The organism is Sphingomonas turrisvirgatae (genome assembly GCF_001721295.1).
Classification (GTDB): Bacteria; Pseudomonadota; Alphaproteobacteria; order Sphingomonadales; family Sphingomonadaceae; genus Sphingomonas; species Sphingomonas turrisvirgatae.
Map to the genome: position 1 here is coordinate 1 of NZ_MDDS01000013.1, position 55,907 is coordinate 55,907.

At 64.1% G+C, this 55,907-nt stretch carries 55 protein-coding genes, 4 tRNA genes and 1 pseudogene (1 of these 60 running past the window's edge); 25 read left to right on the top strand and 35 right to left on the bottom strand.

Features of this window, described 5'->3' with window-relative positions; translation table 11 throughout:
• Together BFL28_RS05275 and BFL28_RS20690 are read right to left on the bottom strand one after the other, a co-directional pair.
• A pseudogene (locus tag BFL28_RS05275) lies at positions 1 to 312 on the bottom strand (transposase); the annotation flags it as partial.
• Positions 313 to 368: 56 nt separating this feature from the next.
• Positions 369 to 1,136, bottom strand: a complete 768-nt coding sequence (locus BFL28_RS20690) for a hypothetical protein (protein ID WP_131818607.1) — start codon at positions 1,134 to 1,136, stop codon at positions 369 to 371.
• A gap of 299 nt (positions 1,137 to 1,435) precedes the next feature.
• On the opposite strand from BFL28_RS20690, the gene acnA reads away from it, so the two are divergent.
• The 3 genes from acnA (at position 1,436) to BFL28_RS05290 (ending at position 4,908) form a co-directional block, all read left to right on the top strand.
• On the top strand, positions 1,436 to 4,108 hold the full coding sequence (acnA, locus tag BFL28_RS05280; protein ID WP_069319575.1) for an aconitate hydratase AcnA: 2,673 nt from the start codon (positions 1,436 to 1,438) through the stop codon (positions 4,106 to 4,108).
• A 66-nt stretch (positions 4,109 to 4,174) separates the two neighbouring features.
• Entirely contained in the window at positions 4,175 to 4,549 is a 375-nt protein-coding gene (locus tag BFL28_RS05285) for a putative quinol monooxygenase (RefSeq protein WP_338152239.1), read from the top strand.
• On the top strand, positions 4,546 to 4,908 hold the full coding sequence (locus BFL28_RS05290; protein WP_069319576.1) for a hypothetical protein: 363 nt from the start codon (positions 4,546 to 4,548) through the stop codon (positions 4,906 to 4,908). The genes BFL28_RS05285 and BFL28_RS05290 overlap by 4 nt, the downstream gene beginning before the upstream one ends.
• Here the strand turns inward: BFL28_RS05290 and BFL28_RS05295 are convergent, their stop codons facing one another.
• From BFL28_RS05295 to BFL28_RS05330, 8 genes are all read right to left on the bottom strand, one after another.
• The gene (locus BFL28_RS05295) at positions 4,909 to 5,520 is read right to left on the bottom strand and encodes a glutathione S-transferase family protein (RefSeq protein ID WP_277620990.1); all 612 of its coding nucleotides are present in this window, start codon (positions 5,518 to 5,520) and stop codon (positions 4,909 to 4,911) included.
• A 65-nt stretch (positions 5,521 to 5,585) separates the two neighbouring features.
• Positions 5,586 to 6,437, bottom strand: a complete 852-nt coding sequence (locus BFL28_RS05300; RefSeq protein WP_069319577.1) for a dienelactone hydrolase family protein — start codon at positions 6,435 to 6,437, stop codon at positions 5,586 to 5,588.
• A gap of 38 nt (positions 6,438 to 6,475) precedes the next feature.
• Positions 6,476 to 7,582 carry an MBL fold metallo-hydrolase gene (locus tag BFL28_RS05305; protein WP_069319578.1) on the bottom strand — a complete coding sequence of 369 codons (1,107 nt, stop codon included), beginning with the start codon at positions 7,580 to 7,582 and terminating at the stop codon, positions 6,476 to 6,478.
• Positions 7,583 to 7,672: 90 nt separating this feature from the next.
• Positions 7,673 to 8,332 (bottom strand): DUF1013 domain-containing protein, encoded by a 660-nt coding sequence (locus BFL28_RS05310; protein ID WP_069319579.1) that lies wholly within the window; start codon positions 8,330 to 8,332, stop codon positions 7,673 to 7,675.
• 114 nt (positions 8,333 to 8,446) lie between these two features.
• A tRNA-Met gene (locus BFL28_RS05315) sits at positions 8,447 to 8,523 on the bottom strand.
• A 51-nt stretch (positions 8,524 to 8,574) separates the two neighbouring features.
• Positions 8,575 to 9,048 (bottom strand): 2'-5' RNA ligase family protein, encoded by a 474-nt coding sequence (locus BFL28_RS05320; protein ID WP_069319808.1) that lies wholly within the window; start codon positions 9,046 to 9,048, stop codon positions 8,575 to 8,577.
• 38 nt (positions 9,049 to 9,086) lie between these two features.
• Positions 9,087 to 11,045, bottom strand: coding sequence for a potassium transporter Kup (locus tag BFL28_RS05325; RefSeq protein WP_069319580.1), 1,959 nt, complete (start codon positions 11,043 to 11,045; stop codon positions 9,087 to 9,089).
• Between the two features lie 121 nt (positions 11,046 to 11,166).
• Entirely contained in the window at positions 11,167 to 11,634 is a 468-nt protein-coding gene (locus BFL28_RS05330) for an Lrp/AsnC family transcriptional regulator (RefSeq protein WP_069319581.1), read from the bottom strand.
• Positions 11,635 to 11,771: 137 nt separating this feature from the next.
• On the opposite strand from BFL28_RS05330, the gene ald reads away from it, so the two are divergent.
• On the top strand, positions 11,772 to 12,878 hold the full coding sequence (gene ald, locus BFL28_RS05335; protein ID WP_069319582.1) for an alanine dehydrogenase: 1,107 nt from the start codon (positions 11,772 to 11,774) through the stop codon (positions 12,876 to 12,878).
• A gap of 62 nt (positions 12,879 to 12,940) precedes the next feature.
• Here the strand turns inward: ald and BFL28_RS05340 are convergent, their stop codons facing one another.
• Entirely contained in the window at positions 12,941 to 13,357 is a 417-nt protein-coding gene (locus BFL28_RS05340) for a hypothetical protein (RefSeq protein WP_069319583.1), read from the bottom strand.
• Positions 13,358 to 13,699: 342 nt separating this feature from the next.
• On the opposite strand from BFL28_RS05340, the gene rpsA reads away from it, so the two are divergent.
• The 3 genes from rpsA to BFL28_RS05355 all read left to right on the top strand — a co-directional run bounded on the left by rpsA (position 13,700) and on the right by BFL28_RS05355 (position 16,039).
• Positions 13,700 to 15,415 carry a 30S ribosomal protein S1 gene (gene rpsA / locus BFL28_RS05345; RefSeq protein WP_069319584.1) on the top strand — a complete coding sequence of 572 codons (1,716 nt, stop codon included), beginning with the start codon at positions 13,700 to 13,702 and terminating at the stop codon, positions 15,413 to 15,415.
• Between the two features lie 195 nt (positions 15,416 to 15,610).
• Positions 15,611 to 15,892, top strand: coding sequence for an integration host factor subunit beta (locus BFL28_RS05350; protein ID WP_069319585.1), 282 nt, complete (start codon positions 15,611 to 15,613; stop codon positions 15,890 to 15,892).
• A 70-nt stretch (positions 15,893 to 15,962) separates the two neighbouring features.
• A tRNA-Pro gene (locus tag BFL28_RS05355) sits at positions 15,963 to 16,039 on the top strand.
• Between the two features lie 34 nt (positions 16,040 to 16,073).
• On the opposite strand, the gene BFL28_RS05360 is transcribed toward BFL28_RS05355, so the two are convergent.
• The 5 genes from BFL28_RS05360 to BFL28_RS05380 form a co-directional block, all read right to left on the bottom strand.
• Positions 16,074 to 16,910 carry a uroporphyrinogen-III synthase gene (locus BFL28_RS05360; RefSeq protein ID WP_277620991.1) on the bottom strand — a complete coding sequence of 279 codons (837 nt, stop codon included), beginning with the start codon at positions 16,908 to 16,910 and terminating at the stop codon, positions 16,074 to 16,076.
• Between the two features lie 322 nt (positions 16,911 to 17,232).
• Positions 17,233 to 17,316, bottom strand: a tRNA-Leu gene (locus tag BFL28_RS05365).
• A 24-nt stretch (positions 17,317 to 17,340) separates the two neighbouring features.
• Positions 17,341 to 17,417: transfer RNA gene (locus BFL28_RS05370), tRNA-Ile, on the bottom strand.
• A gap of 51 nt (positions 17,418 to 17,468) precedes the next feature.
• The gene (locus BFL28_RS05375) at positions 17,469 to 18,500 is read right to left on the bottom strand and encodes a polysaccharide deacetylase family protein (RefSeq protein ID WP_241527225.1); all 1,032 of its coding nucleotides are present in this window, start codon (positions 18,498 to 18,500) and stop codon (positions 17,469 to 17,471) included.
• Between the two features lie 10 nt (positions 18,501 to 18,510).
• Positions 18,511 to 20,325, bottom strand: coding sequence for a sensor histidine kinase (locus BFL28_RS05380; RefSeq protein ID WP_241527226.1), 1,815 nt, complete (start codon positions 20,323 to 20,325; stop codon positions 18,511 to 18,513).
• Between the two features lie 271 nt (positions 20,326 to 20,596).
• Here BFL28_RS05380 and BFL28_RS05385 point away from each other — a divergent pair, with 271 nt between their 5' ends.
• Entirely contained in the window at positions 20,597 to 21,061 is a 465-nt protein-coding gene (locus BFL28_RS05385; RefSeq protein WP_069319587.1) for an Lrp/AsnC family transcriptional regulator, read from the top strand.
• A 66-nt stretch (positions 21,062 to 21,127) separates the two neighbouring features.
• Here the strand turns inward: BFL28_RS05385 and BFL28_RS05390 are convergent, their stop codons facing one another.
• Positions 21,128 to 22,387 (bottom strand): tetratricopeptide repeat protein, encoded by a 1,260-nt coding sequence (locus BFL28_RS05390; protein ID WP_069319588.1) that lies wholly within the window; start codon positions 22,385 to 22,387, stop codon positions 21,128 to 21,130.
• 249 nt (positions 22,388 to 22,636) lie between these two features.
• Here BFL28_RS05390 and gyrA point away from each other — a divergent pair, with 249 nt between their 5' ends.
• Together gyrA and BFL28_RS05400 are read left to right on the top strand one after the other, a co-directional pair.
• Positions 22,637 to 25,402, top strand: a complete 2,766-nt coding sequence (gene gyrA / locus BFL28_RS05395) for a DNA gyrase subunit A (RefSeq protein ID WP_069319589.1) — start codon at positions 22,637 to 22,639, stop codon at positions 25,400 to 25,402.
• A gap of 106 nt (positions 25,403 to 25,508) precedes the next feature.
• Complete coding sequence (locus BFL28_RS05400; protein WP_069319590.1) at positions 25,509 to 25,853, top strand: DUF952 domain-containing protein; 345 nt, start codon at positions 25,509 to 25,511, stop codon at positions 25,851 to 25,853.
• On the opposite strand, the gene BFL28_RS20695 is transcribed toward BFL28_RS05400, so the two are convergent.
• From BFL28_RS20695 to BFL28_RS05410, 3 genes are all read right to left on the bottom strand, one after another.
• Positions 25,796 to 26,158, bottom strand: coding sequence for a DUF6665 family protein (locus tag BFL28_RS20695; RefSeq protein ID WP_079246952.1), 363 nt, complete (start codon positions 26,156 to 26,158; stop codon positions 25,796 to 25,798). The genes BFL28_RS05400 and BFL28_RS20695 overlap by 58 nt on opposite strands.
• Positions 26,155 to 26,604: a DUF488 domain-containing protein gene (locus tag BFL28_RS05405; RefSeq protein WP_069319591.1), complete on the bottom strand. Its 450-nt coding sequence runs from the start codon at positions 26,602 to 26,604 to the stop codon at positions 26,155 to 26,157. The genes BFL28_RS20695 and BFL28_RS05405 overlap by 4 nt, the downstream gene beginning before the upstream one ends.
• A 158-nt stretch (positions 26,605 to 26,762) precedes the next feature.
• Entirely contained in the window at positions 26,763 to 27,401 is a 639-nt protein-coding gene (locus BFL28_RS05410) for a lysoplasmalogenase family protein (protein ID WP_069319811.1), read from the bottom strand.
• Positions 27,402 to 27,441: 40 nt separating this feature from the next.
• Between BFL28_RS05410 and trmFO the strand changes: the two genes are divergently transcribed.
• The gene (gene trmFO / locus BFL28_RS05415) at positions 27,442 to 28,809 is read left to right on the top strand and encodes a methylenetetrahydrofolate--tRNA-(uracil(54)-C(5))-methyltransferase (FADH(2)-oxidizing) TrmFO (RefSeq protein ID WP_069319592.1); all 1,368 of its coding nucleotides are present in this window, start codon (positions 27,442 to 27,444) and stop codon (positions 28,807 to 28,809) included.
• Here trmFO and BFL28_RS05420 read toward each other — a convergent pair whose 3' ends face one another.
• Together BFL28_RS05420 and BFL28_RS05425 are read right to left on the bottom strand one after the other, a co-directional pair.
• Positions 28,810 to 29,307, bottom strand: coding sequence for an EF-hand domain-containing protein (locus BFL28_RS05420; RefSeq protein ID WP_069319593.1), 498 nt, complete (start codon positions 29,305 to 29,307; stop codon positions 28,810 to 28,812). It lies immediately after the preceding gene.
• A 55-nt stretch (positions 29,308 to 29,362) separates the two neighbouring features.
• A complete protein-coding gene (locus tag BFL28_RS05425) occupies positions 29,363 to 30,016 on the bottom strand; it encodes a hypothetical protein (protein ID WP_069319594.1) in 654 nt (217 codons plus the stop codon).
• A 104-nt stretch (positions 30,017 to 30,120) separates the two neighbouring features.
• On the opposite strand from BFL28_RS05425, the gene BFL28_RS05430 reads away from it, so the two are divergent.
• The 3 genes from BFL28_RS05430 to BFL28_RS05440 are packed head-to-tail and all read left to right on the top strand — an operon-like array spanning position 30,121 to position 33,430.
• On the top strand, positions 30,121 to 32,133 hold the full coding sequence (locus BFL28_RS05430; protein WP_069319812.1) for a Tad domain-containing protein: 2,013 nt from the start codon (positions 30,121 to 30,123) through the stop codon (positions 32,131 to 32,133).
• Complete coding sequence (locus BFL28_RS05435; protein WP_069319595.1) at positions 32,133 to 32,759, top strand: TadE/TadG family type IV pilus assembly protein; 627 nt, start codon at positions 32,133 to 32,135, stop codon at positions 32,757 to 32,759. The genes BFL28_RS05430 and BFL28_RS05435 overlap by 1 nt, the downstream gene beginning before the upstream one ends.
• The gene (locus BFL28_RS05440; protein ID WP_079246954.1) at positions 32,756 to 33,430 is read left to right on the top strand and encodes a TadE/TadG family type IV pilus assembly protein; all 675 of its coding nucleotides are present in this window, start codon (positions 32,756 to 32,758) and stop codon (positions 33,428 to 33,430) included. The genes BFL28_RS05435 and BFL28_RS05440 overlap by 4 nt, the downstream gene beginning before the upstream one ends.
• A gap of 66 nt (positions 33,431 to 33,496) precedes the next feature.
• On the opposite strand, the gene BFL28_RS05445 is transcribed toward BFL28_RS05440, so the two are convergent.
• From BFL28_RS05445 to eno, 4 genes are all read right to left on the bottom strand, one after another.
• A complete protein-coding gene (locus BFL28_RS05445) occupies positions 33,497 to 34,909 on the bottom strand; it encodes a pyruvate dehydrogenase complex E1 component subunit beta (RefSeq protein WP_069319597.1) in 1,413 nt (470 codons plus the stop codon).
• Position 34,910: 1 nt separating this feature from the next.
• Positions 34,911 to 35,918 (bottom strand): pyruvate dehydrogenase (acetyl-transferring) E1 component subunit alpha, encoded by a 1,008-nt coding sequence (gene pdhA / locus BFL28_RS05450; protein ID WP_119184553.1) that lies wholly within the window; start codon positions 35,916 to 35,918, stop codon positions 34,911 to 34,913.
• A 144-nt stretch (positions 35,919 to 36,062) separates the two neighbouring features.
• Positions 36,063 to 36,374 carry an FtsB family cell division protein gene (locus BFL28_RS05455; protein ID WP_069319598.1) on the bottom strand — a complete coding sequence of 104 codons (312 nt, stop codon included), beginning with the start codon at positions 36,372 to 36,374 and terminating at the stop codon, positions 36,063 to 36,065.
• An 89-nt stretch (positions 36,375 to 36,463) separates the two neighbouring features.
• Complete coding sequence (gene eno, locus BFL28_RS05460; protein WP_069319599.1) at positions 36,464 to 37,738, bottom strand: phosphopyruvate hydratase; 1,275 nt, start codon at positions 37,736 to 37,738, stop codon at positions 36,464 to 36,466.
• A gap of 143 nt (positions 37,739 to 37,881) precedes the next feature.
• Here eno and BFL28_RS05465 point away from each other — a divergent pair, with 143 nt between their 5' ends.
• The 5 genes from BFL28_RS05465 (at position 37,882) to BFL28_RS05485 (ending at position 39,728) form a co-directional block, all read left to right on the top strand.
• Positions 37,882 to 38,397 (top strand): hypothetical protein, encoded by a 516-nt coding sequence (locus tag BFL28_RS05465; protein ID WP_069319600.1) that lies wholly within the window; start codon positions 37,882 to 37,884, stop codon positions 38,395 to 38,397.
• Between the two features lie 17 nt (positions 38,398 to 38,414).
• The gene (locus BFL28_RS05470; RefSeq protein WP_069319601.1) at positions 38,415 to 38,762 is read left to right on the top strand and encodes a phage holin family protein; all 348 of its coding nucleotides are present in this window, start codon (positions 38,415 to 38,417) and stop codon (positions 38,760 to 38,762) included.
• A complete protein-coding gene (locus BFL28_RS05475) occupies positions 38,759 to 39,082 on the top strand; it encodes a DUF3618 domain-containing protein (RefSeq protein ID WP_069319602.1) in 324 nt (107 codons plus the stop codon). The genes BFL28_RS05470 and BFL28_RS05475 overlap by 4 nt, the downstream gene beginning before the upstream one ends.
• Positions 39,079 to 39,429 carry a hypothetical protein gene (locus BFL28_RS05480; RefSeq protein ID WP_079246955.1) on the top strand — a complete coding sequence of 117 codons (351 nt, stop codon included), beginning with the start codon at positions 39,079 to 39,081 and terminating at the stop codon, positions 39,427 to 39,429. The genes BFL28_RS05475 and BFL28_RS05480 overlap by 4 nt, the downstream gene beginning before the upstream one ends.
• Positions 39,430 to 39,512: 83 nt before the next feature.
• Positions 39,513 to 39,728, top strand: a complete 216-nt coding sequence (locus BFL28_RS05485; protein ID WP_069319603.1) for a DUF4170 domain-containing protein — start codon at positions 39,513 to 39,515, stop codon at positions 39,726 to 39,728.
• 91 nt (positions 39,729 to 39,819) lie between these two features.
• On the opposite strand, the gene greA is transcribed toward BFL28_RS05485, so the two are convergent.
• From greA to carA, 4 genes are all read right to left on the bottom strand, one after another.
• Positions 39,820 to 40,296: a transcription elongation factor GreA gene (gene greA / locus BFL28_RS05490; RefSeq protein ID WP_069319604.1), complete on the bottom strand. Its 477-nt coding sequence runs from the start codon at positions 40,294 to 40,296 to the stop codon at positions 39,820 to 39,822.
• A gap of 79 nt (positions 40,297 to 40,375) precedes the next feature.
• Complete coding sequence (gene carB / locus BFL28_RS05495) at positions 40,376 to 43,708, bottom strand: carbamoyl-phosphate synthase large subunit (protein ID WP_069319605.1); 3,333 nt, start codon at positions 43,706 to 43,708, stop codon at positions 40,376 to 40,378.
• Positions 43,708 to 44,082: a hypothetical protein gene (locus BFL28_RS20700; protein ID WP_131818608.1), complete on the bottom strand. Its 375-nt coding sequence runs from the start codon at positions 44,080 to 44,082 to the stop codon at positions 43,708 to 43,710. Before BFL28_RS20700 ends, carB begins: the two co-directional genes overlap by 1 nt.
• A gap of 375 nt (positions 44,083 to 44,457) precedes the next feature.
• Entirely contained in the window at positions 44,458 to 45,621 is a 1,164-nt protein-coding gene (carA, locus tag BFL28_RS05500; protein WP_069319606.1) for a glutamine-hydrolyzing carbamoyl-phosphate synthase small subunit, read from the bottom strand.
• Positions 45,622 to 45,752: 131 nt separating this feature from the next.
• On the opposite strand from carA, the gene BFL28_RS05505 reads away from it, so the two are divergent.
• The 6 genes from BFL28_RS05505 (at position 45,753) to BFL28_RS05530 (ending at position 52,606) form a co-directional block, all read left to right on the top strand.
• On the top strand, positions 45,753 to 46,205 hold the full coding sequence (locus BFL28_RS05505; RefSeq protein ID WP_069319607.1) for a GatB/YqeY domain-containing protein: 453 nt from the start codon (positions 45,753 to 45,755) through the stop codon (positions 46,203 to 46,205).
• Between the two features lies 1 nt (position 46,206).
• Positions 46,207 to 48,066 (top strand): DNA primase, encoded by a 1,860-nt coding sequence (dnaG, locus tag BFL28_RS05510; protein ID WP_069319608.1) that lies wholly within the window; start codon positions 46,207 to 46,209, stop codon positions 48,064 to 48,066.
• Between the two features lie 52 nt (positions 48,067 to 48,118).
• Positions 48,119 to 50,143 (top strand): RNA polymerase sigma factor RpoD, encoded by a 2,025-nt coding sequence (rpoD, locus tag BFL28_RS05515; protein ID WP_069319609.1) that lies wholly within the window; start codon positions 48,119 to 48,121, stop codon positions 50,141 to 50,143.
• 164 nt (positions 50,144 to 50,307) lie between these two features.
• The gene (locus tag BFL28_RS05520; RefSeq protein ID WP_173655683.1) at positions 50,308 to 50,973 is read left to right on the top strand and encodes a DUF6975 family protein; all 666 of its coding nucleotides are present in this window, start codon (positions 50,308 to 50,310) and stop codon (positions 50,971 to 50,973) included.
• Positions 50,974 to 51,039: 66 nt separating this feature from the next.
• Positions 51,040 to 51,888 carry an AAA family ATPase gene (locus BFL28_RS05525; RefSeq protein WP_069319610.1) on the top strand — a complete coding sequence of 283 codons (849 nt, stop codon included), beginning with the start codon at positions 51,040 to 51,042 and terminating at the stop codon, positions 51,886 to 51,888.
• A gap of 181 nt (positions 51,889 to 52,069) precedes the next feature.
• The gene (locus BFL28_RS05530) at positions 52,070 to 52,606 is read left to right on the top strand and encodes a fasciclin domain-containing protein (protein ID WP_069319611.1); all 537 of its coding nucleotides are present in this window, start codon (positions 52,070 to 52,072) and stop codon (positions 52,604 to 52,606) included.
• 39 nt (positions 52,607 to 52,645) lie between these two features.
• On the opposite strand, the gene BFL28_RS05535 is transcribed toward BFL28_RS05530, so the two are convergent.
• From BFL28_RS05535 to leuC, 5 genes are all read right to left on the bottom strand, one after another.
• Positions 52,646 to 53,203: a PAS domain-containing protein gene (locus BFL28_RS05535; protein WP_241527227.1), complete on the bottom strand. Its 558-nt coding sequence runs from the start codon at positions 53,201 to 53,203 to the stop codon at positions 52,646 to 52,648.
• 82 nt (positions 53,204 to 53,285) lie between these two features.
• Entirely contained in the window at positions 53,286 to 54,287 is a 1,002-nt protein-coding gene (locus BFL28_RS05540; RefSeq protein WP_173655684.1) for an NADPH:quinone oxidoreductase family protein, read from the bottom strand.
• A complete protein-coding gene (gene leuD, locus BFL28_RS05545) occupies positions 54,265 to 54,879 on the bottom strand; it encodes a 3-isopropylmalate dehydratase small subunit (RefSeq protein WP_069319613.1) in 615 nt (204 codons plus the stop codon). The genes BFL28_RS05540 and leuD overlap by 23 nt, the downstream gene beginning before the upstream one ends.
• A gap of 22 nt (positions 54,880 to 54,901) precedes the next feature.
• On the bottom strand, positions 54,902 to 55,024 hold the full coding sequence (locus BFL28_RS21665; RefSeq protein ID WP_277620992.1) for a hypothetical protein: 123 nt from the start codon (positions 55,022 to 55,024) through the stop codon (positions 54,902 to 54,904).
• A 15-nt stretch (positions 55,025 to 55,039) separates the two neighbouring features.
• A protein-coding gene (gene leuC / locus BFL28_RS05550) for a 3-isopropylmalate dehydratase large subunit (protein ID WP_069319817.1) crosses the window boundary here: on the bottom strand, positions 55,040 to 55,907 show its 3' portion. 572 nt of this gene lie beyond the right edge of the window; 868 of the gene's 1,440 nt are visible here — the last part of the coding sequence; its start codon lies beyond the right edge, outside the window; it ends in the stop codon at positions 55,040 to 55,042.

Here is a 55,907-nt window from a genome sequence, read left to right on the forward strand (position 1 = left end):
ACGTCGCCTGGAGATGCGCGACTGCTTGCCGCTTCGCGGCGGGCGCTACCATTTTTTTGACAGCAGATCCTTCAGACCCGCATTGTCGAGCATCGTGTCCGCGAGCAGCCGCTTGAGCCGTGCGTTCTCCTCCTCTAGCGCTCGAAGCCGCTTCGCGTCGGATACCTCCAACCCGCCATACTTGGCCTTCCACGCGTAGTACGTCGCGCTCGCCATGCCGTGCTTGCGGCACAGCTCCGTCACCACCGCACCCGCCTCAGCCTCCTTCAGGATGCCAATAATCTGCTCTTCCGAAAACTGCTTCCGCTTCATCTGTCCGTCCCTTGTAGGGGCCGGTCTCTAGTTCCAACTGGATGAAGAAACGGGGGTCACGTCACCACCTCGCCGATCCGGCCTGATAGAAACTGCCGCGCGGCACGTATATCGTCAGCGGACAACAAAAGAGCGGCACGTGAAGCAGCGATAGCAGCGTTTACGTCAATTAGTTTGAGGTCCGCCTCCAACGCGGCCGCCTGTCTAGCGCGCATCTCTCGATTGTCTACCGTAAGATAACCAGTCAGCCAATCTCCCAGCCGATGGGGATATGAGGCCTTGGGATTGAGCCCTGATTGAGTCCAATTTGGACCGGTGAACGCGTAACCATGGTCAATAAGCCATGCCTCAGCACCCGATCCAAAAAGGAGATTTCCCGCGTGACGATCGACGTTCGCGATCCAAGCATCGAAACCATATAGTCGCCCCAGAGGCGGCCAAGCGGTCAAGGCGGCGAGTAGCCGAGCACGTCCGGGAATATCCCGCGTATATCTAAAGACAACACTAGGAACGCTTACATCAACGCTCGCCAAAACCAGCCGACTACCACTGGCTGTAAGAGGCCCATGGACCGCCGGCAGATCCGCAGGGTTTGCGCTTGCTAGAACGAGGTCAGGGATCGGGAGCGCAAGATACCGGGCAAGTACAAACGAGATCATCTCGTTAGCCATTTCCTTGGCTTCTACATCTTTGATGATCGCGTTCGCAGTGGATAAGTCACTACGCAGAACTTGTCCACGATAGGTTTCGCTTACGTTGCCTTCATTGAAGGCCAGTGCTCCCGGCAAGACCGTGGCAAGCTCGATCTCAGGTACAATTGCCACTCGCTGCCCCCGCCCACTACCGTTCGATGCTATCCAGTCCGCAACGAAGGAGCAAGCGGCTGCAAATGGAGGTTTATCTGAAGCGGTGGCTTTACTGGGGATCTCTGCGCTCGGCATAATCGACACCGCGTGTTCTGAGTGGCCTTAGCGTCTCCACACCCTTCCCCCCCCGCCCTCACCCTGCTATCGGCCCCCTCGAATCTTCGCATTCGCAGCACCGGCGCGTCCCGTGCGGCCTTCCGCCGCAATCCCCCACGCCGCTCCGGCGCGACAACAGACTGGGAAAGGGACCCGCGAACATGACAGCCATTGGCCAGGACAGCCTCGGAACGCGCGACACGCTCGACGTGGGCGGCAAGCAATACGCTTATTACAGCCTCTCCAAGGCCGCGGCCAAGCTTGGCGATGTTTCCCGCCTCCCCTTCTCGATGAAGGTCCTGCTCGAAAACATGCTGCGGTTCGAGGATGGCGTCACGGTCACCCCGGCCGACGCGCAGGCGATCGTCGACTGGCAGAACAACCCGCGCGCGCCTGAGCGTGAGATCCAGTATCGCCCCGCGCGCGTGCTGATGCAGGATTTCACCGGCGTCCCCTGCGTGGTCGATCTGGCCGCGATGCGCGACGCGATGAACGCGCTCGGCGCCGATGCGTCGAAGATCAACCCGCAGGTTCCCGTCCACCTCGTCATCGACCACTCGGTCATGGTCGACGAATTCGGCACGCCCCAGGCGTTCGAAGACAACGTCGAGCTGGAATATCAGCGCAACATGGAGCGCTACGACTTCCTGAAATGGGGCTCGAAGTCGCTCGACAACTTCAAGGTCGTGCCCCCGGGCACCGGCATCTGCCACCAGGTGAACCTTGAGAATATCGCGCAGGCGGTCTGGTCCTCGACCGGCCCGGACGGCGTCGCCGTCGCCTATCCCGACACCTGCGTCGGCACCGACAGCCACACGACGATGATCAACGGCCTGGGCGTGCTCGGCTGGGGCGTGGGCGGGATCGAGGCTGAGGCCGCGATGCTCGGCCAGCCCGTCTCGATGCTCATTCCCGAAGTCATCGGCTTCAAGTTCACCGGCGAGCTGGCCGAGGGCATCACCGCCACCGACCTCGTGCTCACCTGCACCCAGATGCTGCGCGCCAAGGGCGTGGTCGGCCGCTTCGTCGAATATTTCGGCCCGGGCCTCGCCTCATTGAGCCTCGCCGACCGCGCAACGCTCGCCAACATGGCGCCCGAATATGGCGCGACCTGCGGCTTCTTCGGCATCGACGACAAGACGCTCGATTACATGCGCCTCACCGGCCGCAGCGAAGAGAATGTCGCGCTGGTCGAAGCCTATGCCAAGGCGCAGGGCTTCTGGCTCGACCCGAATGCCGAACCGGTGTTCACCGACGTGCTCGAACTCGACCTCTCGACCGTTCAGCCGTCGCTCGCCGGCCCCAAGCGCCCGCAGGACAAGGTGCTGCTCGGCTCGGTCGACGACGTGTTCAACAACGACTTGAGCAAGGTCTATCACAAGGACGAGCCGGTCCGCGTCGCGGTCGAGAATCGCGACCACGACATCGGCGACGGCGACGTGGTCATCGCCGCGATCACCTCGTGCACCAACACCTCGAACCCCAGCGTGCTGGTCGCCGCCGGCCTCGTCGCCAAGAAGGCGGTCGAAAAGGGCCTGAAGCCAAAGCCCTGGGTCAAGACCTCGCTCGCGCCCGGGTCGCAGGTCGTGACCGATTATCTGGAGAAGGCCGGGCTTCAGGATTATCTGAACCAGGTCGGCTTCAACCTCGTCGGCTATGGCTGCACCACCTGCATCGGCAATTCGGGTCCGCTGGCCGAGCCGATTTCGGCCGCGATCAACAACAACGACATCGTTGCCGCGTCGGTCCTCTCGGGCAACCGCAACTTCGAAGGGCGCGTGTCGCCTGACGTGCGTGCCAATTTCCTCGCCTCGCCGCCGCTGGTCGTCGCCTATGCGCTCAAGGGCACGGTGGTTCAGGATTTCATCGCGACCCCGATCGGCACCGGCTCGGATGGTGAAGCGGTGTATCTGAAGGACATCTGGCCTTCGAACGACGAAGTCCGCTCGGTCATGGACGGCGCGGTCACGCGCGACATGTTCGTCACCCGCTACGCGACCGTGTTCACCGGCGACGAGCGCTGGCAGGCGATCGATGTCACGGGTTCGGACACTTATCAGTGGCGCGCCGGTTCGACCTATGTCGCCAACCCCCCGTATTTTGAGGGGCTGACGATGGAGCCGGCACCGATCGCCGACATCATCGAGGCAAAGCCGCTGGCGATCTTCGGCGATTCGATCACCACCGACCACATCTCGCCCGCCGGCTCGATCAAGGCGACCTCGCCCGCGGGCAAGTGGCTGCAGGAGCATCAGGTTTCGCAGGCCGACTTCAACAGCTACGGCGCGCGTCGCGGCCATCACGAAGTCATGATGCGCGGCACCTTCGCCAACATCCGCATCAAGAACCTGATGCTCGATGGCGTCGAGGGCGGCATGACGAAGTATGACGGCGAAGTCATGCCGATCTACGACGCGGCGATGCGGCACAAGGCGGACGGCACGCCGCTCGTCGTCATCGGCGGCAAGGAATACGGCACCGGCTCCTCGCGCGACTGGGCGGCCAAGGGCACGAACCTGCTGGGCGTTCGCGCCGTGATCGTCGAATCCTTCGAACGCATCCACCGCAGCAACTTGGTCGGCATGGGCGTATTGCCATTGCAGTTCGCTGAGGGCGTGAACCGCGAAACCCTAAACCTGAAGGGCGATGAAACCTTTACAATTCAAGGGGTTGCAGGTCTCCGCCCGCGTCAGGACGTCGAGGTAACGCTCGTCCGCGCCGACGGCACCACCGAAACCTTCCCAACCCGCTGCCGCATCGATACCGTCAACGAACTGGAATATTTCCTGAATGGCGGCATCCTTCAGTACGTGTTGCGCAACCTGGCGAAGTAGACGGCGCCACGACGCTGCCGACCCGATCGGCGGCGTCGTGCCCGACGGATGAATGGGAGAATTGCGGTGCCCGATCGTCGCGCGGTACTGGGCATGGCGGGCGCAGCAGCGGTGCTGCCGAGAGCGGCGCTCGCCGCAACGCCCCCGGCGATGTACGGTGTCATGGGCAAGATGAAGGCGCAGCCGGGCAAGCGCGCCGATCTCGTCGCGATCCTGCTCGACGCGACTGCCGACATGCCCGGATGCCGCAGCTACATCGTCGCGGAGGATCTGAACGATGCCGACGCGATCTGGATCACCGAAGTGTGGGATGACGAGGCAAGCCACAAGGCGTCGCTAACGCTGCCCGACGTGAAGGCCGCAATTACAAAAGCAAGGCCGCTGATCGCCGGGTTCGAAAGCCAGACGATTACGCGTGTGCTCGGCGGGACCGGGCTATGAGCCGCACCGCCCATCTGCTTCTCGCCGCAGCGTTCGTCGCCACGCCCGCAGCCGCCGAGCGCTGGCGTGAGATGCCCGGTGCGCCCAATGCACGGCTCGCCATCGATCTCGACAGCATCAGACGCGAAGGGCCGTGGCGCGTGTTCCGCACCCGCACCACGGTGCCCGGGCTGAAGGGCACGATCATCGGCACCGTCGCGATGGACTGCAAGGCGGGCATCACCGAACTGCGCGCGCAGCGCGGCTATGCCGAAGGCGTCCTGAAACGTGAGCGTGTATTCCCGTCGGGCAAGCGCCCGCGTCAGAAGCTGCCCAACCCTGCCGCCGACCCCGCCTTCAAGATCGTCTGCGCGGCCTGATCAGGCCGCGGCGAGCATCGCATCGTCCTTTGCCGCCGCACGGATCGACGCTTCGCGCGAGGTGACCCGCTCGACGAACTTCGCAAAGACGCCACGCTGCGGGATCGAACCGAATTGCAGCCCCCAGGCAAGGTGCGCCCCGACATAGAGATCGGCGGCCGTAAAATGGTCGGCGGCAAGCCAGCCCGCGCCAGCACCCGCGATCAGTGTCTCCAGCGTGTCGATCGTACGATCAAAATCGCCGAAACCCAGCATTCCCTGCTTTGCAGGATCCGCAATCTCCCATCCCATGGCGCGGCTCGTCACCGCCTGCTCGAGCGGCCCGGCTGCGAAGAACAGCGCACGATAATAGGCACCCCGCGCACCGCCGGGCGGCGCAAGCCTCGCCTCCGGGAAAGCATCTGCGAGATAGGCGCAGATCGCGGCGCACTCGGTCACCACCACGCCGTCATGCACGATCGTGGGCACCTTCCCCATCGGATTGACGGCCACGAACGCTGCATCCTTTGCCGTCCAATCGACCCGCACAACATCATAGTCCGCGCCAGTCTCCTCCAGCATCCAGCGCGCGATGCGCCCCCGCGACATCGGATTGGTATAGAGCGTCAACACCGTCGTTCTCCCCTGCGCCGTCCGGAACAAACATCGAACGATTCAGCGTCTCGGTCAAGCCGTCGTCACAGGTTATCGGTAAGCAGCGCCAGCAAGCGGGTCCACGCCTGTTCCGCCGCCGCCTGATCATATGCGGGGCTGTCAGGCATGCACCAGCCGTGATTGGCCGGGTAAACCGAGATCTCGGCCGGCAGCTTGGCCTGCGCAAAGGCCGTACGGACCAGTTCCTTTTCACCGGGATTCCGCTCGTCGTCATTCTTCGCGACCGCGAACTGGAAAGCCGCCTTCATACGCGATACCAGCAAATGCGGGCTGTCGGGCTGGTCGGTGGCGAGGCCGCCGCCATGGAACGATGCTCCCGCCTTGACGCGATCCGGAACCGCCGCCGCCGTTCGCATGGCGAAAGGTCCACCCATGCAATAGCCCGTCGTCGCGACGCCGCGCTTGGCATTGGTTTCCTGCTGCCGATCGAGCCAGGCGATGCTTGCCACGGCGTCGCGCGTGATTGCTTCGGGCGTCAGCAACGCGCGCCATGGCCCGATCTTCTCGCGCACCGACGGCGTGCCGAAACTCTCGCCCTCCTTCAGGAACTGACCTTTTACCGAGCGATAAAAGGGGTTGATCGTCAGCACGGCATAACCCGATTGTGCCAGGCGATCGGCCATCTGCCGTGCCGCCGGACGGATGCCCAAGATATCTGGCCAGATCAGGACTGAAGGATGCTTGCCGCTGGCCGGTGCGACGAAATAGCCGTCAGCCGTACCGTCCGCCGTCGCATAGCTGACGTCGCGCCCCCGCACCGACTTGGCATTCGCGGGTGCAGGCAGCAATGCGGCAATCGCCGCCGCACGGGCCAGCGTGCCGAAGTCGCGGCGGGACAGCCTGGCATTGTCGGCTTCGGTCAAATCATCGCACATGGAATTACGCTCCTGTATCCCCTGAGCGTGAAGCTATCTCACGCGGCGCGGTACCACCAGACGCCATCGCGATCCTCGCGCATGGCCCGTCCCTCGACTTCCAGCCGCCGCAGATGCGCCAGCGTCTCGCCACTCGCCAGGCCCAACATGTCACCCTCGATCTTGCGGCGGAACATGCGTCCGAAGCAATCGACGGCTCGGCGCGGTTGGGCAAGATGTGCGTGGAGTTGATCGAGCCGCATGCGATGCTCGTCACGCAGGGCGATCAAGCGAAGGTGCAGGCCCACAAACGGGTCGCCATGCGAAGGCAGCACCAGCAGATCGTCGGGCAGCAGCAACAGCCGCTCGATCGATGCCAGCCATTCGCCAAGGGGATCTGCCTCGGGCTCGATCAGTCCGAGCGAAACGTTGGAACTGATACGGGGCAGGACCTGATCGCCCGAAATCAGCAGGCCATCGGCTGCATTGAGCAAACAGGCGTGTTCGGGGCAGTGGCCCGAGCCGATGACGACGAGCCATTCCCGGCCACCGATCGCAATCCGTTCACCGTCCGTGATGCGGCGATAACTCATCGGCAAAGGCGCGACGGCGCGCGCCATTCGGGCAAAGCCACCGGCCGCCGCCGCTTCGATCTGCGCCTCACTCCATCCGGCCGCCCGCCAAAATGCGCGTTGCTCCTCGGGCACTTCGTCACGCATGTCGCTCGTCAGCAGCCGCACGGTCAGCCACTCACCCCGCGTCATCCATAACCGAGCGTCAAACTTGCGCGCCAGCCAGCCCGCCATTCCGACATGATCGGGATGGAAGTGCGTGCAGATCACGCGGCCGATCGGTCGATCCGCAAGTGGCGCGGCATCGAACAGCATCCGCCAGGCATCGGCACAGGCTGGCGTGTTCAGACCGGTGTCGACCACGCTCGTCCGCGTACCGTCGGCGATCAGCCAGCAATTGATGTGCCCCAGCGAGCCAGGGAGCGGAAGCCGCAGCCAATGGACCGCGTCGCCTATCGCGATTGCCTCGCCAGTCGCAGGTCCCTGACCGCCGAAAGGATAAACCAGCCCGCGATGATGGGTCGCATCGATCCCGCTACGTTGAGCCAGCGAGACGTCCGGCGAGACCGGTAGAGCAGCGTCCGGCGTATCCATGTCATACGCAATGACGGCGCAAGGAGCCGTTGTCGACCCCTCGCGCCGTCACGATACTCGATAATCGAAAGAAGCGAGTTTCGTAGAGGCTCAGTTCTTGAATGGATTTTCGAAACCGAAATCCGCTCCGCTCTCGCCGGGGTCACGGGCAGCGGCGTCGCGCTCGGCGCGGAGCTGCTCGATCAGCGCCTCGCGATCGCCTTCCAGACGCGTGTCGACTGGCGCTTCGATGCCGGCGGCCTTGGCCGCCTTCGACACCGCCGCATCCAGCTCGCGCTGGCTCGTCAGGCCGAGCGTCACCGGGTCCTTGGGGACGATGTTGGCGATGTTCCAATGGCTGCGATCGCGGATCGCGGCGATGGTGTTGCGGGTGGTGCCGATCAGCTTGCCGATCGCACCGTCCGAGATTTCCGGATGGTTGCGAATGATCCAGGCGATGCCGTCCGGCTTGTCCTGGCGCTTGCTGACCGGAGTGTAGCGCGGCCCCTTGGTGCGGCGCACCTGCTCGGGACCCTTGCTCATCTTCAGGCGATAATCGGGGTCGGCCTGACCCTTCTCGATCTCGTCCATCGTCAGCTCGTGCGCGCGAACGGGATCGCGGCCGGTCAGCTTGGTCGCGGCGGTATCGTCGGCGATCGCCTGGACCTCCAGGATGTGGAGCCCGCAAAAGTCGGCGATCTGCTCGAACGAGAGCGCGGTGTTGTCGACCAGCCAGGAAGCGGTCGCGTGCGGCATGAGCGGCTGGGCCACGTCATCTTCTCCAGAAACAACAAGGGCCGCCCTCATCGGGCGGCCTGACTGCGCCGATCTAGGCGCGTGCGCCGCCAGAGGCAAGCGCCAAGAACTCACACGAACCGTTTAGGGTGGTAGCGGAGGAGGGACTTGAACCCCCGACCCCAGGATTATGATTCCCGTGCTCTAACCAACTGAGCTACTCCGCCATGTCCCGGCGGTCCGTGGAGCGGCGCACATAAGTGGCGTTCCGCAAACGGTCAAGCGAACATGTGCCGTGAAATCGGCTCCCACGGCCCGCCGCGATACCACCACGCCGCAAGGCCCGCGATCTCAACCTCGCGCGGCCGGAAATCGCTCGACAGCGTCACCAGCAACAGCTTGGCCACCGCCGGCGCGACCTTGTTCTGGATCGTCACATGCGGGCGCCAGCCACCGGCATCCTGCGGCGTCAGCACGCCGCCGAACGCCTCGCACAGATCGCGGCGGATCGCGGCCAGCCCGGGCGATTCGATCTTCACCGCGACTCCGCGCCCCAGCGACATCAGTCCCGCCGCTCGCGCGACGGGCGCTCGCTGCCCGCGCGTCGCTTCGCTCAGCCTGCGCTTCAGTTCATCCTCGATCGATGGCGGCAGATGATGGAACAGCGTCAGATGCGCGTCGAGCACGTTGCGCTCGGGCGGGAAATGCGCCCGGCGCAATGCATCGAACTCGGCCTGGTCGCGCCGGCCCATCAGCGCCGTGACGATGATCGGAGCAGGAACGCCCACGCCTAGATTTCGACCTGGCTGCCCAGCTCCACGACGCGGTTCGTCGGCAGGCGGAAGAACTCCATCGCGCTTTCCGCATTGCGCAGCATCCACGCGAACAGCTTTTCGCGCCAGATCTTCATCCCCGGTCTCTCCGAGGGCAGCAGCGTCTGGCGCGAGAGGAAGAAACTGGTGTCCATCATGTTGAACACGCCCCCGCACGCCGTTCCGCACGCTCCTGCTTCCTTGAGTGCGGCAGGCACGTCGGCCTCCTGCATGAAGCCGTAATACATGAGCATCCGGTGGAACCCCTGCCCCAGGTCATCCAGCTTCACCCGCTTTTCGTCGGGCACATAGGGCACATCGGCGATCTTGACGGTCAGCAGGATCACGCGCTCGTGCAGCACCTTGTTGTGCTTGAGGTTGTGGAGCAGCGCGTGCGGCACCCCATCGGGCGTCGAGGTCATGAAGACCGCCGTGCCCGGCACGCGGGTCGCCGAATTGGCGGCGGACTGGATGAACACCTTGATCGGCATCGCTCCCTCACGCATCCGCTCCACCATCAGGCGGCGCCCCTTGGCCCAGGTGGTCAACAGCGTGAAGATGACGACGCCCGCCAGCAAGGGGAACCAGCCGCCGTCGGGAACCTTGGTCAGATTGGCGCTGAAATAAGCCAGATCGATCAGGAAGAAGATCGCGAGCAGCGGCACCGCATAGCGCTTCTTCCACTTCCACAAGCTGAAGAGCACCACCGCCAACAGGCAGTTGTCGATCAGCATCGCGCCGGTGACCGCGATGCCGTAGGCCGCGGTCAGGTTGGACGATGTCTGGAACGTCAGCACCAGCAGGATGATCGCGACCATCAGCGCCCAGTTGAGCAACGGGATATAGATCTGTCCGGCCGTATCGGCGCTGGTATGTGCGATTCGCAGGCGCGGGATGAAGCCAAGCTGGATGCCCTGTTGCGTGACCGAGAAGGCGCCGGTGATCACCGCCTGCGACGCGATGATCGCCGCCATCGTCGCCAAGCCCACCAGCGGCAGCCGCAGCCATTCAGGCGCCAGCATGAAGAAAGGGCTTTCCAGCGCGCTGGCGTCGCGCATCAGCAGCGCGCCCTGCCCCATATAGTTGCACATCAGCGCCGGCAGTACGAACCACAGCCACGAGATACGGATCGGCCTGCGCCCGAAATGGCCCATATCGGCATAAAGCGCTTCGGCGCCGGTAACCGCGAGCACGATCGAACCTAGCGCCAGGAATGCGGCGAACCCATCGGTCAGGAAGAAGCGGCCAGCATGGATCGGCGACAGGGCCCACAGGATCTCCGGCGTCTGCGCCGCGCTCAGCACGCCCAGCACTGCGATCGTCGCGAAATAGAGGAGCATGATCGGCCCGAACAGCGCGCCGACCCGCTCGGTCCCGGTGCGCTGGATCGAAAAGAGGATGACCAGCAGCGCGATCGAGATCGGCAGGATCCAGCCGGCAAAGGCCGGCGCCGCCACCGCGATCCCCTCCACCGCCGATAGCACCGAGACTGCCGGCGTGATCATCGAGTCGCCATAGAAGAGTGACGTCGCGAACACGCCCAGGATGACGATCCCCGCCGTCCAGCGCTTTTGCCCGCTGGCGCTGTTGATCAGTGCCAGCAGCGCCAGGCTACCGCCCTCACCCTTGTTGTCGGCGCGCATGATGATGGTGACATATTTGATCGTAACGATCAGCAGCATCGACCAGAACATCAGGCTGATCACGCCCAGGATGTGCGGCGCGTCCAGCGGCAGGCGATACTCGGGGTGATGCGTGGCGCTGAAGGTCTCGCGAAACGCATAGAGCGGGCTGGTGCCGATATCGCCGAACACGATGCCGATCGCGCCCACCACCAGCTTGGCAATGGCCTTGTCTCGGCCATGCGGATGTTGCTGGTCGGGGGTGGCAGTGTTCGAGTCGGTCGCCGGCTCGGGGCTTCCGTGGGGGGCGCTCACAGGCGGTCTTTGCGATCCGTGGCGAGCAATGCGGTGGTCATGATGACCGGCTACCTGTCCGTTGATACGGCGGCGCAGTTAGCATGTGCAACATGCCCCCGCAATAAGCCTGCTCGATGGCTCAGCGCGCGTTAAACAGCGCATCGGCCTCGCTCTTGGTCGGCACCGCGCGCAATACGAAGCTGGAACTGATTTTCACCACCCCGGGTAGCCGCCCCATCTCCTCGCGATGCAGCCGCTCGTAATCGTCCAGGTCGCGGCATAGCACTTTCAGGCGATAGTCGTAGCTCCCCGACACGAGCGCACATTCGACGATGCCGTCGATCTCGGCGACCGCAGCCTCGAACCGCGCAAGATCCTCCCCCACCTCAGTCCCGAGCGTGATATCGACCATCGCCGTCACGCTGAAGCCGAGCCGGCGCAGGCCCAGCCGCGCCGTATAGCCCTGGATGTGGCCAGAAGCTTCGAGCGCCTGGATGCGGCGCGTGCAGGCCGATTGCGATAGCCCCACCTCGCCCGCAATATGGCTGACGGGCGATCGCCCATCCATGGACAGGCATTTCAGGATACCGGCGTCGATTCTATCCATCGCGCATGGATATGTTAAAAGCAGGAGTTATCCAGAACAAATCTGCACCAGCGATGCAGCTGATGCAGATATTTGCAGAGATCAGCGGCAACCTTCCGGGCTATTCCGCTTTCACAATATAAGATTGGAGAGAGTTCATGCGCGTCGGCGTGCCCAAGGAAATCAAGAACCACGAATATCGCGTCGGACTGACCCCGCCGCTGGTCGCCGAACTGACCGCTGCCGGACATGAAGTGATCGTGGAAACCCGCGCCGGCTCAGGCATCGACTTCGAGGACAGCGACTACACCGCCGCCGGCGCACGCATCGTCGCCAGCCCTGCCGAAGTGTTCGCACAATCCGACATGATCGTGAAAGTGAAGGAGCCGCAGCCGCAGGAAGTGGCGATGCTGGAGCCGCGTCACACGCTCTTCACCTATCTTCACCTCGCTCCCGATCCTGAACAGGCCAAGGGACTGATCGCCTCCGGCGCGACGTGCATCGCTTATGAGACGGTGACCGCCGCCGACCGGACCTTGCCGTTGCTCAAGCCGATGAGCGAAGTCGCCGGCCGCATGTCGGTTCAGGTCGGCGCGCACTATCTCGAAAAGGAACAGGGTGGCCGCGGTGTGCTGCTGGGCGGCGTGCCCGGCGTTGCGCCGGCGCGCGTGGCGATCCTGGGCGGCGGCGTGTCCGGCATCAACGCGGCGCAGATGGCAACCGGCCTGCGCGCCGACGTGACGATCTACGACATCAACAACACGCGCCTCGCCGAACTCGACATGCATTTCGGAAGCCAGATCAAGACCGCCTATGCTAGCAAGGCTGCAATCGCCGCGGCGGTCAGGAACGCGCACCTTGTGATCGGCGCCGTGCTCGTCCCCGGCGCAGCGGCGCCCAAGCTGGTGACGCGCGAGATGCTCAAGACGATGAAGCGCGGCTCTGTGCTGGTCGATATCGCGATCGATCAGGGCGGGTGTTTCGAGACGAGCCACGCGACCACGCACGAAGACCCCGTCTACGAAGTCGATGGCGTCATCCACTATTGCGTCGCCAACATGCCCGGCGCGGTGGCGCGGACCAGCACCTTCGCGCTCAACAATGCGACATTGCCGTTCGTGATGAAGCTGGCCAACATGGGTGCAGAGGCGGCGATGGCCGCCGATCCCCACCTCGCCAATGGCCTCAACGTCTATCGCGGCAACATCACCTACCAGGCCGTCGCCGAAGCGCTCGGCCTGCCGTTCAAGGCCTGGACGCCCTGAGCAAGTCCGCTTGACGCCTTCTGCCCGCCGCTGCCCTGATTGGCGCGGCGGGCTACGGGGTCTCAGTCGATTGCAGTCAGCCAGGTTTCCGCCGCATTGGGCGAGAGGAAGATGTTCTGATTGTCGGTCAGCGTGCGGCGCAGTTGCATCTTGAGCAGACTCGATTCCACGACCAGCGCAACCCGATCGCCCGGACGATACAGCGCCTGGTTGCCGAGCCGCAGACGCTCGGCCACTTCCTGCGTGCGCACTGGCGCATGGCGCAGATCAGCCAGCACGCGGACCTTGCCATGTCGCAGCCGAAGCGTGCGGACGATCTCGCCCAGCCGGGCCAGATACCGGTCAACCTCTTCGACGCATTGCACGGCCACCCGGCCAACGCGAAGGACATTCAGTCGTTCGTCCAGAGCGATCTCGTAGAGCCCAGGTTCGGACGCCAGAATTTCGACTTGCGCAACGGCGTTCGCAACCGGTGTCATAGACCCTCCCCACGATTTTCTGTCCTTCGCCAGCTGCCTTTAGTGACGGATGGTTAAGGATGATTGAGCGCGTGCTTTCCAGCGCCGACCCGGATTTTCTTGCGTTTGCCGCCCTCCCCCGCTAAGGCGCGCCCCGTCCAGCGAGCGGGTGCTCGCGGAGGGCAGCGCGCGGGCGTGAAGTCCAGCGCGCCATTTTCGCTTTGCACCAAAGCGTCAGCCTGCCGATTGCGCCCGTCCGGTGGATGTCGTGGCCGGCATTCGGCCGCCATGACATTTCGGCCAACAAGACCGCTGGATCCAACCAGCCGGCCGGAAAAATTATAGTCAGGATTGATCCTCTTTATGGCCACTATGGCAAACCCCACGCGCGACGATTTCGCCGCGCTGCTCGACCAGACCCTAGGTCAGGCGGACGGCTTTGAAGGCCGCGTCGTCATCGGCACCGTCACCGCGATCGAGAATGATCTCGCGGTCATCGACGTGGGCCTCAAGTCGGAAGGCCGCGTGCCCCTCCGCGAATTTGCAGCGCCCGGGCAGAAGGCGGACCTCAAGGTCGGCGATGAAGTCGAAGTCTATGTCGACCGCGTCGAGAACGCCAATGGCGAAGCGATGCTCAGCCGCGACCGCGCTCGCCGCGAAGCCGCCTGGGACAAGCTCGAACTCGAATTCAGCCAGGGCAACCGCGTCGAGGGCGTGATCTTCGGCCGCGTCAAGGGCGGCTTCACCGTCGACCTGTCGGGCGCCGTGGCGTTCCTGCCGGGTTCGCAGGTGGATATCCGTCCTGTCCGCGACGTCCAGCCGCTGATGGACCTGCCGCAGCCCTTCCAGATCCTCAAGATGGATCGCAAGCGCGGCAATATCGTCGTTTCGCGCCGCGCCGTTCTCGAAGAGAACCGTGCCGAGCAGCGTTCGGGCCTGATCCAGTCGCTGGCCGAGGGCCAGGTGATCGACGGCGTCGTCAAGAACATCACCGATTACGGTGCGTTCGTTGACCTGGGCGGCATCGACGGCCTGCTGCACGTCACCGATCTCAGCTACAAGCGCGTCAACCACCCGTCGGAAATGCTGAACATCGGCGACACGGTGAAGGTGCAGATCATCCGCATCAACCGCGACACGCAGCGCATCAGCCTCGGCATGAAGCAGCTGGAAAGCGATCCGTGGGATGGCGCCGCTTCGAAGTATCCGGTCGGTGCCAAGCTGTCGGGCCGCGTCACGAACATCACCGAATATGGTGCGTTCGTCGAGCTGGAGCCGGGCATCGAAGGCCTGGTGCACGTTTCGGAAATGTCGTGGACCAAGAAGAACGTCCACCCCGGCAAGATCGTCTCGACCAGCCAGGAAGTCGATGTCGTGGTACTCGAGGTCGATGGCGACAAGCGTCGCATCAGCCTTGGCCTCAAGCAGGCTCAGCAGAATCCGTGGGAAGCCTTCGCGGCTGCGCACCCGGTCGGCACCGAAGTCGAGGGCGAAGTCAAGAACGCTACCGAATTCGGCCTGTTCATCGGTCTGGACGGCGACGTCGACGGCATGGTCCACATGTCCGACATCGCATGGGGCATTTCGGGCGAGGACGCGCTCAACCTGCATCGCAAGGGTGAGACCGTTAAGGCCGTCGTGCTCGCGATCGAGCCGGACAAGGAGCGCATCTCGCTCGGCATGAAGCAGCTCGAGCGTGGCGGCGTCGCCACCGGTGCGGCTGCGAGCGGCGCTGGTGCGCGCGTCAACAAGAACGAAGTCGTTACCGTCACGGTGCTCGAAGTCCGCGACGCGGGCCTTGAGGTTCAGGTCGGCGACGATGGTGCGACCGGCTTCATCAAGCGCACCGACCTTGGTCGTGACCGCGACGAGCAGCGCCCCGAGCGCTTCCAGGTCGGACAGAAGTTCGATGCGATGGTCACCGGCCTCGATCGTTCGAAGAAGCCGACCTTCTCGGTCAAGGCGATGCAGATCGCCGAAGAGAAGCAGGCCGTGGCACAGTATGGCTCGTCCGATTCGGGCGCGTCGCTGGGCGACATTCTGGGCGAGGCGCTGAAGGCTCGGGAAGAAAAGAAGTAATGGTTCGCGGGGTGGATGGCTGGCCATCCACCCCGCAGAATTTCTACCTTTTCCGGCGTTAGGCTCAAAACCGTGGTAAACGCCGCAAGATTTGATTGATGCAGGTCAGGATTCCGTCCAGAACCAGCCCTGCTAGGTGGCTGCGAGGGCAACGCGGCCGACGCCCGGCGCATGCCGGCTTTTTGGGGACGCGGGATGATCCGTTCGGAACTCGTGACGACATTGGCCGGTGAAAATCCGGATCTTTCGGTTGCCGAGATCGAGTCGATCGTGGACACCTTCTTCAACGAGATCACAAGCCGGCTGGTCGCCAACGGTCGGGTCGAATTGCGCGGCTTCGGTGCTTTTTCGACGCGGGCGCGCGACGCCCGTACCGGCCGGAACCCGCGTACCGGCGAGGCCGTCGACGTCGAGGCGAAGCGCGTGCCCTACTTCAAACCCGGCAAGGAAATGCGGACACGCCTCAACGTCAGTTGAGGTTTCCACCGCGAACGGCTCGCCGGGGCTTGTGCCCGGCCCATTAACAGCTTAACCGCGCGGCTCGCGTCGGGGAGTGGCGCAGTCTGGTAGCGCGCCTGCTTTGGGAGCAGGATGTCGCAGGTTCGAATCCTGTCTCCCCGACCAACTTTCCATCACAGAACCCGATTGCTGAATCGCCTCAAGAGGCGGGTCGATACGGATCATCGTCTGGCGGCAGCCAGCTGAACGGGCCATTGTCGTTTTGCGCCCCACCGGCCGCCGCGCGCTGCAGCGTGGTCGCCAACAAACCGGTGTTGTGTCGCTGACCGATCGTATCCCTCGACCGCCCCGGCACCAGTCGTTCGATCATCTCCAGCAGCGATGCTTCCGACGGATGTTGCGCGGCAAGAACATCGACGCCCGGCAGGCCGTAGCAACAATGCCGCGTTTGCTGGGAAATGCACCACAACGAGCCGCGCCACTGCGCCTGCCGCAGGATCGGCACCACCCGCTCCGCACTGGTGCGCGAATGTAGCACGATCGATCCGATCCGCTCGAGCGCGCCCACCACGTGCGCAAGGTTGCGGTCGGGCATCGGCACGGGCTTGTACACCGCTTGCCGGACCACGTCATAGCCGCGGTCCGTCAGCTGATCGCCCAGCCAGTTCGAGCTGCGCTGACCACAGAGCAGCAGGATGCGTGCGCCGGGGCCGATAACATGGCCGATCAACTCGACCAGCGCCGCCTCGGCCCCTGCGATGTGGGTGACCGTGGAATGTCCCACCGCCAGCGCAGCTTGCGCGATCGCGTGCGACGTAGCCAGGATCGGCGTAGCCGTGAGGCGCCGGTGCCAGGCGAAATGACGCACCGCATGGATGCTGGTAAAGACCACCGCGTCGCAATCATGCGGTGGTGGCGGCTGATGGACAGGGGCGGTCGTTATGACCGGGACCATCAGCGGTCGTTGTCCTAGTGCGCGAAGCTCGCGGGCGGTGCGCAGGTTATCGGGCGCAGACCGCGTGATCCAGACCGACACGGCTCACCCCTCCCGCACGGCGGGCCGCCGAGCAGCGTTGACCTTGAGGTACGCCGGGACCTTTGTCCGGCTTTGGATGGTGTTGAAAATCATGGAATCGCCCGTCACATTGCGCCGCGAACCAGTCGCGAAGCTATCGCTGGAATGTGACCCCGGACCCGGCGCGGCGAGTGCCGCCCGAACCCGGGCTACCGGCGCGCGGCGAGTTGTCCGCCGTGCGCGCGGAACCGTTGGAAGGGCAATGCCGCATGCATGGATTGGAACCTGCGCTTCCCCGTCTCGCAAGTCAACGCCGGGCGGCAACCTGCTTGCGCTGCGCCGGTACGGGCGGGGGGACTCGAACCCCCACGAGCCTAAGGCCCTACGGATTTTAAGTCCGTTGCGTCTACCATTCCGCCACGCCCGCAGACCCTGACGGATCGCGCGCCGCTGGTGGGCCCGGCAGGACTTGAACCCGCAACCTAGCCGTTATGAGCGGCCAGCTCTAACCAATTGAGCTACAGGCCCCCAGCGGTGCAACGCGATTAGGGGCGATCCTTGCGCCCGGCAAGCGCCGTCTCAGCCCGCCGCGTCAAGCGCGGCCAGGATATCGTCATGCGAAGCCGTCGCCACATTGAGCTGCGCCAGCAGCGCAAATGCCCGCACCCACCACTCGCGAAACGCGCGCAATTCGCCAGCGTCGCGAACATAGGGGGTGTAACCCGGCGCTGCCGATGGCGAGTGATAGCTGAACATCAGCAGCCGCACCCCTTCCCCAACGGCGACGCGGATCGCCTCCAGCGCATCCCCGATCGGCATGTCCTCAGGCGTCAGCGCCACCTTCGTCATCAGGCCTAAACGCGAAGTGACGCCGCGCCCCTTCGGCAGGCGGCCGAGCGCGCGGTACAGCCCCGCCCCGCCCTTCCCCAGTGCGCCAGTGTAGACGGTCGTCAACGGAAGCTCGACCAGGTCACCCATCCCGGTTCGGAATGCGTGATTGCCGATGCGTGAAAAATCCGGCCCGCCCTCCTGCGTGTAGTCGTAGCCCGAGCGCATCGAACTATCGACCCGATAGCCCTCGGCCGCCAGCAGCTCCAACGAGTTCGGGCCGATGCCGTAACGCCCGGTGCGCATCATCACCGGACGGCGGCCGAACGCTTGCGTGATCGCTTCGGTCAGCGCCGTCAGCTTCGCCGCCTCCAGATCGCGCGGCAGGTTGCCGACGAAACTGTTGAACGGCGTGACTGGCTCGTCATGCGGCGGATTGACCCAGGGGTGAAGCTGCGACCCGATCGCCGACCGTCCGTCCGCCAGGATCGACGTCAGCACGTCGACGGACATCGCGCAGGTCGCGATCGGATGATCGATCATGTACGCGGGCCCGACGCCATGGTCGGCAAACAGCGCATGCATCTGCGGCAATGCCCGCATCGCCTCAGTCGAGCGGTTTTCACGAGCCAGCGGCTTGGTCCAGTCGAACTCCTCCTCGGTATCGACAAAGACCGTGAAGCGCGTACCGAAACCTTCGGGCCAGGACAGCAGCGCGCCGGGCTCGGGTATGGCGGGCCGGGAGCCGCCCGGCGTCAGGCGAGGATGGGGCGCTGCATTCACCCTGCGGGGACTAGCGCATCACCTCCAAAGACTTGGTTACCGTCGCGGGCAACTGAAGCGTCAGCGCCTCTGGCTCGATCACCAGCGCGCCCGACAGTTCGCGCGCCAGGTTGCGCAGCAGCCGCAGCGCAAAGCCGGTCCCCAGCAACGCGGCATCGTCATGTTCATCATCGATCGCGAAAAGTGCATCGTCCGAATAGGCGAGCAACGCCTGCGGCCGCGTCACCCCAAGCAACACCAGCCCCTCGCCCGCCCGCATGTCGACCTCGATCCGCTCACCCTGTCCCGCCGCCGACAGCAGGGTTGCGAGCAACCGGGAGAGCAGCCGCTCGACCGCACGCGCATCCACTGCCGCCACCGCGTCGCCATCCATCAGCACGATCGATGCCCCGCGCATTTCAGCCAGCGTCGCCAGATCATCGGCGATTCGCACCAGCACCGGCCGCAGTGCCACGTCGGCTGCCTTGAGTTGCAGCGCCGACGCCTCGATCCGGGCAGCGATGTCGAGGTCTTCGATCGCTGCCAGCAACGCGCGCGCATGGTCGCGGATTACGCCCGCGCGCTCACGATAGACTGGCGCCACGTCACCCAGCATCTGCCGCTCGATCATCTCGGCAAAGCCCGCAATGGCATTTGCGGGCGTGCGCAGCTCGTGCATCAACTGGCGTAGCGAGTCAGCCGATGCCGCCGGCGCCGGCACGCGCGCGGCATCGTCTTCAGCGCGCGGACGGCGCGCCGTCCCGCGATAGCCGGCGAAGCGTCCGGTGACTGGATCAAAGGCCGGCGTGCCGGAAATGCGCCAGTCGCCCGCCGCATCGCTCGCGCCCGCCACCACCAGGCGCCCGTCGCTGAACGTCGTGCGCTGGCGAAACGCGCCCGCAACCGCATTATCGACCGCGGTGCCCGCAATCGTCCCGCTCATCTCGAGCGAAAGACCGATCAACGGTGCGCGCGAGACCCCGTCGATCCATCGCACCACGCCATGTGCGTCGGTTTCGAACCGGAAGGCGTCGGCGCGCACCGGCTGAACGGGCGCTGCGCTGCGGCCTTGCTGACGGGTGTAGAACGCGTCGATCCGCGCCACGACGTCGGCGATCTCGAAGCGTCCGTCATTCTCGTCCGCCGGCCCGGCCGCAGGAGCTGGAGAAGCCGATGGCTCAGTCGATTTCGACGATCGATCAGCCGGCACATCGGTGCCCCGCTTAAGTGCAGCCGCGACCACCGGAATGGTCAGCGCCGCTGCGCTGAACGATACGAAGGTCGATGTGGCCGAAGCGGCGTCGGGCTGTGCGAGCGGCGCGCCCGGAGCAAGTTCAGCCGCGTTCGGGGCCGGCTCGGTCGCGATCGGACCCTGCACCACCGCATCGTCGGCGCTCGGCCCGGCCAGTGGTCGGGCATGCACCACCGCCGCCCAATCCACCGCTTGAAGTTCGTCGCTCGTCGGCATCGCCGTATCGGCAATCGCCTGGTGCGGTGCCGCCTCGCCTACCGCGCCAGTGATCGCGAAATCCGCGGCAAAGCTCTCGAGCGCTTGGGCGACGCCGTTCGGCAAGTCGCGACGCCCTCGCAAGACGGCGCGGCCCGCAGGCGAAAGGCGCGGCAGCAATTCGACCCATTCGCCCAGCGTGAGAGCCGCGCTGGCCAGGACCGGCGACGCGACCGCCGTGTCGTCGCTCGCGCACAATTCGACCAGCGCAAACGGAGGGTTCGCCAGTGCCAAGGCCCGTGCTGAAGCGGCACGTACCGCCTGCGGCACATCCGCACGGATCGTGTTCAGCAGAACCAGCGCTCGCTCGTCGGCCGGTACGCGACGACGTCCGATCAAATCGATCAGCTGCCGCCAAGCCGACGCCTTTCCAAACGGCGTGGAAATGTCTGATGCCAGCACTGTCTGAAGAGTATCGTCGAACCGCACTGACCTGTCGCTTCCCACCGCCGAGCCCACGCGCGGTAAGAAAACCTTAACTGGAGAAACCGGGCTGCGTCACCCCGCAATTTCGGCACGTCGCATAGTGGGACAATTGCGCTTGCGTGTAATTTTATTATCTTTATCGAAGCTGCAAAGATTGATTCCTGTGGATAACTTGGGTGCGCGAATGGCTTTTGACGAGATCGACCGGCAGATCATGGCGCATCTTCAGGACGACGGACGGATGACCAACGTCGAACTCGCCGAGCGCGTCGGGCTGACCGCCCCGCCCTGCCTGCGCCGCGTCCGAACGCTGGAGGAAAAAGGTGCGATACGCGGCTATCACGCCGACCTCGACCCCGCCTGGCTCGGCTACTCGATTACGGTGTTCGCGATGGTCAGCCTCAAGAGCCAGGCCGAAGCCGACCTCGAAGCGTTCGAGGCGCATGTCGCCGAAATCCCGGAAATCCGGGAATGCTACATGCTCAATGGCGATATCGACTTCATCCTCAAGATCGTGGCGCGTGACCTCAGCAGCTTCCAGCAATTTCTGACCACGCGACTGACGACGGCGCCCAATGTCGAGCATGTTCGCACATCGCTGACGATCCGTTCGTCCAAGTCGCTGCCCGGCGTACCGGTCGAAACATGAAACAAGCTTGGGCCTGAATCGAAAAGGGGCGACCGCGGCCGCCCCTTCCCAAATCAGAGCTGGCGATCAGGCCTGCTGATCGACCCACGCCGTCCAGAAGCGCGCGAGTTCGGCACGAGGGCCGCTGGTGACCGAAGCGAATGCGGCCTTGGCCTCCGCCTTCTGCCCCGATCGCGCCAGCGCGATGCCCAGGCGGGTATTGACCAGCGCCGTATCGACGCCGCCCTTCTGCAGCGCGAGGCGATACAGTTCCACCGCCTTGGCGTTGTTGCCGCTCGCCAGATAGGCATCGGCGGTCGACATCGCCACCGCGCCGTTGGCGGCGCCTGCCGCGCGCTTCTCCTCGGCGGTCAGCGACACTTCTGCCTTCTGACGTGCGATCGCCTGCGTATAGAGCGGATCGAGGCGCGGGTTCGGCTTGCTGATCTTGCCTGTGGCGCGACCCTCGTCGAACAGCGACACGACTTCCCACGGCAGGCCGCGGCGCTGCGCCGCATCGGCATATTCATAGTAATCGCTCTCGCCAGCCAGGCCCTTGGCGGCCCGGATCAGGCGAAGCACGTCGAGCCGCAGGTCGGCATCCATCGTCGCCCCCTTCGCGCTGGCCTGCTCCATGTACACCATCAGCGACGAACGCCATGCCTCAGGGCTGGGATAGGCGGCAACCTGACGCGCCAGCCACTGTGCGGCATTCGCCTTGTCGCCGGCGGTATAGAATTTCGACACGACGACCTTGTACCAGGCCTCCGGCGCCTTGCGCCCGGCGGCTTCTTCGGCCTTGATCGCGGTATCGATCGCCGCCGCGCCGGCCGCGACCTGGCCGCCGTCCAGCTGCGCCTGGGCAATCCGCAGGTTCAGGTTCGTGCCCTGCGGCTGGAAGCCGAGATCGCGCGCCTTGGTGAAGAACTGCGCGGCGGCCGGGAACTGCTTGGCCTGATACGCGAAGTCACCGCGGAAATAGTTGAACTTGCCCAGTTCGGCCTGCGGCGTCTTGGGGTTGGCGAGCAGCACGTCCAGTGCGCGGATCGCGCTCGGATTGTCGTTGCTGCCGGCAGCGGCGGCCAGGCGGAACGAAGCCGCATAATATTTCTCGTCGTCATTCTGCGACACGGCGTCGAGCGCATCGATGCGCGCCTTCACGCCGGCCCAATCCTTCGCCTCGACCAGCTTCTGCACTTCGGCTGCGGACTTGCGCCATGCGTCGCTGACCTTGAGGCCGCCAGCTTCTTCCTTCTTCTTCTGCGCCAGCGCGGGCGATCCGGCCACGAACGCCGGCACACCCATCAACAGCACCGCGGCCAACGCAGCTTTCGAAACAGACTTCATCCAGGACTCTCCTTACGCAGCAAGCGTAGCAACAAGGGGCGACTGCCGCTCTAATATCCCACTCGCCCCGGTCAAGGCGAAGCGCACGGCTCGCCTCTCGCACCGTGACGCTGAACGCATTTTGAACACGGATGATCCACAGCATTCCTCGCGCGTGTACGCGCGCATGCGCGGGCGCGGGGTTGGCAGGTGGTGAGCGGCCCGCTAGAGCGGTCGCGAACCTGAAACAATCCTCGAAAGCGCTGAAACTTGACCGACGAGACTGTCCTCGCCGACCACTCGGACATAACGCCCATCTCGATCGTCGACGAGATGAAGACCAGCTATCTCGATTACGCGATGAGCGTCATCGTGGCGCGCGCCCTGCCCGACGTCCGCGACGGCCTGAAACCGGTCCACCGCCGCATCCTCTATGCCGCGCAAGAGGGCGGCTACCTGCCTGGCCGCGCCTATCGCAAGTCCGCCCGCCTCGTCGGTGACGTGATGGGTAAATATCACCCGCACGGCGACAGCTCGATCTACGACGCGATGGCGCGCATGGCGCAGGACTGGGCGATGCGCGTGCCGTTGATCGACGGCCAGGGCAATTTCGGCTCGATGGACCCTGATCCGCCCGCCGCGATGCGCTACACCGAAGCACGGCTCGCCAAGGTAGCGATGTCGCTGCTCGACGACATCGACAAGGATACCGTCGATTTCCAGGACAATTACGACGGCTCCGAAAGCGAACCGACGGTCCTCCCCGCCCGTTATCCCAACCTTCTGGTCAACGGCGCCGGCGGCATCGCCGTCGGCATGGCGACCAACATCCCGCCGCACAATCTGGGTGAGGTGATCGACGCCTGCCTGGCGTACATGGAAAACGGCGCGGTCACCGCCGAAGAATTGATGGAGATCGTGCCGGGGCCGGACTTTCCCACCGGTGCGCTGATCCTCGGCCGCTCGGGCTGCCGCAGCGCCTACACCTCGGGCCGCGGCTCGATCATCGTGCGTTCGCGTCACGCCTTCGAACAACGCGGCGACCGCCGCTCGATCGTGCTCACCGAAATTCCGTACCAGCAGGGCAAGAACGCGCTGGTCGAGAAGATCGCCGAGGCCGCGAAGGAAAAGCGGGTCGACGGTGTGAGCGACATTCGCGACGAATCCAGCCGCGAAGGCGTGCGCATCGTCATCGACCTGAAACGCGATGCGACGCCGGAAGTCGTGCTCAACCAGATCTGGCGCAACACGCCGGCGCAGTCGAGCTTTCCGGCCAACATGCTGGCGATCCGCGGCGGCCGGCCCGAACTGCTCAATCTGCGCGACATCATCGAAGCGTTCGTCCGCTTCCGCGAACAGGTCATCACGCGCCGTTCGAAATTCGAACTGGCCAAGGCGCGTGACCGTGCGCACATCTTGCTCGGTCTCGTCATCGCGGTCACCAACCTGGACGAAGTGGTCCGGATCATCCGCGGCTCGTCCAGCCCCGTCGAGGCGCGCGAGAAGCTGCTCATGCGTGAATGGCCGATCGCCGAGATCGCGTCCTATATCCGCCTGGTCGAAGCGGTCGAAACCGAAATCACCGGGGACGTTTACCGCCTGTCCGACATCCAGGTCCGGGCGATCCTCGACCTGCGCCTCCACCGCCTCACCGCGCTGGGCCGCGACGAGATCGGCGACGAACTCAAGCAACTTGCCGACTCGATCGCCGAGCTGCTCGAGATCCTGGCCAACCGCGCGAAGCTTTACGAAGTGATGCGCGAGGAGTTCGTCGCCGTCCGTGATCAGTATGCGACCCCGCGCCGCACCGAAATCGCCGCCGCCGCCGACGGGATCGAGGACGAAGACCTGATCGAGCGCGAGGACATGGTCGTCACCGTGACCATGCAGGGCTATATCAAGCGTACGCCGCTCGACGCCTTCCGCGCCCAGGCGCGCGGCGGCAAGGGCCGCGCCGGCATGGCGACAAAGGACGAGGATGTCGTCACCGAGCTGTTCGTGACCTCCACTCACACCCCGGTGCTGTTCTTCTCCACGCTCGGCCGCGTCTATCGCATGAAGGTGTGGAAGCTGCCCGAAGGCGGCATCAACACCCGTGGCCGTCCGATGATCAACCTCCTGCCGCTGGCGGCGGGTGAGACGATCTCGACCGTGCTCCCGCTACCGGAAGACGAGAATGAGTGGGGTAATCTCCACGTCATGTTCGCCACGGCGAAGGGCAATGTGCGCCGCAACAGCATGGACGCCTTCACCAACGTGCCCTCGAACGGCAAGATCGCCATGAAGTTCGAAGGCGAGGATGAAGACGATCGCCTGATCGGCGTCGCCCTGCTCAACGAGGGTGACGACGTCCTGCTCGCCACGCGACAGGGCCGCGCGATCCGCTTCGCCGGTGACGAGGTGCGCGAATTCCAGAGCCGCAACTCCACCGGCGTGCGTGGCATGCGGCTGGCTTCGGGCGACGAGGTCATCTCGCTCTCCGTGCTACACCGCGTCGGTGTTGCCGACCAGGACGAGCGCGAGGACTATCTGCGCCACGCACCGTGGAAGGCGGAGGATACCGAAGGCACGCGTCAGCCGCGCCGCATGGATCAGCCCCGCTTCGAAGAACTCCGTGCCAAGGAGCAGTTCATCCTGACGGTCTGCGCCAATGGCTATGGCAAGCTTTCCTCGGCCTATGAGTATCGCCGCACCGGTCGCGGCGGTCAGGGCATCACCAATATCGACAATATCGCGCGCAACGGACCTGTGGTCGCGAGCTTCCCGGCAACGAAGGTTCAGCAGCTGATGCTTGTGACCGACCAGGCGAAGCTCATTCGCCTGCCGCTCGACAGCCTGCGCATCATCAGTCGCGGATCGGCCGGAGTGCGCCTGTTCAACGTCGCTCAGGACGAGCACGTCGTTTCGGCCGCCCGTATCGAGGAGACAGAGGAGGATGCCGAGATCAATCTGGCCGATGGCGATAGCGCGGTCGAGCCCGTTCCGGACGCCATGCCGGGCGACGATCTCGCCGCTGGACCAGAGGACGGCGAGTAGGTCGAACTTGCACAGAGCGAACTCCCGGTCTTTGCGCCGGGAGGCCGCTTGCCAGCGATCCAATCGGTCGCCGATGCGTTGAGCGAGGTGAACCAGGAGTGACGCGATGCATCCCACCACCGCTTACAAAGTCCTTACCGCAGAGCAGATGGCCGCCCTCGAGGCCAACACGTTCAAGGGCGCGCCGGTCGATCTTGCGGACGGCTATATTCACCTGTCCACTGCCGACCAGTTGACCGAAACGGTCGACAAGCATTTCGCCGGCCAGACCGACCTTTATGTCGCGGCCGTCGATCTCGCGACGCATGGCAAGGCAATCCGCTGGAAAGAATCGCGCGGCGGCGCCGAATTCCCGCACCTTTATGGTCGGCTAACGCTGGAGACGGTGGTAGCCTATAGCCCACTGGAGCGGGAGGACGATGGCAGCGTCAGGCTTCCGGTGACGGGATAGGCCGCTCCGATACGCTCTCGCACTTCGCCCGGCACGCCGAAATCCTCGATGGGCGCACCCAGGCCGTGGATACCCGCCGCTTCGCGCTGGATCAGATAGGCGTGTGCCGCCTCGGCCGCTGCCTGCAACAGCGCTGCGCGGTCTTTGCCCTCCCCCGCACGCAGCCGGGCCAACGCGGCCTCCAGCGACTTTCCCGCGCGACCCAGCGTTGCCGCTTTTTCAGACAATATTTCGCGCTGAACTTCCTGATACACGTCTCCCGAACGCGACTTGCTCGACAGGATGCGGGGCGGCCGGATGCTCATGCTGGCGATAGGGCATCGGCGAACAGGTCCTCCACCGTTACGCCTTCCCCTTCCGCCGCGATCAGCAGCGTGCGATGGCACATGCCCGGCTCGCGCTCGAAACACAGCAATGCGCTGGGCCTTTCGGCGATCAGGTCGCGCATCCTTGCCGCCGCCGCCTGCGCCTCGGGCAGTTCGAGTTGCCCGGCATAGACGGCTTCAAGGGTCGCACGATCCCCCTTCTTCGCCGCATCCCGTCCCGGCTTGGGCGTGCCCAGCGCTTTTAGATGCACATAGCCGATCCCGCGCTCGGTCAGTGCCGCCGCCAGGGATGACTTCGAGAATCCAGGCCTGCGCGACAGTGGCAGCTGGCGGACGTCGATCACTTGCTCGACACCGGCACGCACGAGTGCTGAAAGGAACGAGTCCATTGTCGCTCCTTCATACCCGATCGTGAACACCTTCATCGTTTCAATCACCAATGACCCGATCAATTTTCGCAAGTTACTGTAACAACCACTGCCCGATGGTGCCGACTATCCGATACGAAGGCATTCATCCCAGCGTGGGGCGAGATGGAAACGCATTGCAACGTCAACCGCTCCACTTGCGCGCTCGTCATGCGCTACGGCACCCGCTTGTCCGACGACGCCAGGGTCTGAACCACACCCCATGCAATCAGCGCCTGTCCTGCGAAATACAGCGGCCAGATCAGCAAGGCCGGCAGCGGCGAACCCGCCAGCGGCCCCACCTCCGCAAAAATCAGCAAATCGGATGCCACGAACAGCATCGCGCCGACCCCGACGCGATAACGCGGGAAGCGGCTGGTCCACGCGGATGCCGCCATGCCGCCCAGCAGCAGGGCATAGACGCAGACACCCAGATCGCCGCCGGTCAAGATCGCCGAGATCAACGTGACCAGCGGCACCAGCGCCCAGCTCAGCAGCCGCTGGCTCCTGCTGGGTGCCGCGCGCCGGTTACGCAGATACAGCGACATCGCGACGACATGGCCTGCCGCGAACGCCGTGCCGCCAAGCACGAAGCCATGCGTCTGCAACAACAAGTCGCCGATCGCACCCAATGCCAGCGCAGCAGCGATCAGTGCGCCGTCGCGGTCCCGCGCCGACTTCGCTGCCCATGCCGCCAGCAGCGCGACGCCGACGGTCTTCCACGCCGCCTGCCCCGTGTCGGGCGTCACGATGCCCCAGCCGACAAGCGAGTAGCTCGCGCCCGCCAGGACCGCGCACCAGAACAGCCACCGCATCGCCTTCCCCTCGCACGCCGCTTCGCCTAACCGATGCCGCATGAGTGATTACCAAGTCCATATCATCGGCGGCGGACTCGCCGGATCGGAGGCCGCATGGCAACTCGCCAATGCCGGCGTGCGCGTGAAGCTGTCCGAAATGCGCGGGGCCGAATTAAAGGACGGGGGCGACATGACCCCGGCTCACCATACGGACGGCCTTGCTGAACTCGTCTGCTCCAACAGCTTCCGGTCCGACGACGCCAACAGCAATGCGGTGGGCCTGCTCCATCAGGAAATGCGCGCGCTCGGCTCGATCATCATGGCCCAGGGGGATGCGCACAAGGTGCCGGCCGGGTCGGCGCTGGCGGTGGACCGCGAACATTTTTCTGCCGGTGTCACCGCCGCGCTCGCCGCTCACCCCAACATCGCCATCGTGCGCGAGCGCGTCGACCAGTTGCCGGCCGAAGGACTCACCATCGTCGCCACCGGGCCGCTCACCGCGCCCGCTCTTGCGGACAGCATCGGCAACGCCACGGGCAAGGACAGCCTTGCCTTTTTCGATGCCATTGCGCCCATCGTCCATCGCGACAGCATCGACATGGAAAAGGCCTGGCTGCAATCGCGCTGGAACAAGGTTGGACCGGGCGGAGACGGCAAGGACTATATCAACTGCCCGCTCACCAAGGATCAGTATCTCGCCTTCCACCAGGGCCTGCTCGACAGCGAGAAGACCGAGTTCAAGGAATGGGAGAACGTCCCCTATTTCGAGGGTTGCATGCCGATCGAGGTGATGGCGGCGCGCGGCGTCGACACGCTGCGCTATGGCCCAATGAAGGGCGTCGGCCTGGATGACCCGCGCACCGCGACGCCGGGTTTCCCGAACGGCCGCTGGCCCTATGCTTGCGTCCAGCTGCGGCAGGACAATGCCAGCGGCACGCTGTGGAACATGGTCGGGTTCCAGACCAAGCTCAAACATGCCGAGCAGGTGCGCCTGTTCCGCACCATCCCCGGCCTGGAAAACGCCGAATTTGCGCGGCTCGGCGGCCTGCATCGCAATACGTTCATCCGCTCACCCGAACTGCTCGACCCCACACTGCGGTTGAAAGCGCGCCCGCATATCCGCTTCGCAGGCCAGGTGACGGGGTGCGAAGGCTATGTCGAGAGTGCCGCCATCGGCCTGTTGGCGGGGCGGTTCGCAGCGGCAGAAATCCTGGGGCATGAGCTGACACCGCCACCGGTCGAAACTGCACTCGGCGCACTGCTCGGCCACATCACTGTGGGTGCCGACGCAGAAACCTATCAGCCGATGAACATCAATTTCGGCCTCATGCCACCAATCGAGGGGCGAACGAAAAAGGCGGATCGGAAGCTTATGTACACGACCCGCGCCCGCGCCGCGCTTCAGCCGTGGCTTCAAACGCTGTAGTCAATCCGCAGCCTCGGCCAGCGCCTTTGCCACCGCCTCACGGCAGTCGCACTTCGGCGCGGCTTTGGATTTGCGCTTGGGCGCCGTGGTGGCGAATTCGGTCCGGGTCAGCATGCCCGAATGGTCGGCGTCGGCATTGGTAAAGCGCTTGATACCGCTCACCGCCCATTCTTCGAACGACAGCTTGCCGTCACCGTTCCGGTCAAGCTTGGCAAAGGCCTTGCGTCGCGGCTCGAGCAGTTCGGCCAGCGTTATCGTGTCGCTCCGATCCTTGTCGTAGCGGTCGAACCGCTTCTGCTCGCGCGTTCGGTCGCTCGCACGGGGAACCGTGGGGAGCGCGGGCAGCGGCTCCGCTTCCACGGCCGGGCCGTCAACGGGGAGGCGCTTCGCCTCGGGCGGAGGCGGCAGCGGCTCGGACGTCGCGCGACTCTGGAACAGGAACACACCGGCCGCCGCCATCAGCAATGCGGCAATACCGCCTACCAGATACCGCCACATCGCCCGCCTCCTCTGTCGCGTTCAGGCTAACGCGTCCCGCGGCCAGAGCAAGCCGTCACCGCCCGGTCATGCGATGCCACAAGGCGCGCGCAACCCGGCGCGGCGCGCCCCGCGGAACACCGGCCAGATCCAGCCGGGCAAGGTGAGCCATCGCGCCCAGCGCACGGCCATTCCGGCTCCAGTGCCGACCCAGCGTGGCCTGCAAGGCTTTATCTGCGGCACTGCGCACCCGCGCCGCTTCATCCGCGTCGCTGATCTTGAGCGCCAGATCGGCAAGCGCCCATCCTTCACCGGCCAGGCGCACCGGATCGTCTGCGGCGGCCCTGGCGACCTGCCCCGCAGCAGCGAACAGCGCAGCCCCGCGCACAGCGAACCGCGCGACTGCCGCCTCGTCCAGCTCATCGTTCAGCAGCTCGCCCCATGCGTCCGCCACCACCGCCAGGTCACCGCCGCGCACGCCTTGCGCGATCACATCGTCGGCAAGCGCCTGGAGCACGGGTTCGGCCGGAGAGGCCGAGACGTCGAGACCGGCAATGGCTTCCTGCCACCATTTCAGACGTATCTGCCCCAGCATCGGCTCGCTGGTGGTCCGCACCGTGTCCGCCAGTCGGTCGTCAAGCGCTAGCATGGCGGCGAGCGCCCGCGACGAGACAGCATCCGGCGCGTAGGTCAACACCAGCGCTCGCTCGGGATCGTCACCCCCCATCATGCCCCCGCACAACCAATGGTAAGCGCCGCCTTAACCATCCGCCTTCAATCCACGTTAGCGGCAGGCACCGCATGTTCGGCCCGTGTACCGAAAAGTTGGACGGCATGAGTAAGCGTGAATCGACATGGGCAGCAGCCGGGTGGCTTGCCCGGCTGGGCAGCGACGTGCGCGCGAATACCGCCGCAATCGTTGCGATCTCGCTTATTCCCTTGGCGGGAATGGTCGGCGGCGGCGTGGACATCAGCCGCATGTACATCGTCAAGACGCGGCTGCAACATGCCTGCGACGCCGGCGCGCTCGCCGGCCGCAAGCAGATGGGCGGCGGCATCTGGTCCTACAACAATTACGAAGCGCGCGCAGCCGCCGAAAAGTTCTTCGACGCGAACATCCAGCAGAGCCCATACGGCGCGAGCGACGTTACGAAGAGCTTCACGGAAAACGCCGGAAAGGTCAGCGGCGTCGCCTCCGCGACCTTGCCGATGACGATCATGCGCATCTTCGGGCGCTCGAACGAGACGCTCAGCGTGACCTGCGACGCTGAAATGCGGCTGCCGAACACTGACGTCATGTTCGTGCTCGACACGACCGGTTCGATGGACGGCAAGGCGGTAAGTACCGACCCGGATACCAAGATCCAGGCGCTGCGCACGGCAGTCAAATGTTTCTACGAGATCGTCGCACGGCTCGACACGTCGGCTACCTGCACCGGCGGCGCGCCGAGCGGCGGGACTGGCGATCAGGTGCAGATCCGCTTCGGTTTCGTGCCTTATGCCACCAACGTAAATGTCGGTCGCCTCCTGCCGACCAGCTATTTCCCCGACGCCTGGGACTATCAGACGCGCAGGGCACGCTGGAATGTCAGCAGCGGCAGCACGACCACCTTTGGCCCGACAGTGTCCACGCCGGGGCCGACCGGCTCGGGCAACAGCGAGTGGAGTTCGCCTACTCAGGTGAGCCAGCATCTGTTCGCCTGCCCTTCGTTGACGAACCAGAACGATGTGCCAGGCAACTTCGTGATCGACACGACCCCCACAATCGCGAACGGCATTCGCACGTGGGAGACGCGCACCTACACTCGCGTCAACATCATGCAGAGCTGCACGGGCAATGTCCTCGTCCGTAACCTCATGTCCCAGATTCAGGGCACCGGCACCTACACCACGGTGGTGTATACACAGACAGTCACGACGGCCCAAAACCGCACCTTCGCGGGCTGGGACTATGACAAATGGTCGATCAATATCTCCGGGCTTAAGAACGGCACGGAGTGGCGCGACAGTTTTGTCGTGCCCGAGATGGCCGACAACGGTGCCGACCTGACCGTTGCCTGGAATGGCTGCATCGAGGAACGGCAAACCGTCAGCGGTACGAACTTCAACCCGATTCCCGCGGGTGCCAAGGATCTCGACATCGATTCAGTGCCTGTGCCGGGTGACGTCTCCACGATGTGGAAGCCGGCGCTGGCGCCGATCATATATCATCGTCGCACCGGCACCGGGAACACCTACACGCTCAATCGCGTGACCGTCGGCACCGCCCCCAGTTTCACCATTCCCCGGGCCGATGCGACTTGCCCTTCGGCCGGGCGCAAGCTGCAAAGCTGGCCATCGGCAAGCGCCTTTGACGATTATGTCGACGGACTGATCACCGGCGGCAACACCTATCACGACATTGGCCTGCTGTGGGGCGCGCGCCTCATGTCGCCAACGGGCATCTTCAGGGCGGAGAACCAGTTCACGCCCAAGGGCGCGGAGATCGAGCGTCACCTCATCTTCATGACCGACGGCGACACCCAGACCAGCACGGCCAACTATGCCGCCTATGGCCAGCCCTGGTACGATCGCCGCAACATATCTTCGGTCGGGGCCAGCCCGGGCGATGTCGGCATGAATGACGAGGTGAATGCCCGCTTCACGGCGCTGTGTACCGCGATCAAGAACAAGAACATTACGCTGTGGGTTATCTCGTTCGGCAGCGGATCGAACACCACGACCGAAACGCGGCTGCAGAATTGTGCAAGTTCGGGTCGCTATTTCGTGGCGCGGGACTCCGCCACGCTGCAATCCACCTTCCGCTCGATTGCGGACCAGATATCGCAATTGAGGCTGACCCGTTGATGGGGCGGCATCGCGACCAGCGTCCCCGCTTGCCGGGGTTGGCCGGCGATCGAGCCGGCGTTACTGTTGTCGAGTTCGCGCTCGTCGCGCCGGTATTGTGCCTGGTCCTGCTCGGGGCATTCGACATCTCGCACACGCTATATGCCCGTGCCGCGCTGCAGGGCATCGTTCAGAAAACGGCGCGCGATTCGTCGCTGGAAAGCGGCGCCGACACGGCAGAGCAGACCGCGCTCGACAACAAGGTGAAGGATCAAGTCCGCGCGCTGGCTAACAATGCCACGATCGACATCACGCGTCGTTTCTACCGGACCTTCAGCGAAGCCGCCGCGGCCAAGGCCGAAGTGTTCACGGACACCAACGGCAACGGCAGGTGCGATGCCGGTGAGCCGTACGAGGATGCCAACGGCAACAGCAACTGGGACAAGGACGGCGGAAGCGCTGGCCAGGGCGGCGCAAAGGATGCCACGCTTTACACCGTCACCATGACCTACCCGCGCTTTTTCCCGATTTACAAGCTGGTCGGCGGATCGGACACGACGAAGCTCACCGCCTCGACCGTGCTGCGTAACCAGCCTTACAGCGATCAGGGCAGCTATGGCGCCATTCAGGTGCGCAATTGCCCGTGAACCGCCGCATCTTCAACCTGTCACGTCGTCTTTGGAAGGATCGCAGCGGTGTTGCCCTGCTCGAGTTCGGCATGACGCTGCCGATCCTGTTGTTGCTCAGCCTGACCGGGGCGGAATTGACCAACTATGTCATCACGCGAATGCGCGTCAGCCAGATCGCGCTCCATCTGGCCGACAACGCCGCGCGCATCGGGTCGGGCAGCCAGTTGCAGGCCAAGCAGATTACCGAGGCCGATATCAATGACCTGCTGACCGGCGCCGGGCTGCAGGCCGGCGAACTCGATCTTTACCGCAATGGTCGGGTTATCATCTCGAGCATCGAACCCTCGATCGTCAATCCGGCCAATTCGCGAATTCGCTGGCAACGGTGCCGGGGCAGCAAGACGACGCGCGCATCGACGTATCCAACTGCGGCGCAGCGCGCCGCCGGGGCGACCAACGACAATCTTCCTGGCATGGGTCCCGATGGCCGCCAGGTCACGGCTCCGCCCTATGGCGTCACCATGTTCGTCGAAGTATATTATGAATATCAGCCGCTGGTGAAGACATCCCTGTCGCCCACCCGCGACATGACCGAGATCGCGTCGATGATGGTCCGCGATCGTCGCGACACTGTGGGCGGCGCCAATGGCGTGTATCAGGTAAGCGGCGTAACGCCCTCCACCTGCTGACCGCCCCCCGCCAACACAGGGGCGATCAAACAGGCAAATCGCTCTGGTTAAGGGTGACGCCCCGCCTTAGCGGTACGTCACCTTCTTCACCGCTGCCACGACCTTGTCGGCAGTGATCAGCGCCAGTTTTTCCAGGTTCGCGGCATAGGGCAGCGGGACGTCCTCGTTCGTGACGCGCACGACCGGCGCGTCGAGATCGTCGAAGCCCTCTTCCATCGCGATCGTCACGATCTCCGACGCGATCGAGCAGGCCGGCCAACCTTCCTCGACCACCACCATGCGGTTGGTCTTCTTCAGGCTCTCAAGCACCGTTTCCTTGTCGAGCGGGCGCAGCGTGCGCAGGTCGATGACCTCTGCCTCGACGCCCTCGCCAGCCAGCGTCTCGGCCGCTTCCAGCGCGACGCCGACGCCGATCGAATAGGATACGATCGTCACGTCCTTGCCCTCGCGAACGATGCGCGCCTTTCCGATCGGCAGCACCCAGTCGTCAAGCTTGGGCACTTCGAAGGTGCGGCCGTACATCAGCTCGTTCTCGAGGAACACGACTGGATCTTCCGACCGGATCGCGGCCTTCAGCAGTCCCTTGGCATCGGCTGCGTCATAGGGCGCGATCACAATCAGGCCCGGCACGCTTGCATACCAGGGGCCATAATTCTGTGAGTGCTGCGCACCCACGCGGCTCGCCGCGCCGTTCGGGCCGCGGAACACGATCGGGCAGCGCATCTGGCCGCCGGACATATAGTTGGTCTTGGCTGCCGAGTTGATGATGTGGTCGATCGCCTGCATGGCGAAGTTGAACGTCATGAACTCGATGATCGGGCGAAGGCCGCCCATCGCCGCGCCGGTGCCGACGCCGGCAAAGCCGTACTCGGTGATCGGCGTGTCGATCACGCGCTTGGCGCCGAACTCGTCCAGCAGGCCCTGCGTCACCTTGTACGCGCCCTGATATTCGGCGACTTCCTCGCCCATCACGAACACGCGTCCGTCGGCGCGCATTTCCTCCGCCATCGCGTCGCGCAGCGCTTCGCGAACGGTGACCTTCACCATCTCGGTACCGGCAGGCACTTCGGGATCGGCGACCGACGCCGCCTTGTCGCTGGCCAGCTGCTTGGTGCCGCTATCGGCCTTTTTGGGGCCGCCATCTTCGCCAGCGTCGGACTCAGCTGCCTTCTGCTCCTGCGCCGGCGCTTCCGCCTTGGGCGCTTGCGCAGCCGCCGGTTCAGCGGAGGCGTCTGCGCCCTCGCCCGCGATCGTCGCGATCACGGTGCCGACCTTCACGCCGTCGGTGCCCTCGGCGACCAAGATCTTCGACAGCGTGCCCTCATCAACCGCCTCGAATTCCATCGTCGCCTTGTCGGTTTCGATCTCGGCCAGGATGTCGCCCGACCGGATCGTGTCGCCTTCCTTGACCAGCCACTTGGCCAGCGTGCCCTCTTCCATCGTGGGCGAGAGCGCCGGCATCTTCAGTTCGATCGCCATCTCAGTACGTTCCTACCAGCACGTCGGTATACAGCTCGGCCGGATCGGGTTCCGGCGTCTGTTCGGCAAAGTCGGCGCTTTCGTTCACCGCCCTGCGGATCTCCTGCTCGATGGGCTTGAGTTGATCCTCGGTGACGCCGAGCTTCTCCAGCTCCTTCTTCACGCCCTCGATCGGGTCGGAATTGTCGCGCATCGCCTGCACTTCGTCACGCGAACGGTACTTCGCCGGATCGGACATCGAATGGCCACGATAGCGATAGGTCTTCATCTCGAGGATGATCGGCCCCTTGCCAGCGCGAACCCAAGCCAGCGCTTCCTCGGCCGCGCCGCGGCAGGCGAGCACGTCCATGCCATCGACCTGAATGCCCGGGATACGGAAGCTTTCGCCGCGCTTGTACAGCTGGTCCTCAGCCGACGAGCGGTTGACGCTGGTGCCCATTGCATACTGGTTGTTCTCGATCACATAGATGATCGGCAGCTTCCACAGCTCGGCCATATTGAAGCTTTCGTACACCTGGCCCTGGTTGGCGGCGCCATCGCCGAAATAGGCCATGGCGACGCCGCCGTCCTCATTGTACTTGTGCGCGAAGGCGAGGCCGGTGCCGAGCGAGACCTGCGCGCCGACGATGCCGTGGCCGCCATAGAACTTCTTCTCGGTCGAGAACATGTGCATCGACCCGCCCTTGCCGCGCGAGATGCCGGCAGCGCGGCCGGTTAGCTCGGCCATGATCTCCTTGGGATCGATGCCATAGGCAAGCATGTGGCCATGGTCGCGATAGCCGGTGATCACGCTGTCCTTCTCACCGTCCAGCGCCGACTGCAGCCCGACGGCGACCGCTTCCTGCCCGATATAGAGGTGGCAGAAACCGCCAATGAAGCCGAGCCCATAGAGCTGCCCGGCCTTCTCCTCAAAGCGGCGGATCAGCAGCATCTGCCGATAGAATTCGAGCAGTTGCTCCTTAGACGCTTCGAACCGCTTGGGTTCGTTTGGACGCTCGCGGTTTGTCACCGGCGGTTCAACAGAAAGGCTTTTAGCAGGCGATTTGGCCACGATGTCCTCATCCTGGGGAAAGATGGAACGCGGCCTATAGGCCGGTTGCCCGGACACGGCAATGCTAACGCTGGCGTAAAGCTGGAAAGTCGCGAAGGCCGCTCAGTTCAGCGGGACGATGACCTCATCGGGATGCACGACGTTGAGCTTCTTGCGGGTCAGTTCGTCGACCATGTCGGGGTCCGCCCCCTTCTGATCGAGCAGCGCGACGCGGTTGCGCAGGTCCGCCCGCTGCTTCTCCAACTTGGCGAGTTCGGACTGCTTCGCCGCCTGCTGGCGCTTATAGTCGCCATAGACCAAAATGCCGTTCGGGCCGAGCACCGCCGAATAGGCGAAAAAGCCCATGAAGATGATCGCCACCGCAGGCAGGCCTGCGCGGGTCAGATAGGTCTTCAAAGGGATCGGCCGTGCCATCCCGCTGTTTTGACGCAACGCGACTCGCGGATCAAGCCCGCGCAGACGCGCTGCGTTCAAAAATCAAGCCGATTCGACTGCGGAACGATTCAGCGCAGGATCGAGCGGCCGGCATAGACGGCCGCGTCGCCCAGTTCCTCCTCGATGCGGATCAGCTGGTTGTACTTGGCCAGCCGGTCGGAGCGAGCAAGGCTGCCGGTCTTGATCTGCCCGCAGTTGGTCGCGACGGCGAGGTCGGCGATCGTCGCATCCTCGGTCTCGCCCGACCGGTGCGACATGACGGCCGTGTAAGCCGAGCGCTGCGCCAGGCTGACCGCTACCAGCGTCTCGGTCAACGTTCCGATCTGATTGACCTTGACCAGCAGCGAGTTGGCAAGGCCCTTTTCGATGCCCATCGCAAGGCGCTTGGGGTTGGTGACGAACAGATCGTCGCCGACCAGCTGAACCTTACCGCCCACCTTGTCGGTCAGCGCCTTCCAGCCCTCGAAATCGTCCTCGCTCATGCCGTCTTCGATCGACAGGATCGGATAGGCCGAGCACAGGTCGGCAAGGTAGTCGGCCATCTCGACCGGCGAGAGCGACAGGCCCTCACCCGAAATTTCGTACTTGCCGTTCTTGAAGAACTCGGTCGCGGCGCAGTCCAGCGCCAGCATCACGTCGTCGCCGGGCTTGTAGCCGGCCTTTTCGATGCTGGTCATGATGAAGTCGAGCGCCTCGCGCGTGCTTGCGATGTTCGGGGCGAAACCGCCCTCGTCGCCGACTGAGGTGGCGAGGCCGCGATCGTGCAGGCCCTTCTTCAGCGTGTGGAAGATTTCCGCGCCGCAACGCACCGCTTCGGCGAGGCTTTCCGCCCCCACCGGCATGACCATGAACTCCTGGAAGTCGATCGGATTGTCGGCATGTTCACCACCGTTGATGATGTTCATCATCGGCACCGGCAGGACATGCGAAGAAACCCCGCCGACATAGCGATACAGCGGCAGGCCACGCGCATCGGCCGCAGCCTTGGCCACGGCGAGCGACACGCCCAAGATCGCATTCGCGCCCAGCCGGCCCTTGTTCTCGGTGCCGTCCAGCTCGATCATGGCATAATCGATCTCGGCCTGGTCCTCCGCGTCGAGGCCCGTGATCTCCTCGGCGATCTCGCCGTTCACGCCTTCGATTGCCTCCAGCACCCCCTTGCCGAGATAGACCGATTTGTCCCCGTCGCGTTTTTCCACCGCTTCATGGGCACCGGTAGACGCGCCCGATGGAACCGCGGCTCGACCGAAACTGCCATCTTCCAGCAGCACATCGACCTCTACCGTCGGGTTGCCGCGGCTATCAAGGATCTGGCGTGCATGGATGTCGATGATTGCGGTCACGTAACGGTCTCCCTACCTTGTGCCCCACTGGCGTCGCGCGGGCCTGTATCCGGTTCGTCGCGCCCGGGCAAATCATCGCGGGTGACGGGAACCCTCCCGCGCCGGCATGGTTGAGGGACAAACGGCAGAAAGGTCTGTGAGCGATGGCTGACGAAAACTTCCCGGGGACCTCCCCCGCTACCCCCAGCGTCGACCCGGCGACGGACGCCCTCGTCGTGGCCGAGCCTGCGGCGCAGGACGACGCAAAGCGCAACGCTGGCCAGTTCGCGCGTGAAGAGGCGAGCAAGCTGCTCGGCCAGGCGAGCGACAAGGCGCGCTCGTTCGCGGATACCGGAAAGGATCGCGCGACCGGCGCCCTTGACGAGTTCTCGACCTTGATGCGCGATGCTGCGGCGTCGGTGGATGATAAGCTGGGCGAACAATACGGCGCCTATGCCCGGAGTGCGGCAGATCAGATTTCGGGCTTTGCGGAATCCCTGCGCGGCAAGCAGGTCGACGACCTCCTCGAAGACGCGCGCGGCTTCGTCAAGAAAAGTCCGGCTGTTGCCGTGGGTGTGGCGGCCGGTGTCGGCTTCGTCCTGGCGCGACTGCTCAAATCCGGCCTCGATGCTGCGGGCGACCTTGCCGACAAGGGCGATACCGGCTCGACCAAGGCCTGACCGGAAAGGCGGGGCGAGTGGACGTTCGCGAAGATCAGGACGAGAGCATCGGCGCGCTCGTTACGCGGCTGATTGCCGATGGGCGCGGTTATGCGGCGGCGGAGGCAGGATATTGGCGCGCGCTGGTCGTCGATCGGCTTGCCGATGTCAAAAGCCTGACGATCCTTGGCTGCACGGCGCTGCTGCTCGTCAACGCTGCCGTCATCGCGCTGATCGTCGGCGCGCTGCTATCGCTCGCGACGCTCGTCGGGCCGGGCCTGGCGACGTTGCTGGTCGTGCTGGTGACGCTCGCGATTGCCGGGCTGCTCGGCTGGCTGGCGCTTAGGCATTGGCGGCGCGTAACCAGACCGAGGCAGGAACCATGAACGACGCCCCCACCTCACCCGTCGAAGCCCGGGCGCGCAGCATTGCCGCTCGCGCGCAATTCCTCGCCACGCTGGACGAGGCCAAGCACAAGCTCAGCCCGGCGACATTGGCATCCAACACCGTCGGCAGCGTCAAGGACAATGTCGTGCGCGGAACGGTCGAGACGGTTCGGACGAAGCCGGGCACCGTCGCTGCCGTGGCCGGGGCCGCCATGTTGTTCCTCGCGCGCAAGCCCCTCGCCCGCCTGATCCGCTCAGGATCGGACGAGTCTCAGGATTCATCGAACAAGAAGCGCCACACGGAAGGACCGAGCACATGAGTGAGTCGAACCAGAACCAGACCGGGGCTCAGCAGCAATCGCGCCGCCAGCAGGCGAGCGCGCAGATCCAGGACAATCCGCTGGCACTGGTCGCTGGCGGCGTGGCGCTGGGCGTTGTGCTCGGCGCGCTGATCCCTCGCCCGACCAGGGAGCGTGAGTTGCTCGCACCGGTCGGCAAGCGCATTGCCGAGGGTGCAAGCGCGGCCGCGAGCGCCGCACGCGACGCGGGCAAGGCCGAAATCGACGCCATCCTTCCGCCGCGCGACGCGGCGAAGGAACAGATCGGCAAGATCATCGGCAACGCCCTGACTGCGGCCAAAGACGCAGCGTCAGCCAAGACCGCCTGATCGCGGGGCCGTCCGGACGCGGCCTTGAGCGCGGTGCAGCATCATCCTAAGGCGTGGCGCATAGCCATTCCCCAGGAGAAATCATGAGCCAGTTGCTGCACCTCGTCTTCGGCGGCCGCGTCAAGGACCCGATGGGTCTGGACTTCGTCGATCCTTCCAACCTCGACGTGGTCGGCATCTTCCCCGATTATGCCAGCGCTGAAAAGGCCTGGCGCGGCGCGGCACAGCGCACCGTCGACGATGCCGAGATGAAATATGTTGTCGTCCATCTGCATCGCTTGATGGAACCGACGCTCTGATCCTTTGCCGCCCCGGCGAAAGCCGGGGTTTCGGGTCGAGAGTTAGCCGCCTGCCGTGCCGGATTCCGGCTTGGCCGGAATGCCGTGCCGGTCAGATGAATTCGATCTTGCTCACTTCGTACCAGCGGTCGCCCGCCGGCACGGTCACTTCGACCTCGTCACCCACCACCTTGCCGATCAGTGCCCGGCCGATCGGCGAGTTGTAGCTGATCCGGCCGGTCTTCACGTCCGCCTCGGCCTGGCCGACGATCTGATACTTCACTTCCTTATCGTCTTCGTCGAGCAGCGTCACCGTGGCCCCGAACACGACCTTGTCACCCGACAGTTCCTTGGGATCGATGATCTGAGCGCGCGACAGCTTGTCCTCGATGTCGGCGATCGTCGCTTCGTTCTGGCCCTGCTGTTCCTTGGCGGCGTGATATTCGGCATTTTCCGACAAGTCGCCATGCGCCCGAGCTTCCTCGATCGCGTCGACGATCAACGGCCGTTCGGATTTCAGGCGCTTCAGTTCCGCCGAGAGCTTCTCATAACCCTCCTGGAGCATCGGCATCTTTTCGACCGTGGCCATCGCTTAATCCTTCGTCAAAACCTCATCCCCAAGCGTGCCGATTTCGGCACGCCCGCACACTAACCTTCGTTGTTGGGGATCAATTGTGCGACTGCGAATAATACGCCTGCAGCGGCCGGACTTCAAGTGACTGGCCACGAAGGCCCGCGATCGCCCGTGCCGCCGCCACGCTCGCCGGCGCGGTCGTGAAATACGGAATTTTGAGCGACAGGGCCGATGCGCGGATCGACTCGCTGTCCTTCAGCGATTGCCAGCCCTCGGTGGTGTTGAAAACCATCGCAATGTCGCCGTCGCGGATGCGGTCGACAATGTGCGGGCGGCCCTGTGCGACCTTGTTGACTCGTTCGACCGGAACGCCCTGAGCCGTCAGGTAATCGGCCGTGCCGCCGGTCGCGACCAGGGTAAAACCCAACTCCGCGAGCAGTCTCGCGCCGGGAAGGACCACCGGCTTGTCGCTGTCCTTGACGCTCACGAACACCGCGCCCTGTTCAGGCAGCACGGTGCCGGCGCCGAGTTGCGATTTATAGAAGGCGATGGGAAAATCGCGATCGATCCCCATGACTTCGCCGGTCGACTTCATTTCCGGCGACAGAACCGGGTCCACGCCGGGGAAGCGCGCAAAGGGGAATACCGCTTCCTTGACCGCGATATGATCGATGTTGCGGTCGATCTTCGGCAGGTCCCTGAGCTTCTCGCCCGCCATCACGCGGCTTGCGATCTTGGCGATGGGCGTGCCGATCGCCTTGGCGACGAACGGTACGGTACGCGAGGCGCGCGGGTTGACCTCGATCAGATAGACGACGCCGTCCTTCACCGCGAACTGGATGTTCATCAGGCCGCGCACGTTCAGCGCGCGCGCCAACGCCTCGGTCTGACGCTCGATCTCGGTGATAACCTCAGCGGGCAGGCTATAGGGCGGGATCGAACAGGCGCTGTCGCCCGAATGGACGCCGGCTTCCTCGATATGCTGCAGCACGCCAGCGACGACCACATCGTCACCATCGGCAATGGCATCGACGTCGACCTCGATCGCGTCGCGAAGATACTGGTCGATCAGCACCGGCGCGTCGCCCGACACCTGCACCGCAGTCTGGATATAGTGATCCAGCTGCTCGGGCGTATCGACGATCTCCATCGCCCGCCCGCCCAGCACGAAGGACGGCCGGGTCAGCACCGGATAGCCGATCCGCTCGGCCACCGCGATCGCTTCGTCGCGGCTGCGTGCAATGCCGTTCGACGGCTGTTTCAGGCCCAGCTTCGATACGAGATCCGCGAACTGCTCGCGATCCTCGGCCAGGTCGATCGCGTCGGGCGAAGTGCCCAGGATCGGGATACCCGCACTCTCCAACGCGCGCGCCAGGTTCAATGGCGTCTGGCCGCCGAACTGAACGATGACGCCGACCAGTTCGCCCTTCGACTGCTCGACGTGCAGGATTTCCAGCACGTCCTCGGCCGTCAGCGGCTCGAAATACAGGCGGTCGGACGTATCGTAATCGGTGCTCACCGTTTCCGGGTTGCAGTTGATCATGATCGTTTCATAGCCCGCATCAGCCAGCGCGAAGCAGGCGTGGCAGCAGCAATAGTCGAACTCGATCCCCTGCCCGATCCGGTTCGGACCACCGCCCAGGATGACGATTTTCCGCCGATCCGACGGTACCGCCTCGCACTCCGGTTCGCCGAAGGATGGGGACTCATAGGTTGAGTACATGTACGGCGTCCTGGCGTCGAACTCGGCCGCGCAGGTGTCGATGCGCTTGAACACCGGGCGCACGCCCAGCTTGTGGCGCAGCGCGCGCACGTCTGCCTCGGTCACGCCGCCGGTCATCGCCTTCACGACCTCACCGATCAGGCCGGACGATCGCGCCATCTGCGCTGCGCCTTCGCGCAAATTCGCCGAGGACAGCGCCAGCCAGGCGAGCCGCTTATCGGAGAAGCCCATCGACTTGAGCTTTCGCATCCCCGCCGCGTCCTGCGGCAGGCCATGGGCGCACACCTCGCGCTCCGCCTCGATGATCTCCGCGATCCGCTCAAGGAACCAGGGGTCGTACGACGCCAGCTGGTTCACCTCTGCGACGGTAAAGCCTTCCCGCAGCGCCTGTGCCGCGACCAGCAGTCGGTCGGGCGAACGTACCGCCAAAGCCGCCTCGATCTCCGCGCGTGGCGCGCCGGCCAGCCGCTCGACATTGTTGAAGCCGGTGAGGCCCGTCTCCAGGCCGCGCAGCGCCTTCTGCATCGATTCATGGATGTTGCGGCCGATCGCCATCACTTCGCCGACCGACTTCATCGCGGTGCCGAGCACAGCTTCGGAGCCCTTGAACTTCTCGAACGCAAAACGCGGGATCTTGGTCACGACATAGTCGATCGTCGGCTCGAATGACGCCGGCGTCGCGCCGGTGATGTCGTTCTCGATCTCGTCCAGCGTATAGCCGACCGCCAGCTTCGCCGCGACCTTGGCGATCGGGAAACCGGTCGCCTTCGACGCCAGCGCCGAGGAACGCGACACGCGCGGGTTCATCTCGATCACGATCAGGCGACCGTCCTTGGGATTCACCGCGAACTGCACGTTCGATCCGCCAGTCTCAACGCCGATCTCGCGCAGCACCGCGATGCTGGCGTTGCGCATGATCTGATATTCCTTGTCGGTCAGCGTCAGCGCGGGCGCGACCGTGATCGAATCGCCGGTGTGCGTGCCCATCGCGTCGACATTCTCGATCGAGCAGATGATGATGCAGTTGTCGTTGCGATCCCGCACGACCTCCATCTCATATTCCTTCCAACCGAGGAGCGATTCCTCGATCAGCACCTCGGTGGTCGGCGACGCGTCCAGCCCCTTGCGGACGATGTCGATGAATTCTTCCTTGTTGTACGCGATGCCGCCGCCGGTGCCGCCCAGCGTGAAGGACGGGCGGATGATCGCAGGCAGGCCCACCTTCTCCAGCCCCTCCAGCGCCTCGGCCTCCGTGTGCGCGATGGCCGAACGGGCAGATTCGAGGCCGATCTTGTCCATCGCCTCACGGAACTTCAGGCGATCCTCGGCCTTGTCGATCGCCTCTGCATCGGCGCCAATCATGATGCAGCCGAACTTCTCCAGCGTGCCATCCTGCGCCAGTGCCAGCGCGGTGTTGAGCGCCGTCTGACCGCCCATCGTGGGAAGGACGGCGTCGGGCCGCTCCTTCTCGATGATCTTCGCCACGACCGCGGGCGTGATCGGCTCGACATAGGTCGCATCGGCCAGTTCGGGATCGGTCATGATCGTCGCCGGGTTCGAATTGACCAGGACGATGCGATAGCCCTCTTCCTTGAGCGCCTTGATCGCCTGCGTGCCCGAATAGTCGAACTCGCACGCCTGGCCGATTACGATAGGACCAGCGCCGATGACGAGGATGGAGGAGATGTCAGTGCGTTTAGGCATCAGGAGCTACGATCTTTCAAACGTCGTGTATCTTCTATCATCTGTTCCCGGAGTTGCGCTTTGCGCTCCTCCGGAAGATCAAGAAGCCACAACCATGCATCGCCGTTGATGCGCCCAGTAAATTCGCCGGTGTTGATTCGGGAGCAAAAACAGGACGCATCAGGTATCTGACCATACAACTCAGACATAAATGTTTTCGGACCATCAGAAAACTCGATAAGATAAGTACCAGGGAAATAATTCCACCAATCTACCACACGCTCATTGTTTTCAATGTACGATTGCACATCATCCGCATCGTAGCTTCGATCCATTGTATTAAATACAAGAATATAGAGGTTGTCGCGAATTTGTAGGCGATTGAGCTTACTCATCATCAGTAACCTTACGATCGACGGCGCGCATGTCCTCCAGGCTCATTAGAGGCGGTTGACTTATGATTGCCGGCAGCGCGCTCATGTCTACTCGTTTGCTATCTCCGAATACTCTCAAGGCCTGATCTCTGAGCCGGCACTCTTCAGACTGAAATAACTGTGGTCTATCACAGTATTTCAAAAATAGATACAGAGCCATCAACAGTGGAAGCAGCCCAACTGCAAAAAAGGCGAACTGAAAAATTCCATCGGAGAGCAGCGAGAGAACAAAGCATGGCAGGGAAATGATTGCGCATAGCCACAATACAGGGTTCATCACACTCTTAGTTGAGACACTCGCGAGAGCTTGTCGGAGCTCATGTGACAGACGCTCTTTCACCGCAGCATCCCCACAAACCGCTCGAACAGATAGAAGCTGTCCTGCGGCCCAGGCGATGCTTCAGGGTGATACTGCACGCTGAACGCACGCCCGCCGTCGAGTTCGATCCCACAATTGCTGCCGTCAAACAGCGACACATGCGTCTCGATCACGCCGTCGGGCAGGCTCGCGCTCTCGACCGCGAAGCCATGGTTCATGCTGGTGATCTCGACCGCGCCGTCACTCAGCCGCTTGACCGGGTGATTGGCGCCGCGATGGCCCTGGAACATCTTGGTGGTCTGGCCGCCGACGGCGAGCGCCAGCAGCTGATGCCCCAGGCAAATGCCGAACAGCGGCTTCTTCGTTTCCAGCAGCTCGCGGATCACCGGGACGGCGTACTCGCCGGTCGCGGCGGGATCGCCCGGGCCGTTCGACAGGAAGATGCCGTCGGGGTCGAAGCTCAGCACCTGCTTCGCCGTCGCCTGTGCCGGCAGCACCGTCACCCGCGCGCCGGCCTGCACCAGGTTGCGGAAGATGTTGTGCTTCGAGCCATAGTCGATCGCGACGACAGGGGGTCGCTCGCCGCCCGCCGCATCGGCGTCATAGCCATGGCCCAGCCGCCACACGCCGCCTTCCCAGCCGTAATGCGTTTCGGCGGTGACGGTGATGGCAAGGTCCATGCCCTCCAGCCCCGGCCATGCCCGCGCGCGCTCGAGCAGCCAGGGGATGTCGAACTCGCCGCTCGCCGAATGCGCGATCACGCCGTTGGGCGCGCCAGTCCCCCGGATGCGCCGCGTCAGCGCGCGCGTATCGATGCCGGACAGGCCGATGCGCTCATGCTGCTTCATCCAGTCATCCAGCCGCTCGACGCTGCGGAAGTTGGACGGCTCGGTCACATCCTCGCGCACGATCATGCCGAGCGCATGGGGATTGTCCGCCTCAACATCGTCCGGGTTCGCGCCGACATTGCCGATATGGGGAAAGGTGAAGCAGATCATCTGGCCCGCAAAAGACGGGTCGGTCATGATCTCCTGATAACCGGTCATCGCGGTGTGGAAGCAGACCTCGCCCGCGGCATTGCCCTCGGCCCCGAAGCCACGGCCCCAAATGACTTCGCCACTGGCAAGAACCAGGACGCCGGTAGCGCCTTCGGGCACGGCAATAGGCGTGGCTTCGGCCATCAGAGAAGGTCGCTCCTGTCAGTTTTTCCGGCGATGTCGCTAAGCGCTGCCCGCTAACCCCCTCCCCCCCTCGCGTCAACCGCCTGTGGGGTCTATTGCCCTGACATTCCGATTCACCTGTGAGTAGATTTATGATCCGCGACGACATCAAGACCGCGCTCGTCACCGCCATGAAGGCCGGCGAGAAGGACACGACCTCCACCATCCGCCTGATCCAGAGCGCGATCAAGAACCGCGATATCGAGGGGCGCACGCAGGCAGTTGTCTCTGACGACGACGCGCTGGTGGTCGAGGTGCTGCAAAAAATGGTCAAGCAGCGCCGCGAATCGATCGAGATGTTCGAAAAGGGCGGGCGCCAGGAACTCGCCGACGGAGAGAAAGCCGAAGTCGCGGTGATCGAGCGCTTCCTGCCCGCACAGCTCAGCGAAGACGACACACGCGCCGCGATCGAGGCGATCAAGACTGACCTCGGTGCCAGCGGCATGAAGGACATGGGCCGCGTGATGGCCGAACTCAAGTCGCGCCACGCCGCCAGCCTCGACATGAGCAAGGCAAGCGCGCTGGTGAAGGCGGCGCTGTCCTGAGGTGAGCCTGACCCCCGCCTTTCTCGACGAACTGCGCGCGCGGACCACGCTGTCCACCCTGATCGGGCGGACGGTGAAGATCACGCGCGCCGGTCGCGAATGGCGGGCGTGTTGCCCCTTCCATAATGAGAAGACGCCAAGCTTCTACATCAACGATGACAAGGGCTTTTATCACTGTTTCGGCTGCTCGGCGCATGGCGATGCGATCCGCTGGCTGACCGATCAGCAGGGCCTGCCCTTCATGGATGCGGTGAAGGAACTGGCGGCGGCGGCGGGGATGGACGTGCCGGCGGCCGATCCGCGCGCGGCGGAAAAGGCCGAGCGCGCCAAGGGGCTGCATGAGCTGGTGGCCGATGCGGCCAGTTTCTTCGCCGATCAGCTGCACGGCATCGCGGGGCAAGCGGCGCGCGCCGTGCTGGAGCGGCGCGGGATCAATGCCGATACGGCACGAGCGTTCGGCCTCGGCTATGCGCCGGATTCGCGAACGAAGCTCAAGGAAGCGCTCAAATCCTATGGCGACGCGATGCTGGTCGAGGCCGGCATGCTGATCAGCGTCGAGAACAAGGAGCCGTACGACCGGTTCCGCGGCCGGCTGATGATCCCGATCCGGGATGCGCGCGGCCGCGTGATCGCTTTCGGCGGTCGGATCATCGGCGAGGGCGAGCCGAAATATCTGAATTCGCCCGAGACGCCGCTGTTCGACAAAGGCCGTACGCTCTACAATCTCGATCGCGCCGCCGCCGCCTCACGCAAGTCGGGCCGCGTGATCGCGGTCGAGGGCTATATGGACGTGATCGCCCTGGCGCAGGCTGGCTTTGGCGAAGCCGTCGCCCCGCTCGGCACCGCGCTGACCGAGCACCAGATCGAACGGCTCTGGCGCATGGCGGACGTGCCGCTGCTCGCCTTCGATGGTGACGGTGCGGGACAGAAGGCTGCGATCCGCGCCGCACATCGCGCCCTGCCCCATCTGGCGCCCGGTCGCAGCCTGGCGTTCGTCACCTTGCCCCACGGCCAAGATCCCGACGATCTCGTCCGCTCGGCCGGACCTCAGGCGTTCGAACAGCTGCTTGCCGCCGCCCAGCCGCTGGCCGACCGGATTTGGCAGCATGAACTCGCCGCCGAGCCGCTCGATACGCCCGAGCAGCGAGCTGGCCTCAAGCGCCGCCTGTCCGATCTTGCCGGAACCATTCAGGACGCGAACGTCCGCCACGAATATGTGCAGGAGTTCCGCAACCGGTTCGACGCGCATTTCGCGCCTGCCCCGCGTGCCTTCACCCCGCGAACGCCGACGCGTGGCAAGGCCGGGCAGCGCTGGCAGCCGCCCGAACCGCCGCCCAGCCCCACGGTTCAGGCGCTTGGCGCAACGGGAATCGACCGCGTGTTGGCCAAGGCGGTGCTCGCCGGCCTGATCCGACATCCGGCCGAAATCGCCCGGCATGTCGAGATCCTGTCGTCGATGCGTCTGGCCGACGATGCGCTCGGTCGGCTGTTCGAAGCGGTGGTGGACGTGGCGCTTGAGGATCAGGCGCTTGAGGATCAGGCGCTTGATACCGCTCGGCTGCGCACCATATTGGCCGCGTCCGGTTTCGATCAGATTTCAAGCGAGTTGCTGCGCGCAGACACGTTGCCCTTCACCTTCACGCAGAAGGAATGGGACGCGGGGCGGGCGTCGCTCGACCTGGGCGAGGCGATCGCGGTGCTGGCAGCCAGGCCGCAGGTCGATGCCGCGCTCGCGGAAGCGACGGCGGCGGTGCAGGCGGGATTTAGCGACGCGGCGTTCGAGCGGCAGGTGGCGCTTGTACGGCGCAAGGCGGAACTCGAATTGCGTCTCGCGAATCTGATGCTTGCGGACGAAGAGTAACTTGGCGCATAGGCGGCGTATAATTGCCGCCATCTGCATACAAAGGCATTCGATGGCAAAGGCAATCATGGCTGACGACGGGGACACGACCGAGGGCGGCGATGCGCCGCTGATCGACCTCAACGAAGGCTCCATCAAGAAGCTGGTCGCGCGCGCAAAGAAGCGTGGCTACATTACCGTCGACCAGCTGAACGAGATGCTTCCGCAGGATCAGTTCACGACCGATCAGATCGAGGACGTGATGTCGGCCCTGTCCGACATGGGCGTCAACGTGGTCGAGAATGAGGACGCGGGCGAGGACGGCGAGACCGAGGAGGACACGCCGGACGAGGTCGATACCGACAGCAAGGACGACGGCGAACCAGCGTTCGAGATCCAGAAGAAGAAGGAAACGGTCGATCGCACCGACGATCCCGTTCGCATGTACCTGCGCGAGATGGGGGCCGTCGAGCTGCTGTCGCGCGAGGGCGAGATCGCGATCGCCAAGCGGATCGAGGCCGGCCGCGACACGATGATCCTGGGCCTGTGCGAATCGCCGATCACGTTCAACGCGATCATCGGCTGGTCCGACGCGCTGAACGAAGGGACGATGCAGCTGCGCGAGATCCTCGATCTCGATGCCATGCTCAACAAGGGTCCGTCGGCTGAACAGGTCGAGGGCGCTGAGGAAGACGACAACGGCGAGATCAGCGAAAAGACCGCCGGGACGAGCATCAAGGAAGAAGAAGAGCCCGAGGAGGCTTCGGTCGACGAGGATGAGGACGGCGAGCGCCGCACGCCACGGCCGTCGGACGATGATGAGGAGGACAACACCCTCAGCCTCGCCCAGATGGAGGAGACACTCAAGCCGCAGGCGCTTGAGAAGTTCGCCAACATCACTGCGATCTACAAGAAGTTCAGCAAGATGCAGCAGCAGCGGCTGGACGCGATGGCGGCCGGCGGCGAGCTCGCGGCGGCTGACGAGAAGAAGTATCAGAAGCTGCGCGAGGATCTTACCGCCGAGGTCGAGAGCGTGCAGTTCCACCAGGCGAAGATCGAATATCTCGTCGATCAGTTGTACAGCTTCAACCGCCGGCTGACCGCGCTGGGCGGCCAGATGCTGCGCCTGGCCGAGCGGCATAAGGTGAACCGCAAGGACTTTCTCGACCGCTACGTCAATCACGAGATGGACGAGCAGTGGCTCGGGTCCGTGGGCGGCATCGACAAGAAGTGGGCCGCCTTCGCCACGAACGAGGGTGCCGCGGTCGATCGAATTCGGGTGGAAGTGGCGGAAATCAGCCAGCAGACCGGCATGGCGCTCATCGAATTCCGCCGCATCGTCAACATGGTGCAGAAGGGCGAGCGCGAGGCCCGAATTGCCAAGAAGGAGATGGTCGAGGCGAACCTGCGGCTGGTGATCTCGATCGCCAAGAAATACACAAACCGCGGCCTGCAGTTCCTGGACCTGATCCAAGAGGGCAATATCGGCCTGATGAAGGCGGTCGATAAGTTCGAATATCGCCGCGGCTACAAGTTCAGCACTTATGCGACCTGGTGGATCCGTCAGGCGATCACTCGCTCGATCGCTGACCAGGCGCGCACGATTCGCATCCCGGTCCACATGATCGAGACGATCAACAAGCTGGTGCGCACCAGCCGCCAGTTCCTGCACGAGCAGGGTCGCGAGCCGACACCGGAGGAGATGGCCGAACGCCTTTCCATGCCGCTCGAAAAGGTGCGCAAGGTGATGAAGATCGCCAAGGAGCCGATCAGCCTCGAGACGCCGATCGGCGACGAGGAGGATTCGCACCTCGGCGACTTCATCGAGGACAAGAATGCGATCATCCCGGTGGACGCCGCGATCCAGGCGAACCTCAAGGAAACGGTCACCCGCGTCCTGGCAAGCCTGACCCCGCGCGAGGAGCGCGTGCTGCGCATGCGCTTTGGCATCGGCATGAACACCGACCATACGCTGGAGGAAGTGGGCCAGCAGTTCAGCGTCACTCGCGAGCGCATTCGCCAGATCGAGGCAAAGGCGCTCCGCAAGCTCAAACATCCCAGCCGCTCGCGCAAGATGCGGTCGTTCCTGGATCAGTGACATGAAGGGCGGGGTTATCCCCGCCCTTTTCGCATCGGGACGGCGCGCCTGCACAAAAGGTAAACCGCGCATCAACCACGTCTTTACGCGCTTCGGTATAGACCCGTGCCTCACAACATCGATGCGCGGCAGCGTTTTGGCCGTGTGTCGAGCGTGGGGATGAAATGGCTTTCGAATCGGTCCAGACTGCTGGAATGGGCGGTGCGTCGGGTACGCTTGCGACATTGGTCGCGGCGGATGGCAGCACCGGGCACCGTTTTCTCGCGCGCCTCGGTACCGGCACGCCGGCAATGCGCGACCTGTCCGACGTTGTGCACCAACTCTGCCTGCTTCATGCGCGGCACCCCGATGTGATCGAGCAGGCTGCCGCGCACTCGCGCGAGGCTGCCACGGCCGAATGGCTGGCTCAAGCCGCGCCGGCATTTGCCGCCGAACGCGCCTTCGTCGTCCGGTTGGTCGCCGCCGCCGGTCCGTTGCCCAGCACGCCCGGACAGGCAGCATCAGAGGCTGCCATAGCGGCGCAACGTCATGCGCTCGACATGCTGGCGCAATCAGACCGCGCAGGCTGCGCCGATGGCACGGCGCTGGCGCTGATCCTGGATTGGCCGGCGATCCGTGGCATGCTCGATCTTACGGCTAGGCGATTGGGCATCGACCCGCCCGACTCCACGCTGCCGCCGGTGCACGAGACGATGACGGTGGTCGACGCTCTCGCCGCCCGGCTGTCCACCGAACGCGCAATGCTGTTCGGCGCGCAGCAGATGCTGGCCCAGCATCGCGGGCTGTGGGACCTGTTGGAGGCCCGTGCGAGCGCGCGCGACCGCCACTGATCGCTTGCGCGGCCCTGTCCCTTCCCGCTACCCCGTACCCGATCTTCCAATCTGGCGAGGACGGGCATGCGCTTCGAAGGCACTCAGGACTATGTCGCTACCGACGATCTCAAGGTCGCGGTAAACGCTGCCGTCACGCTTCGCCGTCCTCTGCTGGTGAAAGGCGAGCCGGGTACCGGCAAGACGGTGCTTGCCTATGAGATCGCCAAGGCGGTCAACGCGCCGCTGATCGAATGGAACGTCAAGTCGACGACCAAGGCGCATCAGGGTCTGTACGAATATGACGCCGTTGCGCGACTGCGGGACGGCCAACTCGGCGACGAACGCGTCCACGACATTAGCAACTATATCCGCAAGGGAAAGCTGTGGGAGGCCTTCACGTCGCCGCAACTGCCGGTGCTGCTGATCGACGAGATCGACAAGGCCGACATCGAGTTCCCCAACGATTTGCTCCACGAACTCGATCGCATGGCGTTCCATGTCTATGAAACGAACGAGACGGTGCGCGCCGTCGAGCGGCCGATCGTCGTCATCACGTCGAATAATGAAAAGGAACTGCCAGACGCATTTCTGCGCCGCTGCTTTTTCCATTACATCAAGTTCCCGGATCGCGAAACGATGCAGGCGATCATCGACGTCCATTTCCCCGGCATCCAGAAGATCCTGGTCAGCAAGGCGATGGACATCTTCTACGACATTCGCGAGGTGCCGGGTCTCAAGAAAAAGCCGAGCACGAGCGAATTGCTCGACTGGCTGAAGCTCCTCCTGCACGAGGACATGCCGCTCGAGGTCCTGCAGAACCGCGACCCGACCAAGGCAATTCCGCCGCTGCACGGCGCGCTGCTTAAAAACGAACAGGACATCATGCTGTTCGAGCGGCTGGCGTTCATGGCACGGCGGCAGGGTGGAAAGTAGCTTTCCCGCACGTTTTATCGACTTGCCCTTAAGGGCAAGCTCGAGAGGCATACAGCAAAAGAATTGTTAATTTCCCATGACTTGGCATTGAAGGCTTGTATTTAGTCAGAGGTTCCAGAGCGAAACGAAATCCCGCCTGGCGCATTGGCGCTGAACCATTTCGATCTGAGGACGAATATCCATGTCTACGCTTCGCAATTTGCTTGTGCTCACCGCTGGTGGTCTGATCGCGACCGCGCCGGTCATTGCCCAGCCGCAGTCAGCGGCCCCCTCCCGGACCATCGTCGAGAATGCATCAGCCACGCCGTCGCTCAGCACGCTGGTTTCAGCGGTCAAGGCGGCTGGCTTGGTCGAGACCTTGAGTGGCCCGGGTCCATTCACAGTCTTCGCGCCCGCCGATCCTGCCTTTTCCGCCCTGCCAGCCGGCACCGTCGACACCCTGCTGAAGCCCGAGAATAAGGGCCAGTTGACCAGTGTTCTGACCTACCACGTCGTGCCCGGCCGCGTTACGGCGCAGAACCTGATGCAACAGATCAAGACCGGTGGCGGCACGGCGACGCTCAAGACGGTGCAGGGCGCAGAACTGAAGGCTAGCTTGTCCGGCAACTCGGTGGTGATCACCGATGCCGCGGGCGGCACCGCAACGGTCACCACGGCCGACGTCCAGAACCGCAACGGCATCGTCCACGTGATCGATAAGGTGCTGATGCCGATGTGATAGCGTTTCTGCGGGAGCGTTCGCGCTTCCCGCGGATCACTACAGCCCCGCCTCGATCGCAACTCGGATCGCCTCCGCCGTCGTCCGGCATCCGAGCGCCTTGAGCAGGGCGGAACGTTGCAGCTTCACCGTCCGTTCGCTGACGCCCAGCTCAAATGCGATCTGTTTGTTCATAAGGCCTGCTGCCATGCGTTGCAGCACGGCCCGTTGTCGGTCGGACAGACCATCTAGCAAAGATTTGGCAGGTTGATCCGTGCGCGGCGTCGAGACATCGAACTGCGAACCCAGTATGTAGCGGACCTCGCCGTCAGGATCGAACAGCGGCGCCAGCATGATGGCGTTGCGGAACCTCGATCCGTCACGGCGATAATTCGTGATCTCGACCAGCGTGGCGCGCCGCTCACGCAAGGCGGAACGTAATTCTTCGGTAAGATGCGGCTCGGTCTCCGGCCCGCGCAGAAATCGGCAATTGCGCCCGATCACCTGCTCGCGCGGATAGCCGGTCAGCCGCACGAAGGCATCGTTGCAGGCGATGATCGGATAATCGCCAGCCGTCGCATCGCTGACGACGGCAGCAACCGAGCTGCCCGCGATCATCGCATCAGGTGACATCGACCTGTGTTAAGCGCACGTGAGCCGGAAAATCCATCGCAATCTACGGCAAGTCACCGGCCTGAACTCAATCTGCCACCTTCACGACGAGCTTGCCGATCGCACCCCGGCTGGCGAGTTTGGCAATCGCCTTGCCGCCATCCTCGAAGGCGAAGGTTTCGCTGACGTGCGGAGCGATCTTACCCGCTTGCCACAGGCGGAAGAGGTGATCGACGTGCGCAGCGTTTGCCTGCGGATCACGTGCCGCAAACGCTCCCCAGAACACGCCGCACACATCGCAGCTCTTGAGCAGTGTCAGGTTGAGCGGCAGCCTGGGGATGCCGGCGGGGAAGCCGACCACCAGATAGCGCCCTTCCCACCCGATCGAGCGCAGCGCGGGTTCGGCATAGTCGCCGCCGACGGGGTCATAGATGACCTGCGCGCCGTTCGGCCCGACGGCTTCCTTGAACTGCTCGGCCAGTGCCTTGGACTGGTCTTTGTCGAACGGCGCGCGCCCATAGACGACCGTCGCGTCAGCGCCAGCGGTGCGAGCGGCAGCCGCCTTCTCCTCGCTCGATACCGCGGCAACGACATGGGCGCCGAATGCCTTGCCAAGCTCGATCGCCGAAAGACCGATGCCGCCGGCCGCACCGAGTACCAGCAGCGTGTCGCCTGCCTTGAGATGCCCTCTATCGAGCAGTGCGTGAATGCTGGTGCCATAGGTCATCAGCAACGCCGCGCCCTGCTCGAAGCTCTTGCCCTCAGGCAAGCGATAAAGCCGGCGCTGCTCGACGGCGACCTTCTGCGCAAGGCCATTCCATCCGATCGATGCGATGACCCGATCGCCGGGCTGCCAGCCGGCGACCCCCTCCCCCACGGCTTCGACGACGCCGGCGATCTCGCCGCCCGGTGCAAACGGCCGCGGCGGCTTGAACTGGTATTTGTCCTCGATGATGATGACGTCGGGATAGTTGATCGCGCAGGCCTTTACCGCGACCAGCACTTCGCCCGGCTTCGCAACCGGGTCAGGTAATTCGTTGATTGTTAGAGTTTCAGGTCCGCCGATCTCATGCGACAACAACGCCTTCATTCCCGCCCTCCCGCTTGAGCCAGGGACGGTCCAGATCGACCGCCGACTCATATTTCGAAATTGCGGTATCTCTTGCCAGTGTCAGGCCGACTTCGTCCAGCCCCTGCATCAGGCAATTACGGCGAAACGGATCCATGTCGAACGCGAACCGGTCCTGGAACGGCGTGGTGATCGTCATCGTCTCGAGATCGACCGTCACTTCGTCGGTCTTGGCGACCTCGATCAGACGATCGATCGCGTCTTGTGGCAGCACGACGGCGACGATGCCGTTCTTGAACGCGTTGCCCGAGAAGATATCGGAATAGCTCGGCGCGATCACCGCCTTGATCCCCATGTCGGCCAGCGCCCACGCGGCGTGCTCGCGGCTCGAGCCACAGCCGAAATTGTCGCCGGCGATCAGGATCGGGGAACCGGCATAATCAGGGTCGTCGAAGATGTTGCCCGGCTGCGCCCGAATGCTCTCGAACGCTCCCTTGCCAAGCCCTTCGCGGCTGATCGTCTTGAGCCAGTGCGCCGGGATGATGATGTCGGTGTCGATATTTTTGGCGCCCCAGGGATACGCCTTGCCCTCGACCTTCTTGACCGGATCCATCTTCAACCTCCGTGCGCTGGGTTCAGCGGCTGGCGCGATCCTGCGGCTTCGTCGGCTCCACCGCTTGTGCCGTCGATGTCGCATAAAGGGCAGCAGCCCCGCTCAGGGCCGTGCCGGCCACCAGCATCACAAATACGCGCTTCACTGGAAATCTTCCCCTTCATCGGGCCCCCATCAGGTCCCGAACGTCCGTCAACCTGCCCGTCACCGCCGCAGCCGCCGCCATGGCGGGCGAGACGAGGTGCGTTCGCGCGCCCGGTCCCTGGCGTCCTACGAAATTCCGATTCGAAGTGGAAGCACAGCGTTCGCCCGGCGGCACTTTATCCGGATTCATCGCCAGGCACATTGAACAGCCCGGCTCGCGCCATTCAAAGCCAGCCTGGGTGAAGATACGATCAAGTCCCTCGGCCTCGGCCTGACGCTTGACCAGACCCGAGCCTGGTACGATCAACGCCTGACGCACGCCATCGGCGACACGGCGGCCGTTCACCACGGCCGCGGCTGCACGCAGATCCTCGATCCGGCTGTTCGTGCAACTGCCAATGAAGATATTCTCGACTGCGATGTCCTGCATCCGCATGCCGGGCGTCAGGCCCATATATTCTAGCGACCTCTGCGCCGCGACCCGCTTGGCGGGATCGGCGAAGCTTTCGGGATTCGGCACGGTGCCAGTGATCGGCACGACGTCCTCCGGACTCGTGCCCCAGGTGAGCGAGGGCGAGATATCGCTGCCCTGCAGCGTGACCACCTTATCATGGCAAGCGCCGGCATCGGTCGGCAGCGTGCGCCACCAGGCGAGCGCCTGTTCCCATTGCGCGCCCTTTGGCGCCATGGGGCGGCCCTTCAGATACGCAAAGGTGGTCTCGTCCGGCGCGATCAGGCCCGCGCGCGCGCCGCCTTCGATCGACATGTTGCTGACGGTCAGCCGCCCTTCCACCGACAGGCTGCGGATCACCTCGCCGGTATATTCGACAACATAGCCCGTGCCGCCCGCAGCGCCAGTCTTGCCAATGATCGCCAGCACAACG

What these genes read in the sequence shown, in the direction of transcription:
- acnA (WP_069319575.1), top strand. Translation starts at nt 1,436, where the DNA reads ATGACAGCCATTGGCCAGGACAGCCTCGGAACGCGCGACACGCTCGAC.
- BFL28_RS05290 (WP_069319576.1), top strand. Translation starts at nt 4,546, where the DNA reads ATGAGCCGCACCGCCCATCTGCTTCTCGCCGCAGCGTTCGTCGCCACG.
- BFL28_RS05300 (WP_069319577.1), bottom strand. Translation starts at nt 6,437, where the DNA reads ATGTGCGATGATTTGACCGAAGCCGACAATGCCAGGCTGTCCCGCCGC.
- BFL28_RS05305 (WP_069319578.1), bottom strand. Translation starts at nt 7,582, where the DNA reads ATGGATACGCCGGACGCTGCTCTACCGGTCTCGCCGGACGTCTCGCTG.
- BFL28_RS05320 (WP_069319808.1), bottom strand. Translation starts at nt 9,048, where the DNA reads ATGGGCCGGCGCGACCAGGCCGAGTTCGATGCATTGCGCCGGGCGCAT.
- BFL28_RS05330 (WP_069319581.1), bottom strand. Translation starts at nt 11,634, where the DNA reads ATGGATAGAATCGACGCCGGTATCCTGAAATGCCTGTCCATGGATGGG.
- ald (WP_069319582.1), top strand. Translation starts at nt 11,772, where the DNA reads ATGCGCGTCGGCGTGCCCAAGGAAATCAAGAACCACGAATATCGCGTC.
- BFL28_RS05340 (WP_069319583.1), bottom strand. Translation starts at nt 13,357, where the DNA reads ATGACACCGGTTGCGAACGCCGTTGCGCAAGTCGAAATTCTGGCGTCC.
- rpsA (WP_069319584.1), top strand. Translation starts at nt 13,700, where the DNA reads ATGGCCACTATGGCAAACCCCACGCGCGACGATTTCGCCGCGCTGCTC.
- BFL28_RS05350 (WP_069319585.1), top strand. Translation starts at nt 15,611, where the DNA reads ATGATCCGTTCGGAACTCGTGACGACATTGGCCGGTGAAAATCCGGAT.
- BFL28_RS05385 (WP_069319587.1), top strand. Translation starts at nt 20,597, where the DNA reads ATGGCTTTTGACGAGATCGACCGGCAGATCATGGCGCATCTTCAGGAC.
- BFL28_RS05390 (WP_069319588.1), bottom strand. Translation starts at nt 22,387, where the DNA reads ATGAAGTCTGTTTCGAAAGCTGCGTTGGCCGCGGTGCTGTTGATGGGT.
- BFL28_RS05400 (WP_069319590.1), top strand. Translation starts at nt 25,509, where the DNA reads ATGCATCCCACCACCGCTTACAAAGTCCTTACCGCAGAGCAGATGGCC.
- BFL28_RS20695 (WP_079246952.1), bottom strand. Translation starts at nt 26,158, where the DNA reads ATGAGCATCCGGCCGCCCCGCATCCTGTCGAGCAAGTCGCGTTCGGGA.
- BFL28_RS05405 (WP_069319591.1), bottom strand. Translation starts at nt 26,604, where the DNA reads ATGAAGGTGTTCACGATCGGGTATGAAGGAGCGACAATGGACTCGTTC.
- BFL28_RS05410 (WP_069319811.1), bottom strand. Translation starts at nt 27,401, where the DNA reads ATGCGGTGGCTGTTCTGGTGCGCGGTCCTGGCGGGCGCGAGCTACTCG.
- trmFO (WP_069319592.1), top strand. Translation starts at nt 27,442, where the DNA reads ATGAGTGATTACCAAGTCCATATCATCGGCGGCGGACTCGCCGGATCG.
- BFL28_RS05420 (WP_069319593.1), bottom strand. Translation starts at nt 29,307, where the DNA reads ATGTGGCGGTATCTGGTAGGCGGTATTGCCGCATTGCTGATGGCGGCG.
- BFL28_RS05425 (WP_069319594.1), bottom strand. Translation starts at nt 30,016, where the DNA reads ATGATGGGGGGTGACGATCCCGAGCGAGCGCTGGTGTTGACCTACGCG.
- BFL28_RS05430 (WP_069319812.1), top strand. Translation starts at nt 30,121, where the DNA reads ATGAGTAAGCGTGAATCGACATGGGCAGCAGCCGGGTGGCTTGCCCGG.
- BFL28_RS05435 (WP_069319595.1), top strand. Translation starts at nt 32,133, where the DNA reads ATGGGGCGGCATCGCGACCAGCGTCCCCGCTTGCCGGGGTTGGCCGGC.
- BFL28_RS05445 (WP_069319597.1), bottom strand. Translation starts at nt 34,909, where the DNA reads ATGGCGATCGAACTGAAGATGCCGGCGCTCTCGCCCACGATGGAAGAG.
- BFL28_RS05455 (WP_069319598.1), bottom strand. Translation starts at nt 36,374, where the DNA reads ATGGCACGGCCGATCCCTTTGAAGACCTATCTGACCCGCGCAGGCCTG.
- BFL28_RS05465 (WP_069319600.1), top strand. Translation starts at nt 37,882, where the DNA reads ATGGCTGACGAAAACTTCCCGGGGACCTCCCCCGCTACCCCCAGCGTC.
- BFL28_RS05475 (WP_069319602.1), top strand. Translation starts at nt 38,759, where the DNA reads ATGAACGACGCCCCCACCTCACCCGTCGAAGCCCGGGCGCGCAGCATT.
- BFL28_RS05480 (WP_079246955.1), top strand. Translation starts at nt 39,079, where the DNA reads ATGAGTGAGTCGAACCAGAACCAGACCGGGGCTCAGCAGCAATCGCGC.
- BFL28_RS05485 (WP_069319603.1), top strand. Translation starts at nt 39,513, where the DNA reads ATGAGCCAGTTGCTGCACCTCGTCTTCGGCGGCCGCGTCAAGGACCCG.
- greA (WP_069319604.1), bottom strand. Translation starts at nt 40,296, where the DNA reads ATGGCCACGGTCGAAAAGATGCCGATGCTCCAGGAGGGTTATGAGAAG.
- carB (WP_069319605.1), bottom strand. Translation starts at nt 43,708, where the DNA reads ATGCCTAAACGCACTGACATCTCCTCCATCCTCGTCATCGGCGCTGGT.
- BFL28_RS20700 (WP_131818608.1), bottom strand. Translation starts at nt 44,082, where the DNA reads ATGAGTAAGCTCAATCGCCTACAAATTCGCGACAACCTCTATATTCTT.
- carA (WP_069319606.1), bottom strand. Translation starts at nt 45,621, where the DNA reads ATGGCCGAAGCCACGCCTATTGCCGTGCCCGAAGGCGCTACCGGCGTC.
- BFL28_RS05505 (WP_069319607.1), top strand. Translation starts at nt 45,753, where the DNA reads ATGATCCGCGACGACATCAAGACCGCGCTCGTCACCGCCATGAAGGCC.
- rpoD (WP_069319609.1), top strand. Translation starts at nt 48,119, where the DNA reads ATGGCAAAGGCAATCATGGCTGACGACGGGGACACGACCGAGGGCGGC.
- BFL28_RS05520 (WP_173655683.1), top strand. Translation starts at nt 50,308, where the DNA reads ATGGCTTTCGAATCGGTCCAGACTGCTGGAATGGGCGGTGCGTCGGGT.
- BFL28_RS05525 (WP_069319610.1), top strand. Translation starts at nt 51,040, where the DNA reads ATGCGCTTCGAAGGCACTCAGGACTATGTCGCTACCGACGATCTCAAG.
- BFL28_RS05530 (WP_069319611.1), top strand. Translation starts at nt 52,070, where the DNA reads ATGTCTACGCTTCGCAATTTGCTTGTGCTCACCGCTGGTGGTCTGATC.
- BFL28_RS05535 (WP_241527227.1), bottom strand. Translation starts at nt 53,203, where the DNA reads ATGATCGCGGGCAGCTCGGTTGCTGCCGTCGTCAGCGATGCGACGGCT.
- BFL28_RS05540 (WP_173655684.1), bottom strand. Translation starts at nt 54,287, where the DNA reads ATGAAGGCGTTGTTGTCGCATGAGATCGGCGGACCTGAAACTCTAACA.
- leuD (WP_069319613.1), bottom strand. Translation starts at nt 54,879, where the DNA reads ATGGATCCGGTCAAGAAGGTCGAGGGCAAGGCGTATCCCTGGGGCGCC.